We start from the raw sequence: 51,460 nt of genomic DNA, 5'->3' as shown, positions 1-51,460 counted from the left end.
TCGGTCAGTGACAATGGCCGTGGTATCCCGGTCGATATTCACCCCGAGGAGGGCGTCTCGGCGGCCGAGGTCATCATGACCCAGCTGCACGCGGGCGGTAAGTTCGACAGCAACTCGTACAAGGTGTCGGGCGGTCTGCACGGCGTGGGCGTTTCGGTGGTAAACGCCCTGTCCGATTGGCTGGAATTGCGCATCTGGCGCGCGGGTAAGGAACACGTGGCGCGCTTTGAAGGTGGAGAAACCGCCGAGCACCTTAAGGTTGTCGGCGATTGCGGGGATCGCACCGGGACGGAAGTGCGGTTTTTGGCCTCGACCGATACATTCTCGAACCTCGAATACTCGTTTGAGACGCTGGAGAAACGCCTGCGTGAGCTCGCCTTCCTGAACTCGGGCGTGCGCATCATCCTGATCGACGAACGCCCTGCCGAACGGCTGGAGACCGAGCTGTTCTATGAGGGCGGCGTCAAGGAATTCGTCAAATATCTCGACCGGTCCAAGACCCCGGCCATGCCTGAGCCGATCTATATCAAGGGCGAGCGGGACGATATCGGCGTCGAAATCGCGATGTGGTGGAACGATAGCTACCACGAGACGGTTCTGCCCTTCACCAACAACATCCCTCAGCGGGACGGTGGCACGCACGTGGCCGGTTTCCGCGGCGCTCTGACCCGGACGATCAACAACTATGCGCAGTCCAGCGGCATTGCGAAGAAGGAAAAGGTCAGCTTTACCGGTGATGACGCGCGCGAGGGCCTGACCTGTGTGCTGTCGGTGAAAGTGCCCGACCCGAAATTCTCGTCGCAGACCAAGGACAAACTGGTTTCGTCCGAAGTCCGCCCTGCGGTTGAAGGTTTGATGAACGAAAAGCTGGCCGAGTGGTTCGAAGAAAACCCCAATGAGGCCAAAGGGATCGTCGGCAAGATCATCGAGGCCGCATTGGCACGTGAGGCCGCCCGCAAGGCGCGCGAACTGACACGCCGCAAGACGGCAATGGACGTGAACTATCTGGCCGGTAAGCTGAAGGACTGTTCCGAGAAAGACCCGTCCAAAACCGAAGTTTTCCTGGTCGAGGGTGACTCGGCGGGCGGCTCCGCCCAAACAGGCCGGGATCGTCTGACTCAGGCCGTTCTGCCCTTGCGCGGGAAAATCCTGAATGTCGAGCGTGCGCGGTTTGACCGGATGCTGTCGTCTCAGGAAATCGGGAACCTCGTGATGGCGTTGGGCACCGGCATTGGCCGCGATGAGTTCAACATCGAAAAGCTGCGCTACCACAAGATCGTCATCATGACCGATGCGGATGTCGATGGCGCGCACATCCGAACCCTGCTGCTGACCTTCTTCTACCGCCAGATGCCGGAATTGATTGAAGGTGGATACCTCTACATCGCACAGCCGCCGCTCTACAAAGTTTCACGTGGTAAATCAGAGGTTTACCTGAAGGACCAGGCCGCGCTGGATGACTATCTGATCAATCAGGGGGTAGAGGGTGCTGTTCTGAAGCTAGGCTCGGGCGAGGAAATCGTCGGCCAGGACCTGACTCGCGTCGTCGACGAAGCGCGCCAGTTGAAACGCGTTCTGGATGCCTTCCCAACCCACTACCCGCGCCACATTCTGGAACAGGCCGCTGTGGCCGGAGCCTTTGTGCCCGGTGCCGTCGATGCCGACCTGCAAGGCGTGGCCGACAAGGTTGCCGCCCGTCTCGACCTGATCGCGCTGGAATACGAGCGCGGCTGGCAGGGCCGTATCACGCAGGATCACGGCATCCGCCTAGCCCGTATCCTGCGCGGCGTTGAAGAGGTCCGCACACTGGACGGCCCCATGCTGCGCTCGGGCGAGGCGCGCAAGACCGGCAGCTTCACGCAAAGCCTGCAAGAGGTCTACAACACCCCCGCCACGCTGGTCCGCCGCGACCGGATGCAGGCGATCCACGGCCCGCTGGACCTTTTGCGCGCCATTCTGGAAGAAGGCGAAAAGGGCCTGTCGCTTCAGCGCTACAAGGGCTTGGGCGAGATGAACCCGGATCAGCTGTGGGAAACCACGCTGGACCCGGACGCGCGCACCCTGTTGCAGGTACGTGTGGATGACATGGTCGAGGCCGACGATCTGTTCACAAAACTGATGGGAGACGTGGTCGAACCCCGCCGCGAGTTCATTCAGCAAAACGCCCTGAGCGTGGAGAATCTGGATTTCTGAAAACTTGTAGGTTTGCGCATAACACTTCGCGCACCCCATAAGTTTGCGTAGTTCGCCCATAGTTTTGCGCTACGCGTTTGTCTGCATTAGCGACGAATTCAATCAGTTTATGGCTTAGTCGTCGCGGTTATGGCCCTTTGCATTGCTCAATCCCACAAAGGGCCTCCCTAAGGAACCTTGGATTCTCGCGAAGGTCTGCGATGCGCAGAAAGCGGACTTTGCAAAGTTTCGCTAACAGCATTCGCGATCATTCGTCCGAGCAATGGTAGATGTGTAGTTTGAGCCTCAACAGCCTATTTGGGTTCCTTCCAAGTTTTCAAAATGAATACCCAACATTCAAGAAGACACTGGTGGCATCGTATTTGTTCTCCAGTTCAGCCACATCCAGCTTTCGGCTGAAGCTTTGAACGCCTACTCCAATATCCCATTGTGGAGTGAGTTCGTAGCTCAGCAAGGCGACTGCATCTAGAAACTCGACAGAGTCAACCGAGGTGCCGTCGACACCCAACTGAAATTCTAACCGATCAGACAGCTCATAGCTGGCATGGATGCTCGCGTATGGCGCAAAGTCGTTGCTTTCGACTTCTCGATCCAAATTTCCGGAAACAAGTCGCACATAGGTATTTTGAAAGGTCAGACCTCCGCCAATTTTCAAATCGAACCGACCTTCAGGGACTACGTTGTACAGATAACCGCCACGAATTTCGTTCATAACGTAATCCATCGCAGTCGTAGTGTTTGCCGGGTATACTGTGCCGTCAAACCGAACGGGGTTTGAAAAAGTGCCTTCGTCTCGTACCTCTAACGGATTTAGGACCGCGTAGAACTCGTGCCGATCAGACCTGAAATACTCGAAACTCGCCACGGAACTTGTGGTCGGGTTTGAAAAGGTATCAAACTGTTCAAGGTCTAGCTGTGAGCCGGTTGAACTGGGAGATCGTACGTCGTTGTTGTCCAGACTGCTCGCGCCGAAGGAGAATGAAAACCTAAACCTGGGTTTGAAGGGTTCTGTCTTTTTTGTCTCTGCCGATTTGTTTGATCCAGTAAGCATCGAAACCTGCAAACCGACTGCATCCTGTGAGACTGTGGGAAGAACCCTGACTCCGTTCTCCAAAGGCGTCGCGTACAACCAATTTCTAAGCATTGCGATACTTGCACCGGCCAGGACTGTAGAAAAGCGTGCAATTTTGACCCCCTAAGCGGGGAAATCGGCGTCCAAATTTGACCCCTCCCTATGGTTGTAGACATCCTTTTCATTGAGCAGTCGATGGAGAGGCAAGCGGGATGATTTGCGTGGAAACTATTAGAAAAGTGCGTCGCTTACACCTGATCGAAAAAAAGAGCATCAAGGAAATTTGCCGTTCGCTCAATTTGAGCCGTGCAACGGTTCGAAAGATAATCCGATCGGGAGTGACGGAGTTCAAATATGAGCGCAAATCGCAGCCATACCCGGTGCTCGGGCCTTGGCGCGCGCGTCTGGATGAAACGCTTGAGGAGAACGAGGCGCTTCCGAAGAAACACCGCAAGCGGATGACCAAAATCTGGAAGGAACTCTCCGATGATGGTTTTGGCGGCGGGTATGACAGTGTTCGACGCTACACAAAGAATTGGCGCATTGCGCACGGCCGACAACAGGCGCAGGCGTTCATCCCGCTGATCTTTGATCCTGGGGAGGCGTACCAGTTCGACTGGAGTGTGGAGACGGCTTTGATGGACGGTGCACTCACGACCGTGAAGGTTGCCCATTTCAAACTTTGCCATAGCCGCATGCCATTCTCCATTGCCTATCCGCGCGAGACGCAGGAGATGGTCTTTGATGCCCACGACGAGGCCTTCAAATTCTTTGGTGGAGGCTGCATCAACGGGATCTACGATAACATGACGACCGCCGTCGATGCGATCCTGTCGGGCAAGGAAAGAAAGTTCAACAAGGCATTCTCCCGGATGTGTTCTCATCATCTGGTGAACCCGATCGCCTGTACGCGCGCGGCCGGTTGGGAGAAGGGTCAGGTTGAGAATCTGGTCAAGGAGAGCCGCGCCTATAGTTTTACACCGCGTCTGGAGGTGGCCGACTTCGATGAATTGAATGCCCGGCTGCAAAAAGACGCGATCAAACGCGCAAAAGAACTGCGGCATCCGGAAAACCTGGAGGTGACGGTCTGGGAGGAGTTCCAGCAGGAAAAGCCGCTGCTGACGCATCTGCAGAAGCCCTTCGTCGGGTTCCGTGAAAAGACGGTCGCCGTGAGCCGAACCTGCCTGATCAACTTCGAAAGAAACAAATACAGCGTTGAGGCAAGAGCTGTTGGACGTCAGGTCCAGTTGCAGGTCTACGCCACGCGGATTGTCCTGCGCCAAGACGGTGAGATTGTCGGAGAGCACGAACGGTGCTTCGGCCGAGGAAAAACGATCTTCAACCCTTGGCACTATGTGCCCGTCCTCAAGCGCAAGCCTGGCGCTCTGCGCAATGGAGCACCGTTCCGTGACTGGGACCTACCACCGGCAATGACGCAGATCTGGACCCATCTGCGGGGCACATCCGACGGAGACCGGCAACTTGCCGATATTCTTTTCGCTGCTTACCAGCACGACATTGATGTGGTCGAGGCTGCCTGCGAAGAAGCTCTAAAATCTGGCCTGCGCAAGGCCGATGCGATCCTGAACATTGTCTCTCGGCGCACCAATCCCCCGCCGCCAAAGGCGATTGAGCCGCCTGCCCACCTGCAGCTGAAAATGGCACCGATCGCGGATTGCGCTCGCTATGACAGGCTTGGAGGCTCCCATGCAACTGCGTAAGGAAATTCTCGAACTTGCCCGTCAACTGAAGTTGCCAGGCATCGTCAACTGCTTTGACGAAGTGATGCAGGCCGCAGCCAAAAACAACTGGCGGCCCCAACAGGTCGTGGCCGAACTCCTCACGGCCGAACTGGCCGAAAAGACTGCGCGCTCGATCCGGTATCAGATGGGTGCCGCAAAGTTCCCGGTCTGCAAGTCCTTACCTGAGTTCGACTTCACGGTCAGCCCCGTCAACGAGGAAGTCGTGCGCAATCTTCATGACGGCGATTTTATGGACCAGGCCAGGAATGGCGTGCTGGTCGGTGGAACCGGATCGGGCAAAACGCATCTCGCAACAGCGATCGGGGGCCACGCGGTCAATAACCGCCGGCGGGTCAGGTTCTTCAGCGCTGTGGATCTCGCGAACAAGCTGGAGGCTGAACATCGCGAAGGCAACGCCGGGCGGCTCAGCGAGCAGCTGATCCGCGTCGACCTCGTGATTATAGACGAACTCGGTTATCTGCCGTTCGCAGAGTCTGGTGGACGATTACTCTTCCATCTCATCAGCAAACTGTACGAGCGAACGTCTATTCTGCTAACAACCAACCTCGCATTTGCTGAATGGCCGAGTGTGTTCACAGATGCCAAAATGACCACTGCTCTCCTGGATCGACTGACACACCATTGCGATATCATCGAAACCGGGAACGAAAGCTGGCGAATTAACCACCGCGACTAACCTCGAAATCGGGGAATAAATTCAAAACAGACAGCAGGTCAAACCTTCAGTCGAGCTACGCTCTCTTTTCGGTTTGACCTGCTGTCCACCCCCTCCTGAATCAACCTAAACACGACCCCCTCAACGCCCCTCTTAGCTCCAAGGGGGGTCAAATTTGGACGCCGATGGGGGGTCATTATTCAATGCCGATTGACATTCATGCTCGCCAGAAGCTCGGCACATCAGAGCGTCGCACCTGCAAGGTGGTCGGCCTTGCACGCAGCTCCATGCAATACCAGGCCGTAGAGAAGAACGATGATGCTCTTCGACTGGCCATGATCCGTCTGGCCAAGAGCTATGGCCGGTATGGCTACCGTAAGGTGGCGCAGCTACTTCGGGTCGAGGGCTGGCGTGTCAATCACAAGAAGGTGGAACGGCTGTGGCGGGAGGAAGGTCTGCAACTCCCGCAGCGGCACAAGAAGAAGCGTCGCCTGTACCACAAGGACAGCTCGATCATTCGACTCCGACCGACGCATCCTAACCATGTCTGGAGCGTCGATTTCGTTCACGACAAGCTGAGCAATGGGCGGAGCTACAAGATGCTCACGGTTTTGGATGAATACACCCGCCAGGCGCTCGCAGTAGAAGTTCGGACCCGCATGGGTTCTGAAGATGTGCTGGAGGTTCTCTACGGGCTGTTCCTGCGCCACGGAAAGCCTGATTTCGTTCGAAGCGATAACGGCCCAGAGTTCTCTTCACGGGCAACCCAGAGTTGGCTCGAGAAGGTCGGTGTGAACCCGATCCGGATCTACCCGGGCTCTCCCTGGGAGAACGGATACAACGAGAGGTTCAATGGAACGCTCCGCCGCGAGGTTCTCAATTCCGAATGGTTCACAACGACCAAGCAGGCACAGATCGTGATCAATTGCTGGCTCAGGCAATACAACCACACCCGACCGCATCAGGCCCTCAACATGCGCCCACCAGTCCCCGAAACTCTAGTCCGAGATGGCCCAGAACACGGGGGCTAGACAGCTCTAACCGCTGACGTTCAGTATCTCAAGAACCCTGGTTTCAACACAGATGACCCTCTCGTGTTTGGTTTCAGGCTGAGGTTCAATCTCTAGAGACTCTTTTAGTCTAGATGTCAGGGGCGGTAGTCGAGGCGGGAGTGTTACCATTCTTCTGTATTTAAGCAGAACGTCCGCTTTGGGCTCAGAGCGGCCGTTCGCATTCATTGTCGCGGAGTCCGCATCCAGCCCAAAGCAGACCCACAGGCCGGAGAATTCTTTGAGATCCATGCGGCATTTCTCCTGCGCGAATACATATGCGCTGATGCGCGTTTGTTTTCTGTTGTTGTCCAGGCATCTCATAACTGACGCGTTTGCGGTCTATCGCCAGCGTGCGAGTGAACTACTTTGATCGGTCAGAGGTTGAAGACTGCCAATCAAAGCGCACTTATGATTGAAGGGCGGTACTTTAAAGTTGTAGGATCCGTACAGGAACTATTTTAAATTGAGGGCGTACTTTGAAACGCGCAAACTTATGGGCAAATCTTGCAAAGTTATGCGCAAGTACCGCGCAGATTTTTGGGCAAAGCTCCAAGATTTTCTTTAACGAAATCAATGTCGGTAATGCAGCGTTATGAGCGCACCTACAAAACTGTAGGTGCGCCCATAGCTTTGCATTTCGCCCAAAGATTTGCATTTTGGCCCAAAACTCTGGGCGTATTAACCTTCAACTTTCTTAATTCGAGGTTCCATATCTTCGGGTCTCATTCTTTGCTTGTTTAGCGCCATCGCCGTATTGCCGGGGAAGGTTTTCGGATGGCCGCTTCCAGCCCAAACCGGACATTGGCGACGCAACTTCGCAATCCCATGTACGCAACTTTGCAGCCGATTGTTGGTAAAGTCGAACGGCTATTTTGACAGTAAGCTTTCGATTTCAGCAGGCATCCGTCATGTGCTTGACCAAAGAGGTCAATTGTTTGTCTCCGTATCCACCCTCCCACGCGGCTTTTGTGCGGTCATGCATCAATCGGATGAAGTCAGCCGGAGCATTCAGAGATTTGCAGGTCTTTAGAGCGTCCTCCTGGGCCAATGCGTAGACTTTTAACGAGGCTTCAGCGTCGTCATAGTCCTCGGTTGGAACGGTACGGACAAAGAGATCTTGGTAGTCATTTACCAGCTTGATCGTGGCAGGAAGTTGATCGACATAGACCTGCATAGGAACACCAGCTTTCTGGCAAACCTGTGCACCGTATATCATCCCGAACATGAAACCTTGCCGGACAGTGAAGAGACCAGCAAAAAGTGCTGCAAGAGCTGCGGGTTTCTCACCGACTTGCTCCGACTTTCCCCCCAGAGATCTTATTACTTCGCCGTAGCGATCCCAGGTTCCGTCACTGCCTACGGTGAGGATGGTGGTGTCGCTGCCACCGATGCCCGAAGGGTAGGCATTGATCATGCCCAACATGTAGTCTGCGTTTTTTTCGCTGAGAAATGAGACCAGTGAATCGGCATCGGACGTGTCGCCGGTGCTCATGTCGCAGATTGTTTTCCCCTTCAAAGATACTCTTAGACCGCTGATCAAATCGACAGTTTCCTTGTGACTTTTGATACAGACGATGACGAAATCCGACGCTGCAACAGCATCTTCCGGCGATGCGCAAATAACTGCACCTGCATTTGCAAACGATTTTGTCTTTTTAGGCGTCCGATTCCAGACGCAGACGCTGTAACCTGCATTGAGCAGGTAATGCGCCAACGCCGAACCCATGCTGCCCAATCCGAGTACCGCAAGCGTTGCCATGGTTTCCTCCTGTTCTGGTTATTGGTGTTTCAGTCAACATGCGTAAGAATCGAGAAATCGCGTAGTTGTAAATTTTTTTGTATTGTTAGATTTTCTGACTCATGGATTGGCACACGTTTCCCTCACTGACTTCTCTCAGAGCTTTTGCCGCCGCCGCAGAGTTTAAAAACTTGACCCGCGCAGCAGCGGCGCTGAACGTGACCCATTCCGCGGTCAGCCAACAAATCCGTGGTCTGGAGCAGCATCTGGGAACCCAGCTTGTTACTCGGACGCGACACGGTATCGCTCTGACCGCGCAGGGAGAATTCTTAGTGGCGGGCCTACACGAAGCATTCGCCTCAATGGCGTCCCTGACTGAGAGCATATCAAGTGCAGAGGCGGTTCGCCCGCTGGTGGTCAGTGCGACACCGATGTTTTCAAGCGCATTCCTCATGCCGCGCCTATCGGCGTTTGTTCAGGAGTTCCCGGATATTGAGCTTCGGATCGACTCAACAATTCAGGCTGTCGACCTCAAGCCAGGCGGCATTGACATAGCCATTCGATACGGCACCGGGCGCTGGTCGGGGCTGGTGTCGCAAATGTTGCTACCTGGCTGTCTGACAGTGGTTGCTGCAAAAGAATTGATTGGGGAACGGGTACTCAAAGACCCAATTGAGTTGCTCGACTTTACTCTTCTTCAGGAACAGGCTTCGGTCGAATTTGACCTGTGGTTGGAAAAGGTTGGAGTGCCACCTGGTGCAGATAGGAGAGTTGTTCGCTTGCCGGGCAACATGCTGCTTGATGGAATCCGCCAAGGTGATGGTATCGGGGCAACGGTTCCGGCATTCATCTCTGACGAATTGAAGTCTGGAGATCTCGTGGCGCTTTTCGATGATCCAATCCCGCAGATCGGATATCACCTCGTCACGCTGCCTGGAGCAGTTCGTCCAGCGGCAAAGGTGTTTCAGAAGTGGCTTTCCAGTTCAATTACCGAATATGAAAAAAGCCTTTTCAGATGGACGCCTGCTCACTTGATATAACTGTTATTGGCGTTCGACTCGAACGGATAGCAACAACCCAGAGCGGCGATGATTTTTCGCAAGATGAGGACAAAAAAGGCCGTTTGCCCACTGAGCTGTTAAAGCAGACGTATCGCAGCGCTTTCCAAAGCTGAAACAGACTTCGGACAAGATCAGACACCACCCCTGTTCACTTTCGCATGGTCTAAACACGTAGCGATCAGTATGAAACAGATAGGAGTACAACACGTGGAGCGAAAGCTAGCGGCCATCCTGATAGCCGACCTAGTCGGCTTTACCGCCCGGATGGAGCGGGACGAGAAAGGCACGCTCGAAATCCTTTCAGCGCACATTGACGAAACCATTGTTCCGCTTGTCGGTCGTCATCACGGCCGCATTGTCAAACAGATGGGTGACGGTCTGCTCGTAAGCTTCGACAGCGCTGTTGATGCCGTTTCTTGCGCGGTTGAATGGCAAAATTCGCCAGTGGTGGGCTCCGACCCGCTTCGCTTTCGCATCGGCGTCACTCTTGGCGACATCATCATGCGCGACGGAGACGTTTTTGGGTCCGGTGTGAACCTTGCGTCGAGGTTGGAGCAGCTTGCCCCGCCCGGCGGTGTGTTGGTTTCGGACGCTGTTTATCGTGTGGTCGGGAACCGTATACCGGTCGCCTGGGAGGATGCTGGTCAGCACACAATAAAGAACGTTGCCGAACCGGTACGTGCCTGGCGCATTGGCGGGTCAAGCGCAATATGCGCTGAACCGCCTCGGCCTGAAACATCAGGAAAAGCCACTATTGCGGTCTTGCCACTACAAAACATGAGCGATGACCCCGTGCAGGCCTTCTTTAGCGACGGGATTGCGGAAGACATTATTGTGGGCTTATCGCGTTTTCGGACGCTTAAGGTTGTTTCCAGAAATGCGTCTTTCAGGTTCCGGACACTGGACACAGATCCGGCCAAAATCGCGGAGACTCTCGGCGCAGAATATCTCGTTGAAGGCAGCGTGCGGAAGGCCGGCAGTCGCGTCAGAATCTCGGTGCAACTCGCTGACGCCCGAACGGGCACTCAACTCTGGTCGGATCGATACGACCACGAACTGGAAGATGTTCTCGCGGTACAAGACGAGGTGGCCCGAAATATCGTCGCAGTGTTGCCAGGCAGGGTCCAGCACGATGTCGTCGACCGTTCAACACAGAAACCAACGGATCAGATGAAGGCCTATGAGCTGATGCTCAAGGGCAAGGCACTACGCGACGGCTTGAACGCACGAGATACGGCCAAGGCGAGAGCGTTGTTGGAACGAGCGGTCGCGCTGGATCCCAGTATCGCGCGATCTTACATGTATCTTTCAGATACATATGTCATAGATTTGTGGCTGGGTCTGGCGGATGCTGACGCACCCACCCACACGTTGAATATCGCCCGAAAGGGCGTGGCACTGGATAACCGGGACGTCTACATTCAGGACCAGCTTGGTTTTGCTTATCTCTGCGCCGGGCTGTGGGATGAAGCCGAAGCGCAATTCAACAAGACACTTTCCATGATAGAAAGCGAGGCGGAGTCGATGGCTTGGTGCGGCTATGCTTTCCTACTGCTCGGCCAGCAACAAAAGGCGCGCGACGTAGTTTCGGAAGCTATGGCGCTGGACCCGCTAAATCCGCCTGCCATCGACTGGATTATGGGGCAAGTCGAATTTTTCAACGGTAACTATGAAGCAGTGCTTGGTTTTCTGATGGGAGCAGCGCGGCTTAACTCGTTGGCCACTGCCTTTGTCGCAGCGTCTTACGCGCAGCTCGAACGAGAGCGAGACGCCACTGGCGCATTGCGAGAATTCGTCACCGAACGTCACGATGAGTTCACAAGTCGAGGTATTGTGGTTGAGGATAAGACGGTCGACAGCCTTGCCCGCGGGTTTCGGTCTATGTGGCGGCGACCAGATGATTTCGAACGTCTTGTGGATGGGCTACGAGCGGCAGGATTGTCTGGCTGACGCCGACATTAACACTTTTGTCCTACCGGCGCGGCCTCAATTACGCGGTTCTCTGCGCCCTGTTTTTCCGGCAGCGAGAACCCGAAGCAGACATGCAAAATTAGACTTTGCAGTTTTAAAGATGCCAAAGAGCGAATTTTTGCACGAGGCTACACCCGATACCAGTTTTCAACGTCTCGGGTAGCTTCGTCGACTGTAAAAGCAGCCTCTACCTCCGCGATGACACGCCGTACTTCGTCCGGGCTTGCAATAAGTTCCAAAATGCTCGCCCCTAGATCATGGGCTGACCCGGCATTTGAAAAAATCGTATCAACCCCAATTCTGATGGCGTTTCGGTGTTGCAGTAGGTGCTCAAAAAACCGCACGTAAATCATCTCCTTGTACGGAGAATGACCATCCGCTTCTGAGATCAAGCCCAATTCTGCCGCCTTGGCACACGTCAAACGCCAAGCCAGATCCATTGTGGATGGTGGCGCGTCCCTGGCCTCATCAGGATGTCTGGGGTTCGTAAATGTAGATCTTCGAATAGCTTCGAGATTGGCACGCAAGTTCTTTGTAGGAACAGGATAGATGAATGTGGTTTCCTCGGATGCTAAGGCTGGTTCAACCTGATCCGGCTGCGCCTGGACAAACTCGGAAAACCTGTTTCCGATGATAGGGACTTCACCGACAATCATGTCTGTGGGATCGGTAGTCTCTGTCAGCCATCGCGCCAGGGCTCTCCGGCCCCACAATCCGGCTGCCTTGCGGATCAACGGATGAGTTCCATCTGAAACATCTGGATACTTTGCGAGTATGTCTTCGGTCTGAAACGCCGCGAGTCCTGTATCCCACCGCATGATATGTACGCGACGTCCCAAGGAGACCGAAATGGATATTTGCTGGCGCAACAGAAATGACTTTCCAGATGCCGGTAATCCAGTAAAGAAAACCATGCGGCAACGACGTGCAGCGTCGGCGAGGTGTGTTCCAATCTCGGTTTCCGCAAAACTGTCGATAGAAATAGCGTATCTCCTAATTTGGTGTCAGCCGCAGACCGGAGCGGCGAGCGTTCACCACCTCCAAGATTGTTGCCCATGAAATCCGGCGATTTCACAGATGAATTGTCAACCTAAATTGCTCTATAGCCCAGTTTGAGGGCTTTCCATTGCAGATAGAGGCTTCAGCGCTCGCAGCCCAAAACGGACATTGCGATTTCTGTCCTCACTCCGTTAGCTTCTATTCATGACTGTTTTACCCAATCTCTCCGAGCATTACTCTGACCCTAAAACATATCCTCCTGGCGTGGCTTTCATGGACGGACAGTATTTGCCGATTTCGGAAGCCAAGATTTCGGTGCTGGACTATGGGCTACTTCATTCCGACGCGACGTATGATGTCGTCCATGTTTGGAACGGAGCCTTCTTTCGACTCGAAAATCACCTTGATCGGTTCTTTGCAGGTTTGGAAAAGCTGCATATGTCAATTGAGTATGACCGAGACCAGGTTACCGAGATACTGCACAATTGCGTCGCGCTATCCGGACTAAAGAACTCGTACGTCGAGTTTATTTGCACACGCGGCATGTCTCCAACATTCAGCCGGGATCCGCGTGATGCCGTCAACCAGTTCATCGCCTTCGCAATCCCGTTTGGATCGGTGGCTAATCCAGAGCAGATGAAGCTTGGGCTACATGCAGCAATATCATCCTTGGTCCGCATTCCACCTAATTCAGTCGATCCAACTGTGAAGAACTATCACTGGTTGGATCTGGTGAGAGGCCTCTATGAGGCTTACGACCGAGGCGCCGACACGGCGATCCTTGTCGATACAAATGGAAACGTGTCGGAAGGGCCCGGGTTTAATATTTTTGCCGTCATCGACAGAAGAGTCCTAACACCAAAGCTCGGTGTGCTTCTCGGGGTCACTCGTCAGACGGTCTTCGACATATGCACGAACTTGGATATCGACTGCTCAGCCGTCGACATACCCCAAGACCAACTCCTGGGTGCAGACGAGGTGTTTATATCTTCAACCGCCGGAGGGATCATGCCAGTGACCAAAGTGAATGGACAAAATATCGGCGCTGGATCTCCCGGCCATATCACAAGTCAGATCACCAAGCGTTATTGGGAAATGCACAACGAGAAGAACAAGAGGCTTGTGATAAAATACTTGGATGAAAAATAGCTGTCAGTCGGTGTCGGGTTTACCCAGTGATGGAATGTAGTTTTGCGAACCATGACTCTGCTGGATGCGTCTTACACAATTAGCTGATCGCAGCCCGAAGCGGACCTTCAATCCAAGACTTTGCAATTCCGGCTTAGCGGACTTTGCGGCCATCCACATTTTCACTCCAAAGGACCGTAGTTGTAGAAAAGCGTGCAATTTTGACCCCCTAAGCGGGGAAATCGGCGTCCAAATTTGACCCCTCCCTATGGTTGTAGACATCCTTTTCATTGAGCAGTCGATGGAGAGGCAAGCGGGATGATTTGCGTGGAAACTATTAGAAAAGTGCGTCGCTTACACCTGATCGAAAAAAAGAGCATCAAGGAAATTTGCCGTTCGCTCAATTTGAGCCGTGCAACGGTTCGAAAGATAATCCGATCGGGAGTGACGGAGTTCAAATATGAGCGCAAATCGCAGCCATACCCGGTGCTCGGGCCTTGGCGCGCGCGTCTGGATGAAACGCTTGAGGAGAACGAGGCGCTTCCGAAGAAACACCGCAAGCGGATGACCAAAATCTGGAAGGAACTCTCCGATGATGGTTTTGGCGGCGGGTATGACAGTGTTCGACGCTACACAAAGAATTGGCGCATTGCGCACGGCCGACAACAGGCGCAGGCGTTCATCCCGCTGATCTTTGATCCTGGGGAGGCGTACCAGTTCGACTGGAGTGTGGAGACGGTTTTGATGGACGGTGCACTCACGACCGTGAAGGTTGCCCATTTCAAACTTTGCCATAGCCGCATGCCATTCTCCATTGCCTATCCGCGCGAGACGCAGGAGATGGTCTTTGATGCCCACGACGAGGCCTTCAAATTCTTTGGTGGAGGCTGCATCAACGGGATCTACGATAACATGACGACCGCCGTCGATGCGATCCTGTCGGGCAAGGAAAGAAAGTTCAACAAGGCATTCTCCCGGATGTGTTCTCATCATCTGGTGAACCCGATCGCCTGTACGCGCGCGGCCGGTTGGGAGAAGGGTCAGGTTGAGAATCTGGTCAAGGAGAGCCGCGCCTATAGTTTTACACCGCGTCTGGAGGTGGCCGACTTCGATGAATTGAATGCCCGGCTGCAAAAAGACGCGATCAAACGCGCAAAAGAACTGCGGCATCCGGAAAACCTGGAGGTGACGGTCTGGGAGGAGTTCCAGCAGGAAAAGCCGCTGCTGACGTATCTGCAGAAGCCCTTCGTCGGGTTCCGTGAAAAGACGGTCGCCGTGAGCCGAACCTGCCTGATCAACTTCGAAAGAAACAAATACAGCGTTGAGGCAAGAGCTGTTGGACGTCAGGTCCAGTTGCAGGTCTACGCCACGCGGATTGTCCTGCGCCAAGACGGTGAGATTGTCGGAGAGCACGAACGGTGCTTCGGCCGAGGAAAAACGATCTTCAACCCTTGGCACTATGTGCCCGTCCTCAAGCGCAAGCCTGGCGCTCTGCGCAATGGAGCACCGTTCCGTGACTGGGACCTACCACCGGCAATGACGCAGATCTGGACCCATCTGCGGGGCACATCCGACGGAGACCGGCAACTTGCCGATATTCTTTTCGCTGCTTACCAGCACGACATTGATGTGGTCGAGGCTGCCTGCGAAGAAGCTCTAAAATCTGGCCTGCGCAAGGCCGATGCGATCCTGAACATTGTCTCTCGGCGCACCAATCCCCCGCCGCCAAAGGCGATTGAGCCGCCTGCCCACCTGCAGCTGAAAATGGCACCGATCGCGGATTGCGCTCGCTATGACAGGCTTGGAGGCTCCCATGCAACTGCGTAAGGAAATTCTCGAACTTGCCCGTCAACTGAAGTTGCCAGGCATCGTCAACTGCTTTGACGAAGTGATGCAGGCCGCAGCCAAAAACAACTGGCGGCCCCAACAGGTCGTGGCCGAACTCCTCACGGCCGAACTGGCCGAAAAGACTGCGCGCTCGATCCGGTATCAGATGGGTGCCGCAAAGTTCCCGGTCTGCAAGTCCTTACCTGAGTTCGACTTCACGGTCAGCCCCGTCAACGAGGAAGTCGTGCGCAATCTTCATGACGGCGATTTTATGGACCAGGCCAGGAATGGCGTGCTGGTCGGTGGAACCGGATCGGGCAAAACGCATCTCGCAACAGCGATCGGGGGCCACGCGGTCAATAACCGCCGGCGGGTCAGGTTCTTCAGCGCTGTGGATCTCGCGAACAAGCTGGAGGCTGAACATCGCGAAGGCAACGCCGGGCGGCTCAGCGAGCAGCTGATCCGCGTCGACCTCGTGATTATAGACGAACTCGGTTATCTGCCGTTCGCAGAGTCTGGTGGACGATTACTCTTCCATCTCATCAGCAAACTGTACGAGCGAACGTCTATTCTGCTAACAACCAACCTCGCATTTGCTGAATGGCCGAGTGTGTTCACAGATGCCAAAATGACCACTGCTCTCCTGGATCGACTGACACACCATTGCGATATCATCGAAACCGGGAACGAAAGCTGGCGAATTAACCACCGCGACTAACCTCGAAATCGGGGAATAAATTCAAAACAGACAGCAGGTCAAACCTTCAGTCGAGCTACGCTCTCTTTTCGGTTTGACCTGCTGTCCACCCCCTCCTGAATCAACCTAAACACGACCCCCTCAACGCCCCTCTTAGCTCCAAGGGGGGTCAAATTTGGACGCCGATGGGGGGTCATTATTCAATGCCGATTGACACGTTCATGGACAGCAGGCGCAGACAGGCCAACCGCTTTACCCAAATCGCTGTAACTCTGTTCAGCATCCTTCGTCAGGAGGCTTAACAGGTTTCGGTCGATCTCATCCAAGCCATATCTATCCTTGGGCATATACAGAACCTCATTCGATTTTTCCCGTATTTTTCAGAATGCAGTATCAAATCAGAACGAATTGATCTACTGGCTTGACCTCAAAGGAGGTGCAGGATGAACCCAGTTTGGCTTCTGATGCTTGGTATAAGTATTGTCGCCTGACTTCCGACCTTTTTGTTGATCTGACTGGGTTTTTGGTTTGTTTTCAGGTGTGGTTGCTCAGAGGCGCGTTGTAGTGCCCCATTATTATAAAAAGTATTGACATGGGCCTTCAGATGGCTAACCTCTTCGCCCATGTTCATCCGCACCAAACATGACGCAAAGCTCAACCGCACACGGATCCAGATCGTTGAATCCGTCCGCACCGGCTCCAAGGTACGCCAGAAGATCCTGCGCCATGTGGGTGTGGCCCATAACGACAGCGAGATTGAGGATATCAAGCGTCTGGCGGGCCGCTTGATGGAGCAATTACGCATTGATCGCTCGCCGCAAATGGAACTGTTCACGCCCACGGAATATGCCGATCTGCAGGCGCTGGTGCGCCGCGCTCCGCGGCCGGACAAGCTTGGCGTTGATCTTGCCGAGTGCCGTGAGGAGGCGCGGGTCTCTCTGGGTCTGCGGGATGTCATGGGGACGATGTATGACCAACTGGGTTGGGGGGCCCTTCTGGGGGCGGCGCGTAAAAGTGCCAATCGCATTGTGAAAGAGCTGGTTATGGCGCGGATCGCACAGCCCGAGAGCAAGCGCGCGACCGTGGAGGCGTTGGAGAACCAGGCAGGCATCACGCTCAATCTGGACGTGGTCTATCGGAGCATGGATTACATCAATACGCCGGTGATAGACGGGATTTGCAAAACCTCTCACGCGGCGGCAGAGAAGTTGCTGGGCGGGCCAGTGACCGTGCTGTTCTACGATTGCACGACCCTGGCCTTTGACACCGAGCGCGAGGACCCGGCCGAGGATGCGGACGGGGTCGAGCAGGATCATCTTCTGGCCAAGGGCTTCAGCAAGGATGGCAAGCATCACCGCGCTCAGGTCATGCTGGCGCTGATCGTCACCTCCGATGGGCTGCCTGTGGGCTATGAACTCTTCCCGGGAAACACCTGGGAAGGTCATACGCTGGAAGCTGCGCTGAAGGCGTTGGAGGGACGCTTCGACGTGGCCAGGGTCACGTTCGTGGCCGATGCCGCCATGCTCAGCAAGGACAACCAGCAGATGTTGCAGAACAAGGGTCTGCCCTACATCCTCGGCTATCGCATGAAGTCCGCCCCGGCCGCCGTGAAGGCGAACATTTTGAGCCCGGAGGGACGCCAGCCTTGGGCTGGACACGGTTCTGAAGAGGCAACCGAGAAGGGCTGGTACAAGGTGATCGACCAGGAGGGAGCGCGGGTCATTGTGACCTGGTCACCCACCCGGGCACGCAATGATGCCCACAAGCGCGACAAGGCAATCGAAAAGCTGCACAAGAAGCTCAAGCGCTCTCGCAAACCCGGCAGCTTCAGCAGCCGGGGATATGGCCGCTTCCTGGCCTTCCCCGACAGCGGGGACGTCACGCTGGATGATGCAAAGATCAAGGCAGCGGCACAATGGGACGGGCTGCATGCCATTGTTGTTCATGGTGCGGACGAACTGGAGGCACAGGACGTCATTGCCCGCTATCACCAGTTGTGGGAGATCGAAGCCTGCTTCCGCACCAACAAGCACGATCTGAAAATCCGGCCCATCTATCACTGGTCGCCGCGTCGGGTCCGGGCCCATATCGCCATCTGCTACATGGCCTTCTGCTGCCTGCAGCACCTGCGCAAGCATCTGGACCTGCTCGGACACCCGATGAGCCCGGCTCGTATCCGCAACGAGTTGAACGCATTGCAGCTCTCGATCCTGCGCCACAAAGGCACCCCTGACCGCTACGGCATGCCAAGCCATGCCACGGTCGATGCCAGACGCATCCTCACCTGCGTCGGCCTGACCTGGAACGAAGCCCCTTTCAAGATACCCCCCGGGCGCACCCGAAAAACTGGCCAGACCAAAGCCTGAGCTCCCTCAACACTCCGAAACAATCGCTGGCGAAAAAAGTCCGTGTAGTGCCTTTTGGCAACCAAGGCATAATAATATCAATGACTTATACGAAAAAATGTCGGAAGTCAGGAAACACGACCCCCTCAACGCCCCTCTTAGCTCCAAGGGGGGTCAAATTTGGACGCCGATGGGGGGTCATTATTCAATGCCGATTGACACGTTCATGGACAGCAGGCGCAGACAGGCCAACCGCTTTACCCAAATCGCTGTAACTCTGTTCAGCATCCTTCGTCAGGAGGCTTAACAGGTTTCGGTCGATCTCATCCAAGCCATATCTATCCTTGGGCATATACAGAACCTCATTCGATTTTTCCCGTATTTTTCAGAATGCAGTATCAAATCAGAACGAATTGATCTACTGGCTTGACCTCAAAGGAGGTGCAGGATGAACCCAGTTTGGCTTCTGATGCTTGGTATAAGTATTGTCGGATCAAACTCCTTGGTTCTCAGTCCAATCGCAACGGATGTTGCGGCCTCCTTGCCGCGCAGTTCCGCGACAGACGTCATGTTTGCCTCGGCTGTCTATGGAGCGGCAACGGCCATCAGCGCGCTGACGCTTGCACCGAAGGCAGATCAGATCGGGCTGCGACGCGCTTTGTTCCTTGCGCTCGTGGGGTTGTGCTTTGCGATGGCGATCTGCGCATCGGCAACCGCGCTTTTGGTACTAATTGTGGGCCAAGCATTGGCCGGATTGGCAGCGGGCCTCGCATTGCCTGCAATCTATGGGTTGGCGGCCGAAATCGCCCCAAAGGGACGCGAAAGCGAAACACTTGGCAAGGTTCTAACGGGCTGGACGCTAAGTCTCGTTGCAGGTGTCAGCCTATCGGCCATTCTCACTGAATTTCTGCACTGGCGCATCGTATTTGTAATCCTTGGTGGGACCGGTCTGATTTTGCTGGTCGCACTTAGGCGGTCTGAGGTTACGGAAACGCAACCGAACGGCGAAGCCACTTTGCCGCTTGAGGCTATACGAATAACAGGCCTTCCTCCGATACTACTTTCTGTAGCCTGCTACATGGCGGCCTTCTACGGGCTCTATGCCTATCTGGGCACACATCTTACGCAAGCCTTGGGGATTAGAACCGGCATCGCTGGTCTTGCTGCCCTCTCATATGGTGTTGGCTTCGGCATTGTCGCACCCCTTGATCGCTTAATCGACCGGTATGGAGCAACGAAATCCGCTCCCATCGTATTCGCAACATTACTTTTCGCATATATCGGGCTTTCCGCGCTGGCACCGTTCGGAATGGCACTCATTGTGTTCTGTATCGCGTGGGGTGCCGCAAACCATCTTGGATTGAACATCCTTGTCGGCCAATTGACGGCGCTATCTCCCGGGCAACGCGCGACTATTCTCGGTCTCTATAGCGCGGTGACCTATGCCGCGATGTTCGTAGGTACGACGGTCTTCAAAGTGGTCTTCGAAGCGTTTGGCTTCTCGACCATTGCCCTTCTTTCGGCTGCTTGCATCGCGCCTGCAACGCTAGGCGCAGTTCGACGCCATTATCGCCTCGCTAAAACGGACGTTCGTCAGAATGCAGAAAATGGCTAGTATGGGCTCTGTGCCGCCGTACTCTGCGGTTTGCATGATTGGCTGGAGGCAGCCCAAACCGGACGTTCAAAACAAGGCTTTACAATTTCAGCTTTCGCAAAACCTGGCATTCGACGATCACTACTCAAGAACCTGTTCTCTTTACTAAGGCCTCCTGTAAGTGCCTTGTGAATGCGCGAGCTGAAGGCTTCGTGTGACGACCACCCGCCAGCAATGCGTTCACCTCAACGTTTCCGATTTTCCAATCAGGCAACAATTGGACGAGAGTCCCTGCTTCCAACTCATTCCTGCAACTCCAGTAGGAGGTGCTTACAACACCCAAACCGGCCACCGCCGCAGTCGTCGTGCTTTCGTTGACGGAAATCATCAACTGGCTTTCGACACGAATGGACTGAACCTTACCGGCCTTCTCAAAACTCCAACCGGCCTTTCGGATGCTAGATGGACCGAGGATGACTTGGTGATCCACCAAATCGGCGGGCTGTTTCGGAGTGCCGGCTTTTTTTAAATAAGAAGGGGATGCAACCACAACTCTGGGCGTCGAGCCCAGCTTGCGGGCAACCATCGTCGAGTCACCTAGCGGTCCAAACCGGATGGCGACGTCGATAGCCTCATCAATCAAGTCCTGCATCGAGTCTGTCAGAACAAGATCAACCTTCAGCTGGGGGTGTTGCTCCAAAAACGGAGGCAGAACAGGTATGATTTCCCGTTGCGCAAAACTCGCTGCTGCCCCAACTCGTAAACGACCACGCAGCTCACCAGTGCCCCTAACGAAATGATTGGCCTCCTCAATGTCCGAAAGGATCGGCTCAATGCGAGTCAAATATCCTTCCCCGGCTTCCGTCAGTCGAACGGCATGGGTGGAGCGTACAAAGAGCTGAACCCCAAGGTCTTTCTCAAGATTGGAAATGATGCGGGAAACCGACGGCTGGGACTTGCCAGTTTCTTTGCCCGCAGCGGTAAAGCTACCGGTGCGGGCAACACGTGCGAACAAACGGAGAGTCGAGAAGTTATCAGACATTTGCTTTTCGAATAACTGTTAGGCTTTTTGGCAGGCTACCGTCCGACTTTCTTATGAGTAACATTTGAACGCAACAGCAAGCTCACCCGGAAGGTCACATTCGGAAACTGTGGCTAAGAAGGTTTTTCGAAAAGGACCATGTGACATGGCAAACTCACCAATGAGCAGACGGCGTTTTCTTACCACTTCGCTGGCCGGAACGGCGCTTGCATTTGCGTCGCGAGCCATTGCAGCAACTCGCATCAATGTGGGTGAAAAGCAGATCTATGCCCTGTCCGATGGTCACTTCGACATGCCTGCAAGCATGTTTCTGGGAACGCCTGAAAGCGTGAAAGCGCAGATTGGCGATCCCGCCCGGATCGCCGCCAACACCTACGCATATCGGGTTGGGGACCGTACCATCTTGTTCGACGCGGGCGCTGGCACCAGCGACTTCATCACCAAATCCTTCCCGACAGTGGGCGAGCTTCCCGACGAGCTCGGCTCAGTTGGTGTCTTTGCCGAAGATGTAACCGACATCGTGATCACGCATATGCACCCAGATCACGTTGGTGGTCTTGCCATCGGTGATCGGATGGCGTTTCCAAACGCTCAGATCCACATCGCGGCTGCTGAATGGAACTTCTGGAATGCGAGCGGTTTTGCAACCGGCGCACCGGAACCGATGCGGCCTATGGTAAAGAATGTTCAATCGCTTTCGAATGTCATCGAAAGCAATGTTTCCCTCCATAGTGGATCGGCCGACTTGGGTGACGGCGTGAGTGTTCTGCCCGCGCCGGGTAACACCCCTGGCCATACTGCTATCGTCCTTGATGGTGGTCGCGAACAGTTCATTGTTGTTGGTGACCTCACGGTCCACGAAGACGTTCATTTTGCCAATCCGAACTTCGGGTGGGCTATGGACGTAGATGGTGAGCAGGCCGTGGCTACGCGGATCTCAATGCTCGACATGATCGCCACCGATGGTCTGATCATGGGCGCCGCTCATGTCACCAAGCCCGGCCTAGGCCGCGTGGAGCGCAAAGGCTCCGGTTTCCGCTTTCTTCCTCTCTAATCACATTCTCTGAAGGAACATCACATGACGACCTATTCCCAGCATACCGTCGACACTGCCCCTGAAGGGTCCAAGCCCATCCTCTCAGCGATCAAGGGCAAAATGGGCTTTGTTCCGAACCTGATGGCGACAATGGCGGAATCCCCTGTTCTGGTCGAAAGCTACATGACCATGATGGGTATTTTCGAGAAGACTGATCTGACGCCAACCGAACGCGAGATCATTCTGATTACAAACAATCGCCTGAATGGCTGCACCTATTGCATGGCCGCGCACACAGCCGTGTCGAAGATGGCCGGAGTAGATGACAGTGTTATCGAGGCGCTGCGCGCGGGCACGCCAATATCGGACCCAAAGCTCGAGGCGCTGCGCAGCTTCGCTGAGATCATCAACGAGACACGCGGATGGGCCAGCGATACGCAGGTCAATGCACTGATCGAGGCCGGCTATTCAAAGCAGACCGTTCTGGACGTCATCGCCGGAACCGCCCTCAAGGTTTTGTCGAACTACACGACCCACGTCGTGAACCCACCGCTCGACAGAGCTTTCGAACCGATGGCGTGGAATCCTAAAGCCGACGCGGTGGCGGAATAGTTCAGACTAAAACCAGTGTCCCGTAGTTTCCAACTGCCTGTAGTCAGGCGAGCACGAAAACGCCGCGCTTTTGGCGCGGTGTTTTTTGTGCCGACAGAGTACGCCGAACAAGCAAAGCACGGTCCCATTCATTCATTTTATGGATAACCGTTACACAAACCGGGCGGCTACCACCTCACTATCAACTGACCAAGTATTGAAACAGGCGGCAGGAAAACCCCTAAGCCAGCCAGAGAACGCAACCTACGAAGTGGACCACAACATGACCCTCCAGAACCAACTAGACGACTTCAAATCACAGTTCAAAACAATGGCCCCTGAAGGCGCCTTTGAAGCTTTTGCCCGTTCGACCCAAGAGTTGATTGACAGCGGTCAAGCTGAACGCGCCCTGAAAGCTGGTGACGCGGCGCCCGACTTCGTTCTGACGGATTCAGACCGCAACAATGTCGCGTTGAAAGATCTGTTGGCCAATGGGCCGGTCGTTCTGACCTTTTATCGCGGTGTTTGGTGCCCTTACTGCAACATCGAGCTGAAAGCCCTTGAGGCCGTTGCCGAGGACATCCGCTCACGTGGCGCAACCCTGGTCGCGATCTCGATGCAAGGCGCGGCGGACAGCCGGAAGTCTCAGAAAGACAATGAACTGAGCTTCCCGATCCTCACGGACAAAAACGGCGAATTGGCTGAAAAGCTGGGTATTCGCTGGACGCTGCAAGACTACGTCATTCCGGTTCACGACGGTTTTGGCGTCCACCTGCCGCGCATCCACGGAGACGGCCAGTGGAACCTTCCCATGCCTGCACGATACGTCGTCGATACGGTTGGCAAAATCGCCTACGCGGAAGTGAACCCTGACTATACCCGCCGCCCCGAGCCTGCCGATCTGTTCCCTGTTCTCGACAGTCTGGCAGCTACAGCCACTGCCTGATTTGGTCGCGCGCCTCGCATTGAGGCGCGCGCCGTTCAACTCAATCCACGCAAAAAACTCTTGCCGAAGTGCCGCTGCTTGCAACTCGATAAAAACCTCGAAAGGACCAAGAAAATGAAGGGCAAACTCATCCTCCCGTATATCATGTCGAACCTGCTCTCGGGCGTTGGCTCGGCCGTAATGTTCTACCTGTCAGGCTTCGATCCGATCTGGATCGGTACGTTCTTTGCCACGTTCACCATGCCATTCTTTCTAATGGTGCTTGCCGGTGCGTTGGGAATTTCCCGGACATCCAAGAACCTGCCTGTCATTCAAATTATCAACCTGGCCGCAGTGGCATGGGTGATCTACCAAGTCAGTGCGCGCGGTGGATTCGCAGCCACCAGCGAATACGTGGCCGTGGGTCTGGCGCTGTACGGCGCAATCACAATGCAATGGTACATCCACGTCTTCTCGAACTATGGCCGCAAGCCGAGCGCAGCCATCGTGAAAGGCAAAGCGTTGCCCGAGCTTCGGCTGCAACGCTTGGACGAGACCACCACGACGTCTGCGTCCTTTGTCGGCGAAAAGACCCTGCTGGTGTTCCTCCGTGCAAACTGGTGCCCCTTTTGCATGAACCAGCTCAAAGAAGTGAAAGCGAAGGCAGATCAACTGGCTAAGGCAGGCGTGCAAGTAAAGTTCATCTCAAATCAGGGCATCGAAAACTCAAAGAAGCTCGCCAAAAAACTGGACCTGCCAGCGCGCTACGAAATCCTCCAGGACAATGATTTGGCCGCAGCCAAAGCACTGGGTATCGAAGATATGGGGGCGCTCCGTCTGGTATGCCGGGCTACCCCGCCGATACAGTCAAGGCGACGGTCATAGCGCTGGATGAAGACGGAACAGTGATCTTCGGAGACGAGACGGACAACTACCGCATTCGCCCTCATCCCGATACGTTCCTGCATGTGTTCGAACCACGAGGCAGCGTCCGGGCATTCTCAGCGGCGTAAGAATTGTTGTGACCCAACACTAAGTGCCGCGTATCACAGCGCGGCACTTTAAGGGCCGTCGGCTCAACTTTGCAAAGTCCGCTTTCTGCGCATTGCTGTCATTGGAGGATCGCGCAGCATCGATCAAAGTGGACTCCGAAGTAGACAGTCGCCGCACGCGCTGTGAGCGACTGCTATGCGGACAAAGCCGCCGGATAGGAAATTGGGTGGCTTCCTGATTTACTGATATCCGTCAGGGTCGTTGGGGGTATGCAGTAATGTGCCTTCAAACGCTTCGAGATCATCGATCATTTGCAACCAAGACAACCTGCTTTGATTGTTAACGTGAAAAGTCGGTTTGAAATCTTCCGGGTTTTCGAGCGATCCAGCATAGAGGTGCATACCACCCGGATAGTGATCGGCTTCAAATCCAATGGGTGACCCACAAGTCCCGCAAAAGTGCCTGAAAACGCCTTTGGAACTTTCGTAAGTACGGGGTTTATCACCAGTCCACTCAAAGTTCTCTATCGGTACACCAAACCACGCAACCACCGGCGCCGCACAATTCCGACGGCAGTCATCACAGTGGCAATAGCATGCCCATGTTTGATTTCCCCGGTAGACCCAGCTTGTTTTTTTACATAGACAATACCCGCGCGTCGCCATTTGATTTGCCTCCAAACCTCCGGAAACATAGGACGCAGGCGGGTTTTGAGATGGATATTATTGGACGTTTAACCAGCAGAAAACGTCAAAACTCAGGGTTGATTAAGGTTCGGGACGGTCATGCTATCCGATCTGACTAAAGGCTGCTATACGGAGAGGCTGTGTGGAAACTCCGGACAAACTTGTCCTTGGATGCCGCTCCTTCAAATTCCGTTTTCATTGTGCGGTAACGTCCTCGATGCTGTTTCCAGCTCAACACGCAAACTTGCGGCCAAATCAAAAAACTGTTGTCGCACCGTCTCGGCGTAAGGATTGGCCTTCTCAATCGCTTCGAATACTTCTGGCGCATCGTGCTGAACCATGGATATTGCCTCAGATAACAAGTCAAAGCTTTTCGTTGTCATGCGCGTTGGCAGCGGTCCCATTCGCAGTAGCACTTTGGCAATGAGGTGCGTGAGTCCCTGGACAACTGCTGCTTCTCGGTCGTGATCTTCTGGTGTCGTCATGATGACGGTCAGACCGAGCGCTTTGCGTAAAAACGCAGCCAGCCTTGTATACCTGTTTCCCTGAATGGGGCAGACCGCGATCTTTAGACCCTCAATACCCGTCGCGGCACTCTGAGGACCAAACAAGGGGTGGGTTGCGACGATGTCTACATGGTTCGGCAGCAGCCGCCGCATGATTTCCGCGGGAATTACTTTAACTGAGCCAACATCGACAATTAGCGCGCCGGGTTTACAAGCAACCGCGATCTCTCTGACAACTTGCTCGAAGGAGGACACTGGTGCCGCAATGAGGATCACATCGGCCTGCGATACTGAGTGCAAGGATGACAGCCGCACTCCGAGTTGCTTTGCGATCTTGACAAGGTCCGACGACGGATCATAGGCCGATATCTCGAAGTGCTGTCCGAGATGGAGTGCTGCAAGTTGTCCGAACGCACCAAACCCCACGATGCCTGTCGCTAACACGCGATATGTCCGGTGTATGTAACATGCGATCTGTCCGGTTCTATTCTGTCTCTGAGAGGAGGCGTTATGAACCGAGCAGAAGTGTTACAGGAAGTTCGACTGATGAAGTTTGAAGATGTGTATTCGCGGCGAAGCGCGAACAAGCTGACGCAAGAACAGGCGGCTGAGATACTGGGTGTATCCGTGCGCACCGTCAGGCGTTGGGAGGATCGATTTGAGGCGGATGGTGCAGAAGGTCTGTACGACCGTCGGCTTGGCAAACTGGCCAACAATCGTGTTGCCACGGATAAGGTCATGGAGATGCTTGAACTGTTTGATACCAAGTACTGGGATTACACGCCGAAGCATTTCCACGAGAAGCTGGTGGCCCACCATGGTTTCACACAGAGCTACAACTGGGTGCGGCTTACACTGCAGCGCCACGGCCGGGTTCAGGCAGCACCCCGACGAGGTGCCCATCGGCGCAAGCGGCCCCGCCGTCCGATGGTTGGCATGATGTTGCATCAGGACGGCTCCAGCCATGAATGGGTTCCGGGTCAGTGGTGGGATCTGATCGTCACCATGGACGATGCCACCAACCGGGTTTATTCGGCATTCTTTGTCGAGGAAGAAGGGACGATGAGCAGTTTTCAGGGGCTGACAGAGGTGATCGAGGCGCAAGGTCTGTTTTGCTCGCTCTATGCCGATCGGGGCTCTCATTACTGGCATACGCCCGAAGCGGGCGGCAAAGTGGACAAGGACAATCTGACCCAGGTCGGGCGCGCCTTGCAGCAACTCGGCATTGAGCTGATCCCGGCCTATTCACCGCAGGCCCGTGGACGGTCTGAACGCATGTTTGGCACGTTCCAGAACCGATTGCCGCAGGAACTGCGGTCCCATGGGATCACAACCATTGAAGAGGCCAATCAGTTCCTGAAAGAGGTCTATCTTCCCGAACACAATGCCCTGTTTGCAAAGGAGCCGGAGGATACGACCTCGGCCTTCGTGCCGTTTACAGGCAATGTGCGCGACACCCTGTGTGTGCAGGAAGACCGCGTCGTCGGCAACGACAATACGGTGCGCTACAAGGGCCTGGTCATGCAGATCGCGGCAGACAGGCACCGTCATCATTTCGTCAAGGCGAAGGTCAGGGTCCACGAATACCCCGATGGTCAACTGGTCATCTTCCACGGCCCGAGATGCATTGGCCGCTACCAGCCTGACGGATCACCCATCACACAGGAGGATAGCAAACACAAAGTCGCGTGACCCGCTTCGACGTGGCGCGAACGCGGTGGCCCAAATCTACGGTCGCCTACGGCTCCCTCCGAATTGGGCCACCGCGCAATCAACTGAAGCGGACAATTGGCATGTTACCTACACCGGACAATTCAGAATGTTCTCGACACAAACCCCACGATGCCTAGCGACGTATTTTGACTTCTGCTATTGTTGTTCATTTTGCGACCTTTGAATTTGCCGCCCGGCACAAGGTCGTTTGCATGTTGACCGCTGTCAGGGGCAGCGGAAAACCAATGATAAATTACCCGCAGCTATCGAAGCTGAGGATAATAGTCCTGCGATACGAAGAACGACTTCACCATGAGGTCAGCGATAAGGCACCCAAGAGCGCAGAGTCAACGATATTGCTGCCTATTGGCTATGGTGCAGCACTCTGTAGGAATGGGCTCAATCCGAACATGTGTCGCTTTCTGAACGAATTGCTGCTTCAGATCGCGAAACTGCAACCGCTCTATAATTACGACTTATGCCCTGCTTATCGCGGCATTGTGGCTGACATCAAGAATCGTACTCATCAAGTCGCAAGTGTGCCGCTTGTTTCGTCGAATTAGCTTCAATATCTCTTGTCATGTTCGCATTATACGCGCCAACGCCTGGATTGCGATGCAATCGAGGTTTTGGAGGGCCGTAGTCGCAAACTCAAAGGGTTGCACTGAAAGTGTCGATCCCTCTGCATCAAATGGACGGTCCAAAGCGTTCAAGCGACAAAAACCTCCGTCAGTTTCGGAGCCAAAGTATTTTTTGCGCCACAAGTGGTACTTACAATAGAATTGGACCGGCCAGATGAGACTGTTAAAGAGGTTCAATAATGCCAATAGGCGACATCCAAACGTTCTATGACAAAACCGTCCAAGACGAGATCTCACGGCTAGATGAAAGTTGGTTGGAGCATGACGTAACCAAGGTTTGGATAGACCGGTTTATTTTGCCGGCTTCTGATGTTTTGGATATTGGTGGCGGCCCTGGAAGGTACGCTTTTGAGCTTGCTGCCATTGGCCATAGAGTTACGTTGTCTGATCTTTCCAAAGCAAATCTCGAGGCAGCGAGGAAGGAAGAATCCCGGCTTGGAGTTACGCTCACAGAAATCTCCCAAGCAGACGCAAGGGATTTATCCCAACTAAAAGAAAACTCTTTCGATTTTGTTCTATGTTTAGGTCCGATTTACCACCTTATTGAAGACGCAGATCGCGATAGAGCACTTGCAGAGGTGTTCCGGGTTCTGCGACCGAATGGCATTGCTTTTATCGGTTTTCTGTCTCGATACGCTGCCGTTCACTACTTTGCGAAGCGTCAACCGGCGCGGTTGGACGAAAGCATCTCGACAATTAACCAAATACTTGAATCCGGAATAAACGAGCCGAAACACAATGATGGTTTTTTCACCGATGCTCGCTTTGATCATCCTGAGGCAATAGCTGAAGTGGTGACCTGTCAATCGGCATTGAATAATGACCCCCCATCGGCGTCCAAATTTGACCCCCCTTGGAGCTAAGAGGGGCGTTGAGGGGGTCGTGTTTAGGTTGATTCAGGAGGGGGTGGACAGCAGGTCAAACCGAAAAGAGAGCGTAGCTCGACTGAAGGTTTGACCTGCTGTCTGTTTTGAATTTATTCCCCGATTTCGAGGTTAGTCGCGGTGGTTAATTCGCCAGCTTTCGTTCCCGGTTTCGATGATATCGCAATGGTGTGTCAGTCGATCCAGGAGAGCAGTGGTCATTTTGGCATCTGTGAACACACTCGGCCATTCAGCAAATGCGAGGTTGGTTGTTAGCAGAATAGACGTTCGCTCGTACAGTTTGCTGATGAGATGGAAGAGTAATCGTCCACCAGACTCTGCGAACGGCAGATAACCGAGTTCGTCTATAATCACGAGGTCGACGCGGATCAGCTGCTCGCTGAGCCGCCCGGCGTTGCCTTCGCGATGTTCAGCCTCCAGCTTGTTCGCGAGATCCACAGCGCTGAAGAACCTGACCCGCCGGCGGTTATTGACCGCGTGGCCCCCGATCGCTGTTGCGAGATGCGTTTTGCCCGATCCGGTTCCACCGACCAGCACGCCATTCCTGGCCTGGTCCATAAAATCGCCGTCATGAAGATTGCGCACGACTTCCTCGTTGACGGGGCTGACCGTGAAGTCGAACTCAGGTAAGGACTTGCAGACCGGGAACTTTGCGGCACCCATCTGATACCGGATCGAGCGCGCAGTCTTTTCGGCCAGTTCGGCCGTGAGGAGTTCGGCCACGACCTGTTGGGGCCGCCAGTTGTTTTTGGCTGCGGCCTGCATCACTTCGTCAAAGCAGTTGACGATGCCTGGCAACTTCAGTTGACGGGCAAGTTCGAGAATTTCCTTACGCAGTTGCATGGGAGCCTCCAAGCCTGTCATAGCGAGCGCAATCCGCGATCGGTGCCATTTTCAGCTGCAGGTGGGCAGGCGGCTCAATCGCCTTTGGCGGCGGGGGATTGGTGCGCCGAGAGACAATGTTCAGGATCGCATCGGCCTTGCGCAGGCCAGATTTTAGAGCTTCTTCGCAGGCAGCCTCGACCACATCAATGTCGTGCTGGTAAGCAGCGAAAAGAATATCGGCAAGTTGCCGGTCTCCGTCGGATGTGCCCCGCAGATGGGTCCAGATCTGCGTCATTGCCGGTGGTAGGTCCCAGTCACGGAACGGTGCTCCATTGCGCAGAGCGCCAGGCTTGCGCTTGAGGACGGGCACATAGTGCCAAGGGTTGAAGATCGTTTTTCCTCGGCCGAAGCACCGTTCGTGCTCTCCGACAATCTCACCGTCTTGGCGCAGGACAATCCGCGTGGCGTAGACCTGCAACTGGACCTGACGTCCAACAGCTCTTGCCTCAACGCTGTATTTGTTTCTTTCGAAGTTGATCAGGCAGGTTCGGCTCACGGCGACCGTCTTTTCACGGAACCCGACGAAGGGCTTCTGCAGATGCGTCAGCAGCGGCTTTTCCTGCTGGAACTCCTCCCAGACCGTCACCTCCAGGTTTTCCGGATGCCGCAGTTCTTTTGCGCGTTTGATCGCGTCTTTTTGCAGCCGGGCATTCAATTCATCGAAGTCGGCCACCTCCAGACGCGGTGTAAAACTATAGGCGCGGCTCTCCTTGACCAGATTCTCAACCTGACCCTTCTCCCAACCGGCCGCGCGCGTACAGGCGATCGGGTTCACCAGATGATGAGAACACATCCGGGAGAATGCCTTGTTGAACTTTCTTTCCTTGCCCGACAGGATCGCATCGACGGCGGTCGTCATGTTATCGTAGATCCCGTTGATGCAGCCTCCACCAAAGAATTTGAAGGCCTCGTCGTGGGCATCAAAGACCATCTCCTGCGTCTCGCGCGGATAGGCAATGGAGAATGGCATGCGGCTATGGCAAAGTTTGAAATGGGCAACCTTCACGGTCGTGAGTGCACCGTCCATCAAAACCGTCTCCACACTCCAGTCGAACTGGTACGCCTCCCCAGGATCAAAGATCAGCGGGATGAACGCCTGCGCCTGTTGTCGGCCGTGCGCAATGCGCCAATTCTTTGTGTAGCGTCGAACACTGTCATACCCGCCGCCAAAACCATCATCGGAGAGTTCCTTCCAGATTTTGGTCATCCGCTTGCGGTGTTTCTTCGGAAGCGCCTCGTTCTCCTCAAGCGTTTCATCCAGACGCGCGCGCCAAGGCCCGAGCACCGGGTATGGCTGCGATTTGCGCTCATATTTGAACTCCGTCACTCCCGATCGGATTATCTTTCGAACCGTTGCACGGCTCAAATTGAGCGAACGGCAAATTTCCTTGATGCTCTTTTTTTCGATCAGGTGTAAGCGACGCACTTTTCTAATAGTTTCCACGCAAATCATCCCGCTTGCCTCTCCATCGACTGCTCAATGAAAAGGATGTCTACAACCATAGGGAGGGGTCAAATTTGGACGCCGATTTCCCCGCTTAGGGGGTCAAAATTGCACGCTTTTCTACACCCGTGAACCAGGATTGCGCTGTCAGTTCGAAAAGCAAAGAGACCCGCTTTCAGTGGATTTGGTCCACACTTGTGTCAAGCAGATATCTTTCCTGTTGAAATCGCGGCGGCAAAAACAGCGATCCAAACAATAAGCCAGATTGCAAAAAGGGTTTTCTTGGGCTGATTTTTTACTCGGACAGCAACGGATGACGCGAGAATAGCGACTATCGGTATCAAGGCGACCCAAGGCACAATTACGAAAAACAGCGGCAAAAAGAGGGGTGCCGGAAGGACAAACATTAGGGCTGTGAATAAAGCAAAAAGCAACCCTGAAATCGAATAGTCTTCCAACTCAACCACAGTGGTGAAAGCGCCAAACAAAGCAAGCAAGCCCATCGCAAACGGGAAAGCAAGCAAGGCTGAGGTCAAAACGATTTTCCAAAGGCCCATCGCTCTTTCTCGTCTTCAGATTGATGCATTGTCCAAAAAACATGCACGTTGTTTATTTTGGTACAAATGAATTTGGCATTTCAATGGACGTTTCCGCAACCGCCAAGGGCAGTGTCGCTTTGAGCAGACGTTTGTTAGCTTAGGCGATGTGAGGCGAAGGTGTTGGGTTCCATGAAACTGATTTTGCGAATAGCTGGACATGCCGCCCTGCTCATTGTTGTCGTCATTGCGCTTTTCTGGACTGCCTTAGCGTTGCCTGTTTTCTCCGACTTTCGAACGCCGGTTCTGGAAAAGATGCTTTCAGAACAATTCGGACAGACAGTGCAAATAAGAGGAGATGTGAGCGTCGTTTTGGGACCAACAACCCACGTCCGTGCAACCAAAGTAGAAGTGCCCAGCGAGAAAATAGAAAACGTGAATTTGGCAGCTCTAGAAGTTCTGGAGCTTGAATTAAACCTGCCAGCGTTGATTTCAGGTCAGATCAAAATCGACAACTTGATCATCGATGGACTGAAAGTTCGACTACTGACCGATGCAGACGGGATGCAAAGCTGGGTTGCGACCAATCGGCCTCAGGTTAGTACGACAGCATTAGGGATACAGAATGATACGGGTGGTATTCTAGATTTCCTGAGCGACAAGACAGCAGCTTTCACGTCCGTTTCTCTGATCGCGGACAATGAGACAACTGGTTTCGAATTCGATTTCGAATTGGAAAATCTGCATTTGGATCAACTCGGTGACAATTCCGGTGCAACAGTGACAAGCCATGGAACCGTGAACGGGCAGAGCTTTAAGATCAAAGGTGACTATCCACGAGGCCAGCCATTCACGACAAACGCGAATTTCGGAGCGATGCAGCTTGACTTCAATGGCAGCCCTATCTCGGAGGAAAATGGTGGCGGTTTCAAAGGCAAACTGACGTTGGATACTGGTGAAATCGGCGATCTTCTGGAACTTCTCCGACTGGATCGCGATATTGAAGGTCGGGCAAATCTAGCGGCCGACATAGAAAGCCAAAACCCAAAGCTGAAAGTCTCAGATCTCAGCACGGCCTTAAACCTTTCAAAAGGTCAATTGCTGACAGTTGAAGGCTCTATCGAAAATCTGATCGGCTTTGAAGGTATCGATCTTGCAGTTGATGGACGCCTTTATCCGCAGGCTGATCCACCTGAAACGGCCACGGATCTAAAGGACTTAAAGCTTACCGACCTTTCAACTCACGTTGTTGGCACTGAAAACGCGCTGGAGTTTCAGGATCTGACTCTGACGACCAATGCGTTTGACAATGAGTTAAAACAGATAGGTCCGGTTCGCTTTGGCCGTCTGTTTCGCGCTGACAATGGTAATCTGATGCTGGAAAATATTAGCTTGCAGGCTGGACCCCAAGATGGACCCTATTTTTTGGCCAAAGGCAACATAAAAGACCTGTTGCGCCTGAAAGAGGTCGACTTTAGCGGTACGATGTCGATACCGTCATCGCTGTTTTTCCGAGGCCTAAGCGCAAAATCGCTTGGCATCGTCGAAGGCAGTTTTTCGGTGGACGATCTAAAGGGGTTCTTAAGCCTCAATAAATTCGATGCGCAGACCGTTGATACCGAAATATGGGTGCTTAAAACCCAGGCTAAGCTCGGGAACGTAAACGAATTTGAAAACCTGTCCTTCGATTTCAATCTGGATGTCAAAGACAGCGCCCGTTTCCTAGCGGCCATTGGGCAGAAAACAATCAAAGCCGGACAATTAAAAGTCAGCCTGTCCGCCAACGGAAAACAAGACAACTTCTCTAGCGTACTTGGGCTTAGATCCGGAAAGTCGCAACTGAGTGCCAAACTTGAGATATCCACGTCTGGCGCGCGTCCACTGACGCAAGGCATGGTTTCGAGTCAAAGTATCGAACTTCAAGACGTTAGAAACGTTTTCGCTTTTGTCTCACGCATTGCAACAAGCTTTCGCCAACCCGGAACCAGTGGCGCAAAGCACAAGGTTTCGAAAGGCAAAGTTAGTGATCTTGTCGAGGTAGAAGACTTTCTGCTCGATCAGGATGTCGATGTGTCCATTGATATCAAAAAAATCGAGGGCGAACAGGGAATAACCAGCCTGTCCAGCCATCTCAAGGCAAAGAACGGCCTTGCCCAGCTTGGGCCGGTCGATGTCGCCTATGATGGAGGTCATTTCTCCGCTACGGCAAAAATGAATATGGTGAAGAGCCCGCGGTTGCTTTCACTTCAAGGCACAATAAAGGATTGGAATCTGGCAACCTTGTTCAACGAGTTTGATACCAAATACTCGGCAGTAGGCCAGCTTCATGGGAATTTTGAGTTTACCGGAAACAGGCGCTCGGTTGAGACTTTTTTTAACTCGATGAGAGGCTATGCATCTATCTTGATGACAAATGGTGGAATATCAACCAGTCTTCTCGAACTGTCCGGTCTTGGCATTTTTCCTTGGCTAATTTCTGAAGAACTGAGAAAGGGTTACAGCAAGATCACGTGCCTCGCCGCTCCCATTAAAATCGATGCTGGCGACGTTTCGTTCAGTTCGTTTGTCGCGGAAACTAAAAAGGTACAGCTTGTTGCCCACGGCGATCTGGATTGGGTAAAAAACACGATTTCAATTCAGGCCGAGGCCCGAAAACTCGGCAGGCCCCTGTCGCGGAGCGCGTGGCCGTTCGAGGTCGTTGGGTCGCTGACGCATCCGAAAATCAAGCTTCTTCACCACAACGTTTTCCAGAAACGCGCGGACGGAGCGACAGAATTACCCGAACACCGAAGATCCTGTGTTCCGGATATAGATCAACTTAGGCAATAGGATAAGATTGACGTTCCGACCCCCGCTATATCCAAGCGATCTTTCGAAATCATGGGTGCCTTGAAAATTGCTCTTTCTGTGTTTGCCTTCAAAAGAAAGCGTGAGATGAATGAAGACGGCAGCTTTGTCCGCTTTGGGCAGTGAGAACCGCTGGAAATTGAAGTTGAGGTGTCCTTGAAGTGAAATAGACTGGGAGCTAACTGTTGAGACAACCCGTTGTGAGGTCATCATGGCAGCCCCATTAGTCCAAAACTGGGAACTGACCGCCGCCGTTAAGGACATAGCCGATTGGCTGGTTCAACAGGGCTTGGAGAATGCGCCTGTGGAGCTCTGGCTTGAAGCATTCTGCAACCGTCTTGTTTCGGCAGGAATTCCACTTCAAAGAGCAAACATCACTGTTCGCGCTCATCATCCCGAGATTGGAACCGTCGCTTTTCGCTGGCACAGGGATGGCGGCAACGAGCGAGAGAACTTTGTCCGGAGAACGGATGCGCCTGAGGAATACGTTCTAAGCCCGATTTACTATCTTTTGGCAAACAACGTTGAAGAGATCAGACAAGACCTGACTGTCGAAGAACCCGCGCTCAATTTTCCGATCTTCGACGAACTTCGCGAGCGCGGTGCAACTGACTACTTCGCTGTTAAACGGTTCTTCCTTATTCAGGACAATACTACGCCAGTCGATCCAATGCAGGCCGAGGAAGGTGCCATAATCTCGTTGACAACCGATGCGAGCGGGGGCTTCACAAGCGAGCAACTTGATGGTTTGCGTCAACTGATATCTCCACTTTGCCTGACGCTGAAATGTGGGGCGAACCGACTGATGGCTGAAGACATTACAGCCGCATATCTGGGCAAGGACGCCAGTAGGCGCGTTCTTTCCGGGGACATCACCCGAGGTTCATCGGAAACTATTTCAGCGGTGATTTGGTATTTTGACTTGCAAGGATTTGCCAAATTGTCAGAGGCGCTTCCGGGGGACTCAATCATAGAATTGCTAAACGACTACTTCGCGGAAGCTGTTGACGTAGTCGAACGCAATGGCGGTAACGTTCTGAAATTCATGGGAGATGGAATGCTTGCCATCTTCGATATCAATCAAGTTCCGGACGCTCGCCGCGTCGCAATTCACGCGGCCGCGGAGTTGCGAAATACCTTTGAGGAACTCAACCAACGACGGCAAGCGGATGGTTTGCCAACGACCGGCTTCACTCTCTCGTTGCACGCAGGCGATGTTCTTTACGGCAATATTGGCGGTAGGTCTCGCTTGGATTTCACAGTAGTCGGCCCAGCGGTAAATACAACTTCGCGCATTTTAGGCATGTGCAGCGCGCTTGATCAGAACATTGTGGTTTCCGATAAGGTGGCGGGCGACTTGGTGGGCTCCATTCCAAGTCTTGTTTCCCTGGGGCAATACAGATTGCGCGGTGTTGCTGAAAGACAGGAGCTGTTCACGATAGACTAACTGCCGCTGTTTGGAGCCTGCCGTAATGGGGTGTTGACCTGCGTCAAAGCATAGGTAGCCGGATTGCTACTAAGTTGGTTTGCATATGGAACAGAAGTGTTGGATCAAGCACTCGCGCAAGCGAATAAAATCTCCTCAAGTTTCGCCACCCAAAAAAACTATATACCTCAACAGGCACTAACGTTTCGATTGCAATTTAGAGCGACGAGATTGCCTTGATCACTGCTTCTCGGCTCTGAACAGCGCCGGTTTGTAGATACTCCATTGCTTTGAGAGCAGCTTCATGGGCTTGGGCAGATGACCCGCCAACGCAATCCTCTACTACGCGGCAGAAGTAGTCTGATTGGTGGCCATCGACGAATGTGTAGTGCACACAAACATCCGTCAAACCGCCACACAACAATAGTGTGTCTATCTTTAAACCGCGCAGCAGGATTTCGAGATCGGTGCCAAAAAATGCAGAAGACCGTCGCTTCGGTACGATGTAGTCACCTTTGCGATATCCCTTCTCATCTTTTGCAATTTCCGTTCTTGGATCACCTTCGAGACAGTGTATGTCTTCGTCACCATCCAGTTGCCTGCCGAAGTTGACCTGATCGGGACGATGGACTTCTTGAACGAAGATGACGGGCACTTTGCTCTCATGCGCGGCGTCAACCAAATCACGCGCAGCGATCATGTGCTCTTTGTAGCCCGGCATGTTGTCGATGGAGCGTACTTCGCTGTCATCAATAAACGTGCTCTTTTAAATGTCGATTACGATTAGGGCAGGTCTACCCTCGATCAGTTTCCTGGCTTGTTTGGTTTTAGTTGTCATGTTCGACCTCTAGTTTGGCAGGTCGTCCTGAAAAAAACGCCCTTGCTTGGCCGGGTCGTCCCAGCGGGCAGATCAAACTCGGCTAAATGTGCAACTGATTACGGTCAAGGGTGTGCTGCGTTGTTGTGGGATGAAAAGAATGTGTCCGCGCCTGGGGCAACATTGACCGCAAAGCTGCCGCCGGGAGTAAGTGTAGTGAGTGTCTGCGCCGAGCGAAGATTGAGCAATGATGCGAGCAAAACCGACGGTGGCTATACAACTTGACCCATCGTTCATAGTGTAAATGCATGAACAGATTTCGAAATGCCCAACCCTCTGATGCAATTCGATGCTTTGAGATCGAGACTGATGCATATGAAGGCGACGAAGCGGCTACCCTCGAAAAGATAGTAAAGAGAATCGAGGTCTATCACGATGGTTTCCTTGTTCTTGAGGTCGAAGGCGAGATCGTCGGCTTTGTGAATTGCGGATGTGCATACGACGTCGAAATGTCTGATGAGGAGTTCAAAGAGCTTGTAGGGCATGACTCCGACGCGCCAAACGTCGTTATTATGTCTCTCGTCGTGGATCCGCAGCATCAAGGAAAAGGCCTATCGCGGGCATTGATGACTGAATTCATCGGCCGCATGAGAAAAATGGGTAAATCCGCGATCTACCTTATCTGCAAAGAGCATCACGTCCCGCTTTATCAGAGATTTGGGTACAAGTATCTTCGTCCATCAACCTCTGATCATGGAGGAATGACTTGGCACGAAATGGCTATGCAACTTTGAACCGTTGTTTGGTTGAACATATTGGGCCGATGGCTCACGTTAGCTGGTTGGCCGAACTAGAAACGTTCAACTCGCTAAAGATTGTAGAAAAGCGTGCAATTTTGACCCCCTAAGCGGGGAAATCGGCGTCCAAATTTGACCCCTCCCTATGGTTGTAGACATCCTTTTCATTGAGCAGTCGATGGAGAGGCAAGCGGGATGATTTGCGTGGAAACTATTAGAAAAGTGCGTCGCTTACACCTGATCGAAAAAAAGAGCATCAAGGAAATTTGCCGTTCGCTCAATTTGAGCCGTGCAACGGTTCGAAAGATAATCCGATCGGGAGTGACGGAGTTCAAATATGAGCGCAAATCGCAGCCATACCCGGTGCTCGGGCCTTGGCGCGCGCGTCTGGATGAAACGCTTGAGGAGAACGAGGCGCTTCCGAAGAAACACCGCAAGCGGATGACCAAAATCTGGAAGGAACTCTCCGATGATGGTTTTGGCGGCGGGTATGACAGTGTTCGACGCTACACAAAGAATTGGCGCATTGCGCACGGCCGACAACAGGCGCAGGCGTTCATCCCGCTGATCTTTGATCCTGGGGAGGCGTACCAGTTCGACTGGAGTGTGGAGACGGTTTTGATGGACGGTGCACTCACGACCGTGAAGGTTGCCCATTTCAAACTTTGCCATAGCCGCATGCCATTCTCCATTGCCTATCCGCGCGAGACGCAGGAGATGGTCTTTGATGCCCACGACGAGGCCTTCAAATTCTTTGGTGGAGGCTGCATCAACGGGATCTACAATAACATGACGACCGCCGTCGATGCGATCCTGTCGGGCAAGGAAAGAAAGTTCAACAAGGCATTCTCCCGGATGTGTTCTCATCATCTGGTGAACCCGATCGCCTGTACGCGCGCGGCCGGTTGGGAGAAGGGTCAGGTTGAGAATCTGGTCAAGGAGAGCCGCGCCTATAGTTTTACACCGCGTCTGGAGGTGGCCGACTTCGATGAATTGAATGCCCGGCTGCAAAAAGACGCGATCAAACGCGCAAAAGAACTGCGGCATCCGGAAAACCTGGAGGTGACGGTCTGGGAGGAGTTCCAGCAGGAAAAGCCGCTGCTGACGCATCTGCAGAAGCCCTTCGTCGGGTTCCGTGAAAAGACGGTCGCCGTGAGCCGAACCTGCCTGATCAACTTCGAAAGAAACAAATACAGCGTTGAGGCAAGAGCTGTTGGACGTCAGGTCCAGTTGCAGGTCTACGCCACGCGGATTGTCCTGCGCCAAGACGGTGAGATTGTCGGAGAGCACGAACGGTGCTTCGGCCGAGGAAAAACGATCTTCAACCCTTGGCACTATGTGCCCGTCCTCAAGCGCAAGCCTGGCGCTCTGCGCAATGGAGCACCGTTCCGTGACTGGGACCTACCACCGGCAATGACGCAGATCTGGACCCATCTGCGGGGCACATCCGACGGAGACCGGCAACTTGCCGATATTCTTTTCGCTGCTTACCAGCACGACATTGATGTGGTCGAGGCTGCCTGCGAAGAAGCTCTAAAATCTGGCCTGCGCAAGGCCGATGCGATCCTGAACATTGTCTCTCGGCGCACCAATCCCCCGCCGCCAAAGGCGATTGAGCCGCCTGCCCACCTGCAGCTGAAAATGGCACCGATCGCGGATTGCGCTCGCTATGACAGGCTTGGAGGCTCCCATGCAACTGCGTAAGGAAATTCTCGAACTTGCCCGTCAACTGAAGTTGCCAGGCATCGTCAACTGCTTTGACGAAGTGATGCAGGCCGCAGCCAAAAACAACTGGCGGCCCCAACAGGTCGTGGCCGAACTCCTCACGGCCGAACTGGCCGAAAAGACTGCGCGCTCGATCCGGTATCAGATGGGTGCCGCAAAGTTCCCGGTCTGCAAGTCCTTACCTGAGTTCGACTTCACGGTCAGCCCCGTCAACGAGGAAGTCGTGCGCAATCTTCATGACGGCGATTTTATGGACCAGGCCAGGAATGGCGTGCTGGTCGGTGGAACCGGATCGGGCAAAACGCATCTCGCAACAGCGATCGGGGGCCACGCGGTCAATAACCGCCGGCGGGTCAGGTTCTTCAGCGCTGTGGATCTCGCGAACAAGCTGGAGGCTGAACATCGCGAAGGCAACGCCGGGCGGCTCAGCGAGCAGCTGATCCGCGTCGACCTCGTGATTATAGACGAACTCGGTTATCTGCCGTTCGCAGAGTCTGGTGGACGATTACTCTTCCATCTCATCAGCAAACTGTACGAGCGAACGTCTATTCTGCTAACAACCAACCTCGCATTTGCTGAATGGCCGAGTGTGTTCACAGATGCCAAAATGACCACTGCTCTCCTGGATCGACTGACACACCATTGCGATATCATCGAAACCGGGAACGAAAGCTGGCGAATTAACCACCGCGACTAACCTCGAAATCGGGGAATAAATTCAAAACAGACAGCAGGTCAAACCTTCAGTCGAGCTACGCTCTCTTTTCGGTTTGACCTGCTGTCCACCCCCTCCTGAATCAACCTAAACACGACCCCCTCAACGCCCCTCTTAGCTCCAAGGGGGGTCAAATTTGGACGCCGATGGGGGGTCATTATTCAATGCCGATTGACAGCTAAAGATCGTATTCCTGGAAGGTTTGGCTTTTGCGCACGTTCTAAGGATGGTCATTCTGTTTCTGAGGACCGCGCCCACAAATTGATATCTTCTTCTGAGCTTGTTTGATCGATCTTTTTCAGTTCGTCAGCACTGAAGTCGAGATTATCAACGACGCCTGCGCAATCTACGATCTGTTGCGGCCGGGACGCGCCAATAAGTGCGGTCGTCACGCGCCCATTTCTGAGCACCCAGGCCAGAGCCATTTGCGCCAGAGTTTGACCGCGTGCCTCAGCCATGTCGTTCAGAGCACGGACACTTGCCAATGACCGCTCGTTGATCATGCCATCAAGCAATGACTTCCCTTGCGTGGCACGGCTGCCACTCGGAATATCGGTCAGATATTTGGAAGTCAGAATGCCTTGTGCCAGCGGCGTGAACGCAATCGACCCAATCCCAAGATCATCCAGAGTATCGAGCAAGCCGTCCCGCTCCACCCACCGATTGAGCAGATTGTAAGAAGGCTGGTGAATCAGACAAGGTGTCCCAAGGTCGTTGAGAATTTTCACCGCCTCGCGCGTGCGTTGGGAGTTGTAGCTCGAGATACCTGCGTAGAGCGCACGACCAGACCGTACGATATGATCCAACGCGCCCATCGTTTCTTCGAGCGGGGTGTCGGGGTCAAAGCGGTGGGAATAAAAGATGTCGACATAATCAAGCCCCATGCGCGCAAGTGATTGGTCACAAGACGCAATCATGTACTTGCGCGACCCCCACTCTCCGTAGGGTCCCGGCCACATGTCGTAGCCTGCTTTGGAGGAAATGATCAGCTCATCCCTGTAACCCGCGAAATCCGTTTTGAGGATCTCGCCAAATGCCTCTTCGGCCGATCCGGGTGGTGGACCATAGTTATTCGCCAGATCAAAGTGAGTGATCCCATGGTCGAACGCGGTTCGACACATGGCGCGCTTGTTTTCGTGCGTCGAGTCCGCACCGAAATTATGCCACAGGCCTAGGCTGACAACAGGAAGCTTCACACCGGATCGCCCACTTCGCCGATACACCATCCGCTCATAGCGGTCCGGCTCCGGGGTGTAAGGAATTGGTTTTGGCTTTGGCGGTCTTTGAGCTTTGGTCATGCGCACATAATCAATGGATTGTTGGGCCTGTCAAACGGATCACCTTTAGCAAGATCGACGCGAGCTCATATTCGTTCTTGTGAGTAGCCTTGCTCCACGTGTGAAAGATTTCACTATCCGATCATTCGGATTCAATGCCAAATCTCAAAGGCAGCGGATGTCTCCTATGGTGAACCACACCGCAGCGATGGGCAAAACAAACGGGAAGGTTTTGAGGCGTAAACCGGAAGTTGCGGGTCTGTCGTTTAGACACCGGCGGCTTGCGCCGCGATGGTCATCTGACTTTTCGAACTTCTAACGGGCATGGTTTGCGGACTATTTGCCTTTAAAAACCATCGGTTTCTCAACAAGAGCGAACTACTGAAACCGTCCTCCACACGTGAATTCTAGTTTGAACTGTGACGTCAACGCTCAGCTATGAAGGACAGCCCAGACACGAGTTGTTTCAACCCAATCGCCGCACCGGCGAATATGGCAGCGAATGTTACAGGCGCGCTGTAGGCCAAAAGTGAGAAGGCAGATATACCTTGTCCGACGCTGCAACCGACCGCGATGATCGCGCCTGGCCCCATGATCGCCGCGCCGAGCATCTGACGCTTGAGTTCACGTGGATCCTCGCATGCTTCCCATCTTAAATGACCTTTGGACCAGGACCCCAAGAATGCGCCAATGAGAACGCCGGAGACTGATCCTACCGCAAAGGACAAAGTGTTTCCAGAGGCTGTCATTAGGTAGAATATTGTGTCGCCAAGGGGAGCAGCGAAGGTATGGGTTTGAACCGGTTCACCATCAAAACCGTGCGTCGCCACCCAATTCGTGCCGAGCCATCCTGATACGATCGCCAGCCCAACTACAGATCCCCAGAACACCTGTGCTGGAGTGCGGCGGAAGCGCTGGTTTGCCAAGGAGAAAATCACCAACGCAACACCGATGACGGAGCCAATGAGCCAAGCTGGGATAGAGGTCAGTTGTTCGGCAAGGAAGCTAATGCTCTGGGGGCCACTAAGATCCATTTCCTCGGGGAAGACCCAAACGCGCAAATATGCGAGGGGCCCGGACATGACAACGTAAGCAGATAGACCCATGATCAATACTATGACGAATGATCGAAGGTCGCCGCCCCCAAGCCTTGCCAGCGCGCCATAGCCGCAATTCCCGCTGATGGCCATTCCGTAACCGAACATGAGGCCACCTACGATCGACCCAAGTGGGTTCCAGGTCTGTGCAAGGTACCTTGTTCCAACAGGGTCCAGCCATCCTAAAGCCATAGCCAAGTGGCTTCCGACAATTGCTACGCCGATCGCAATTGCCCACATGCGCAGCCGCCGGTCATCATCTGCGTAGAGGTAGTCTTCGATTGCACCCAATGTGCAAAAACGGCCAATGCGGGCGGCCAATCCCAACACAATGCCACCGATCAAACCGATCAGGGCGACGGTGTTGGCGTCTCCCAATGCTTCAAACATTGCCAGTCTCCTCCCAAAGCTGGCGGGTATTTTTGGCGGCTTCTACTTTTCCCTGCAGAATAGATCGTAGACGACTTCCAGAATCTGTGTCGATCGATCATCCGCCAATCTGTAATAGATCGTTTTCCCCTCGCGTCGCGTTTTGACCAAGCCCTCGAAGCGTAAGCGAGATAGTTGCTGAGACACGGCGGCCTGGCGTGCCGAGAGCATTTCTTCCATCTGCGTGACAGATTTTTCACCCGAAGACAGGTAGCACAAGATCATCAAGCGCCCTTCATGGCTGATTGCCTTGAGGAAATTTGACGCCGTCTGAGCATTTTCCATCATTCTGTCCAGGTCTTCGGCGCACATGTCCTTGGAGAACACAGGCAGTTTCGAAGATTTGTCCAACAAGATCGCCTCGCTTTCATAGCTTCACGCATTCGAAACAGTTTATTTTATTGGCCACGTTTTGTCCAGAGGTCTCAATCGGAATGTGTCGCTAACACGCGATATGTCCGGTGTATGTAACATGCGATCTGTCCGGTTCTATTCTGTCTCTGAGAGGAGGCGTTATGAACCGAGCAGAAGTGTTACAGGAAGTTCGACTGATGAAGTTTGAAGATGTGTATTCGCGGCGAAGCGCGAACAAGCTGACGCAAGAACAGGCGGCTGAGATACTGGGTGTATCCGTGCGCACCGTCAGGCGTTGGGAGGATCGATTTGAGGCGGATGGTGCAGAAGGTCTGTACGACCGTCGGCTTGGCAAACTGGCCAACAATCGTGTTGCCACGGATAAGGTCATGGAGATGCTTGAACTGTTTGATACCAAGTACTGGGATTACACGCCGAAGCATTTCCACGAGAAGCTGGTGGCCCACCATGGTTTCACACAGAGCTACAACTGGGTGCGGCTTACACTGCAGCGCCACGGCCGGGTTCAGGCAGCACCCCGACGAGGTGCCCATCGGCGCAAGCGGCCCCGCCGTCCGATGGTTGGCATGATGTTGCATCAGGACGGCTCCAGCCATGAATGGGTTCCGGGTCAGTGGTGGGATCTGATCGTCACCATGGACGATGCCACCAACCGGGTTTATTCGGCATTCTTTGTCGAGGAAGAAGGGACGATGAGCAGTTTTCAGGGGCTGACAGAGGTGATCGAGGCGCAAGGTCTGTTTTGCTCGCTCTATGCCGATCGGGGCTCTCATTACTGGCATACGCCCGAAGCGGGCGGCAAAGTGGACAAGGACAATCTGACCCAGGTCGGGCGCGCCTTGCAGCAACTCGGCATTGAGCTGATCCCGGCCTATTCACCGCAGGCCCGTGGACGGTCTGAACGCATGTTTGGCACGTTCCAGAACCGATTGCCGCAGGAACTGCGGTCCCATGGGATCACAACCATTGAAGAGGCCAATCAGTTCCTGAAAGAGGTCTATCTTCCCGAACACAATGCCCTGTTTGCAAGGGAGCCGGAGGATACGACCTCGGCCTTCGTGCCGTTTACAGGCAATGTGCGCGACACCCTGTGTGTGCAGGAAGACCGCGTCGTCGGCAACGACAATACGGTGCGCTACAAGGGCCTGGTCATGCAGATCGCGGCAGACAGGCACCGTCATCATTTCGTCAAGGCGAAGGTCAGGGTCCACGAATACCCCGATGGTCAACTGGTCATCTTCCACGGCCCGAGATGCATTGGCCGCTACCAGCCTGACGGATCACCCATCACACAGGAGGATAGCAAACACAAAGTCGCGTGACCCGCTTCGACGTGGCGCGAACGCGGTGGCCCAAATCTACGGTCGCCTACGGCTCCCTCCGAATTGGGCCACCGCGCAATCAACTGAAGCGGACAATTGGCATGTTACCTACACCGGACAATTCAGAATGTTCTCGACATTGGTTCTGTCCATCCTGATGATCTGGTGGCTGACACGACCTTCCCAAGAAGGCGCAAACGAATACGGCCCACCTGTTTCCTAACCTAGGTGCCCGAGTAACGAGCCGGAAACTCTGGCTGAATGACAGTTCGAATCACAACACCATGGAGAGAGAAAATGAGTTTCAAAACGATTTCCATTGGAACACTGATGATGGCAATGGCGACCACAGCGTCAGCGGAGTGGTCGTTCAGTTCCGGGCCCAACCCCAATGCTTTTATTCAGACCGGTAACATGACGCTGGAACTTCAGTGTAATCGTATCCGCTTTGCTCCGGTTGGGTATGAGGATAGCCAGGACATCGTGGAAAAGCAGGGGCTCTCCATTCGATTTTTGAAGAACGGCACCACCGAAGTTGGCGCATTTCAGGTTGGCGCAGAAAACGCTGCTGTGCAGATCGTCGACAATTATCCTGTCGAAGTCAGTTTCAATAGCCAGCAGGATTATGGTTTTGTACTGGACCAGCTTGCGGCCAATGCATCCGTTAGCCTGTCCATGATTGATCAAGATGTCAGCTATGGAATCTTTGAATTGAAAGGTTCCAGCGCGGCAATTCAGTCCCTTCGTTCCGCTTGCGATTCAGATCCTAGCCAGGGGGCTTCCTACGAACCCCCCGAAGGCATCGTCTATTGTGGCGGCGGAGCGGTAGAGCGTGTCATCGAACCGGTAATTTTGGACAACCCGGAGGGAGAATGGGACGCGCGAGTAACGGTCAATGGGGAGTCGATCAGAGCCATGACGGCCTACAGTTACTTCGGAAACTATGAGCCGCCCGCCGGATTTGTCGTTGCCCTGCTTGGGGAAGACAGATCCGAGTTTCTGATTTTTAGCGAAGGCTCGGCAAACTGGTTGGAATACGGGGACTACAGGTATGATCAATGCAATTGATGCACCCTCCAGCCGACCCCTTATTTTGTGTCCGAAGGCAGCTCACCGAAGAACAGTCGGTAGTCTTTCGCAAACTGGCCCATATGCCAAAACCCGTGGCTGTTGGCAGCATCCGCTATTGAGCCATCGAAGGATCTGTTCAGCAGGTCCTCGCGAACCCGGTTTAGCCGGAGCCGCATATAGTACGCCTTTGGACCAAGACCGAACTGTTCCTTGAAGGCGCGGTCCAATGTGCGCCACGAGGCCGCGCATTCTTTGCAGATCTCTTCGATTGAGATCGGGTCCTCCAGATTGGCAAGCATCAGATCAATTGCGCGGCTCAGGGCGCGCCGCCTGGTCTCGGCTTGGCTTTTGTCAAAATGCGCGTCCGTATCGGTCAGGATCTTGAGGGCCTCAAGCATCAGCGCCTCTTCAGTGTCCTGAGACCAGTTGGCAGTTGCGTCGTTCAGCAACCGGACGACAGCCCCCTGCAGTCGCGCCATGCTGGCCAACCCCGCATTGGTGCCCAATTTGCGGGCTTCCGGTTCGTTGCCCTCGATGTAAAACCCGCAGGTTTCGGCCAGCTTTTCTAGCCTTTCGGTTGCAAACGAAACAACGCTTCCTGAAAACCCTGCGGTCGTGATGCCATCAAAGCCATCCCGATCACCGAAGACCAGAAAGGCGCTGTCCGTGACGTCTTTGGCCTGCCACTTTTCGATGGCGCCGCGCGTGGGAATGCCAAAAGTCTTCCATCCGTCCGGCGAAACACCACGCTGGTGGACGCGCTGGTTCATCGCGATGTTGAGGGCAGAGACAGCCTGTCCTGAGCGCACGGATATCGCCGTGGACAACCGACCGGGATCGAGCTGACGAAAGTCGATCTCCCAGGGCGTGAGCTCTCCGATTCTGTTTGGATGATCAAGAGATAGGGCCATCGCCGGTGACGCTCCGCCCCAACCGGACGGCGCAGCGTTTTGCATATTTGGCGAATTCTTGATGTGGTCCACCCCCAGATCCTGACAGTTTACCGGTAATGTAACGAATTCGATAGGTGGAATGTCAAGTGAAGCCGGAGTCTTCAAACGATACGATAATGGGCCGCCCTCGGCTACCGAAGGGGGATGCCCGATCCGAACGTGTGGTGACGTTCCTGACGCCTTCGGAACATTGCCAGCTTTCAGAGCTGGCAAAACGGTCAAATCAATCCCTTTCCGCAAAATGCCACGAACTGATCGTTCAGGCGTTGGAATCTACGAGTGTCAAAAGGAGGTCCGAGAGTGACTAGAGCCTTACGTAAGACGAGTGTCGCAGCCTGTATGTTTGCCATGCTGGGCGTCATGCCTGCAAGCGCGCAGCAAGAGGCGATCGTTCATGATGGTGAGTTCGAATTCCTACGGGCCCAGTTCGGGGATCAATGGGACGCGCAGGATGCTGAGATTGAGGCCAGGTTGGCCGAGATCCGCGAGGCCAATGACGGCAAGCCTCCGAACTTTCTGTATATTCTTATCGACGACATCAGCTTCGGCCAGATGGGCGAGCGCAAGATGAACTATGTGATGGGGATCGAGACCCCCAATATCAACGACTTCGCCAGTGAAGGCATGTCGCTGATGCGCATGTATACGGAGCCCTCCTGCACGCCAACACGCACGGCCATGCTGACCGGTCGGCACCCGATCCGAGCCGGAGTGGAAGAGGTTAAGGTTGCTCTGGTCGGCGAGGGACTGCCCGCGAGCGAGGTTACCCTGCCGGAGATCCTGAAACAGGCCGGGTACAACACCTCGCATGTGGGGAAGTGGCATCAGGGCGATATCGAAGAAGCCTATCCGCACAATCAGGGCTTTGACTACGCGGTTTTTCCGCTGCACCAGCAGGTTCAACTCAGCCTGATGACCCGCGAGGCCATGGAGGCCAACAACATGCTGGGATATCACTCCTCGGGGCAGAACAACCAGTTTCTGCTGGATGAACGGTTCAAGCCCTATGGTCTGGTCACCGGTGTCGAGGCACAGGCAGGCGGCGCCGCGCGCGAAGTTGACATGGAAGCGGGCGAAGAATGGACGCAGGCCAAGTACGAACAGATGAACGAACGCTATCAGGCGCAGGCACTGGAGCAGCTTGAACAAGTCGCCGCGCAGGATGAGCCGTTTTTTCTGCAATACTGGCCGCTCTACCCGCTGAACTTCGTCTACCCGGATCAGGCGCTGTCGCGGAACGGCGGCTTCCATGCCGACAAGCTGCAACTGCTCGACGGCTGGATCGGAGAGGTGCTGGCCAAACTGGATGAGACCGGCGAGGCCGACAACACCATCGTCATGATCATGGCGGATAACGGGTTGATGTATCATTACGAGGGGACGTCGGGCCTGAACCAGTTGATCTATCGCGGCGGCAAGACCCAGCATCTTGAGGGCGGCGTCCGCACAGATGCCTTCATTCGCTGGCCCGGAGTGATTGAAGCTGACAGTGCTGCCGGTGACATCTTTCACGTCTCGGATATCTACACGACGATGGCCCGCATCGCAGGTGCAACGGATTTCATCCCGCGCGACCGGGTGATTGACGGTATCGACCAGACCGCCCTGCTTCTTGAGGGTGAGGGCAATGGCCGCCGCGACTACGTGTACGTCTACGAGGGGCCGGTTCTGCGTTCGGTCGTCAAGCAGGAATTCAAGATGCATCTACCCGCGCCCGGCGCCCCCGGGGCCGCAGCGCCGACCTATAACGTCTATCGCGACCCCCGCGAAGAACACCCGCTGGTTGGATACTCTCTTTGGGCCGGTGCCTCGTTCCAGGATATGATCAAGCGCCATCAGAAAATGATCGCCAAGTATCCAAACTCCGAGATCGGCAAAGATATCCCCTATGGCGGCATCGAAAACCTGCGGCCTGGAAGCCAAGAGGCCCGCGAGGTGTTCATGAGCTGGCAAGAATAGCCTTCAACGGCGCGCCCTTCGGGGCGCGTCGATCACGGTCCCGCTCGACACAGCAATGGAGAGAGACATGAGACTATTCAGATCTATCGGTGCTGCGACCCTGCTGTTTGTCGCCGGTACCTTTCATCCAGTTCTCGCGACCGAGGATCGTGCCATCCCGCTAGAGGGTGTCTTGAATACACGCGACCTGGGTGGCCTGGAAACACAGGACGGTCGCACCGTACGCGCAGGGCAGCTCATCAGATCCTGTGAGATCGACCAGATCAGCGCAACCAGCATGCAGCGCCTGGACGATATGGGTGTCAGCGCAATCGTTGATTTGCGAACAACGTCCGAGGCAACGGCGCATCCCGCGCAATGGCCCGAAGGAGAGGGGCCTGCGCGCCATCACTTCCCAGTGATGGAGAATGAAAGCCAGATGATTGATGATATGCGTGCCAGCATCAGGGCGGGCACGGCAACCGAAGCAAAAACAGATGGTTTGTTCTTAGGGGCCTTTGGCTATATCGCAACTAACTACACCGAAGAGTATCGAGATCTGTTCGACGTGTTGCTGGACCAGCCCGAGGGTGAGGCGGTTCTGTATCATTGTTCGGGCGGCAAGGATCGTACCGGTGTCGCGACCGCGCTCGTACTGACAGCGCTTGGTGTTTCCAAAGACGAGATCCAATCGGATTTCATGATGAGCAATACGCTCAAGGACGCGGACAACAAGGCCCAGCAGATCGCAGCCGAGGTCAATGCGGCCGAAGGGACAAATATGACGTCGGAAGCAGTCTGGCCGTCGTTGGGGGTGCGAGAGGCCTATCTTGATGAGTTCTACAAGAGCGTTGAGGCTAGCTACGGCTCGGTGGAGGACTACCTGCGTGAGGGACTTGGGTTGACGGACGCGGATATTGAAACCCTCCGCAACCGGTATCTGAACTAGGCTGGCCGCGAAAATTCACTTGTGAAAACAATCGGTCGAAGGCTGGCGGTTTCGGACACCAAAGCCATGCGAAGCAAGCGTTCGTACCACATGCTAGCCAACGGGTGTCGAGAACATTCTGAATTGTCCGGTGTAGGTAACATGCCAATTGTCCGCTTCAGTTGATTGCGCGGTGGCCCAATTCGGAGGGAGCCGTAGGCGACCGTAGATTTGGGCCACCGCGTTCGCGCCACGTCGAAGCGGGTCACGCGACTTTGTGTTTGCTATCCTCCTGTGTGATGGGTGATCCGTCAGGCTGGTAGCGGCCAATGCATCTCGGGCCGTGGAAGATGACCAGTTGACCATCGGGGTATTCGTGGACCCTGACCTTCGCCTTGACGAAATGATGACGGTGCCTGTCTGCCGCGATCTGCATGACCAGGCCCTTGTAGCGCACCGTATTGTCGTTGCCGACGACGCGGTCTTCCTGCACACACAGGGTGTCGCGCACATTGCCTGTAAACGGCACGAAGGCCGAGGTCGTATCCTCCGGCTCCTTTGCAAACAGGGCATTGTGTTCGGGAAGATAGACCTCTTTCAGGAACTGATTGGCCTCTTCAATGGTTGTGATCCCATGGGACCGCAGTTCCTGCGGCAATCGGTTCTGGAACGTGCCAAACATGCGTTCAGACCGTCCACGGGCCTGCGGTGAATAGGCCGGGATCAGCTCAATGCCGAGTTGCTGCAAGGCGCGCCCGACCTGGGTCAGATTGTCCTTGTCCACTTTGCCGCCCGCTTCGGGCGTATGCCAGTAATGAGAGCCCCGATCGGCATAGAGCGAGCAAAACAGACCTTGCGCCTCGATCACCTCTGTCAGCCCCTGAAAACTGCTCATCGTCCCTTCTTCCTCGACAAAGAATGCCGAATAAACCCGGTTGGTGGCATCGTCCATGGTGACGATCAGATCCCACCACTGACCCGGAACCCATTCATGGCTGGAGCCGTCCTGATGCAACATCATGCCAACCATCGGACGGCGGGGCCGCTTGCGCCGATGGGCACCTCGTCGGGGTGCTGCCTGAACCCGGCCGTGGCGCTGCAGTGTAAGCCGCACCCAGTTGTAGCTCTGTGTGAAACCATGGTGGGCCACCAGCTTCTCGTGGAAATGCTTCGGCGTGTAATCCCAGTACTTGGTATCAAACAGTTCAAGCATCTCCATGACCTTATCCGTGGCAACACGATTGTTGGCCAGTTTGCCAAGCCGACGGTCGTACAGACCTTCTGCACCATCCGCCTCAAATCGATCCTCCCAACGCCTGACGGTGCGCACGGATACACCCAGTATCTCAGCCGCCTGTTCTTGCGTCAGCTTGTTCGCGCTTCGCCGCGAATACACATCTTCAAACTTCATCAGTCGAACTTCCTGTAACACTTCTGCTCGGTTCATAACGCCTCCTCTCAGAGACAGAATAGAACCGGACAGATCGCATGTTACATACACCGGACATATCGCGTGTTAGCGACAACATGCTAGCCAACGGGTTTTCACTGCGAAGGGTCTCAGGTACGTTTCTGCAAAAAACAAAACCGAGAGGAGGAAGAAATGCTGCGCTTTATGCCTTTGGCTTTCATCGCGATGGTGGTTTTTTTCCACCTTTCAAGCAGTTCAACTGCCAACGCTCAGAACTTCTTAGACAAAGTGACAGAAGGGGTTTCTGATGCGGCCAAAAAGGTTGGGGATGTCGCTGAATCGGCAGGCGAGACCG

General features: G+C 54.2%; 44 protein-coding genes and 1 pseudogene. 27 read left to right on the top strand and 18 right to left on the bottom strand.

Annotated elements, in window-relative coordinates; translation table 11 throughout:
* Nucleotides 1-2,193 (top strand): DNA gyrase subunit B (locus ACOERD_RS27210; protein WP_419741089.1); only part of this gene is annotated, 2,193 nt, incomplete at its 5' end.
* Nucleotides 2,194-2,509: 316 nt separating this feature from the next.
* On the opposite strand, the gene ACOERD_RS27205 is transcribed toward ACOERD_RS27210, so the two are convergent.
* Nucleotides 2,510-2,905 (bottom strand): hypothetical protein, encoded by a 396-nt coding sequence (locus tag ACOERD_RS27205; protein ID WP_419741088.1) that lies wholly within the window; start codon nucleotides 2,903-2,905, stop codon nucleotides 2,510-2,512.
* 572 nt (nucleotides 2,906-3,477) lie between these two features.
* Between ACOERD_RS27205 and istA (ACOERD_RS27200) the strand changes: the two genes are divergently transcribed.
* From istA (ACOERD_RS27200) to ACOERD_RS27190, 3 genes are all read left to right on the top strand, one after another.
* On the top strand, nucleotides 3,478-4,986 hold the full coding sequence (gene istA, locus ACOERD_RS27200) for an IS21 family transposase (protein ID WP_419738436.1): 1,509 nt from the start codon (nucleotides 3,478-3,480) through the stop codon (nucleotides 4,984-4,986).
* On the top strand, nucleotides 4,973-5,704 hold the full coding sequence (gene istB, locus ACOERD_RS27195) for an IS21-like element helper ATPase IstB (RefSeq protein ID WP_419737606.1): 732 nt from the start codon (nucleotides 4,973-4,975) through the stop codon (nucleotides 5,702-5,704). The genes istA (ACOERD_RS27200) and istB (ACOERD_RS27195) overlap by 14 nt, the downstream gene beginning before the upstream one ends.
* Nucleotides 5,705-5,886: 182 nt before the next feature.
* Nucleotides 5,887-6,714 carry an IS3 family transposase gene (locus tag ACOERD_RS27190; RefSeq protein WP_419741087.1) on the top strand — a complete coding sequence of 276 codons (828 nt, stop codon included), beginning with the start codon at nucleotides 5,887-5,889 and terminating at the stop codon, nucleotides 6,712-6,714.
* A 913-nt stretch (nucleotides 6,715-7,627) separates the two neighbouring features.
* On the opposite strand, the gene ACOERD_RS27185 is transcribed toward ACOERD_RS27190, so the two are convergent.
* The gene (locus ACOERD_RS27185) at nucleotides 7,628-8,494 is read right to left on the bottom strand and encodes an NAD(P)-dependent oxidoreductase (protein WP_419741086.1); all 867 of its coding nucleotides are present in this window, start codon (nucleotides 8,492-8,494) and stop codon (nucleotides 7,628-7,630) included.
* 101 nt (nucleotides 8,495-8,595) lie between these two features.
* Here ACOERD_RS27185 and ACOERD_RS27180 point away from each other — a divergent pair, with 101 nt between their 5' ends.
* Both ACOERD_RS27180 and ACOERD_RS27175 read left to right on the top strand, forming a co-directional pair.
* Nucleotides 8,596-9,513 (top strand): LysR family transcriptional regulator, encoded by a 918-nt coding sequence (locus ACOERD_RS27180; protein ID WP_419741085.1) that lies wholly within the window; start codon nucleotides 8,596-8,598, stop codon nucleotides 9,511-9,513.
* Nucleotides 9,514-9,717: 204 nt separating this feature from the next.
* Nucleotides 9,718-11,484 (top strand): adenylate/guanylate cyclase domain-containing protein, encoded by a 1,767-nt coding sequence (locus ACOERD_RS27175; RefSeq protein WP_419741084.1) that lies wholly within the window; start codon nucleotides 9,718-9,720, stop codon nucleotides 11,482-11,484.
* A 149-nt stretch (nucleotides 11,485-11,633) separates the two neighbouring features.
* On the opposite strand, the gene ACOERD_RS27170 is transcribed toward ACOERD_RS27175, so the two are convergent.
* The gene (locus ACOERD_RS27170) at nucleotides 11,634-12,374 is read right to left on the bottom strand and encodes a hypothetical protein (protein WP_419741083.1); all 741 of its coding nucleotides are present in this window, start codon (nucleotides 12,372-12,374) and stop codon (nucleotides 11,634-11,636) included.
* Between the two features lie 334 nt (nucleotides 12,375-12,708).
* Between ACOERD_RS27170 and ACOERD_RS27165 the strand changes: the two genes are divergently transcribed.
* From ACOERD_RS27165 to istB (ACOERD_RS27155), 3 genes are all read left to right on the top strand, one after another.
* Nucleotides 12,709-13,653 (top strand): aminotransferase class IV, encoded by a 945-nt coding sequence (locus ACOERD_RS27165; protein WP_419741082.1) that lies wholly within the window; start codon nucleotides 12,709-12,711, stop codon nucleotides 13,651-13,653.
* A gap of 297 nt (nucleotides 13,654-13,950) precedes the next feature.
* Nucleotides 13,951-15,459: an IS21 family transposase gene (gene istA, locus ACOERD_RS27160; RefSeq protein WP_419741081.1), complete on the top strand. Its 1,509-nt coding sequence runs from the start codon at nucleotides 13,951-13,953 to the stop codon at nucleotides 15,457-15,459.
* Nucleotides 15,446-16,177 (top strand): IS21-like element helper ATPase IstB, encoded by a 732-nt coding sequence (gene istB / locus ACOERD_RS27155; RefSeq protein ID WP_419737606.1) that lies wholly within the window; start codon nucleotides 15,446-15,448, stop codon nucleotides 16,175-16,177. The genes istA (ACOERD_RS27160) and istB (ACOERD_RS27155) overlap by 14 nt, the downstream gene beginning before the upstream one ends.
* Nucleotides 16,178-16,356: 179 nt before the next feature.
* Here istB (ACOERD_RS27155) and ACOERD_RS27150 read toward each other — a convergent pair whose 3' ends face one another.
* Both ACOERD_RS27150 and ACOERD_RS27145 read right to left on the bottom strand, forming a co-directional pair.
* Nucleotides 16,357-16,503: an Lrp/AsnC family transcriptional regulator gene (locus ACOERD_RS27150; RefSeq protein WP_419741079.1), complete on the bottom strand. Its 147-nt coding sequence runs from the start codon at nucleotides 16,501-16,503 to the stop codon at nucleotides 16,357-16,359.
* An 80-nt stretch (nucleotides 16,504-16,583) separates the two neighbouring features.
* Complete coding sequence (locus tag ACOERD_RS27145) at nucleotides 16,584-16,787, bottom strand: hypothetical protein (RefSeq protein WP_419741080.1); 204 nt, start codon at nucleotides 16,785-16,787, stop codon at nucleotides 16,584-16,586.
* On the opposite strand from ACOERD_RS27145, the gene ACOERD_RS27140 reads away from it, so the two are divergent.
* Nucleotides 16,780-18,522 carry an IS1634 family transposase gene (locus tag ACOERD_RS27140; RefSeq protein WP_419737624.1) on the top strand — a complete coding sequence of 581 codons (1,743 nt, stop codon included), beginning with the start codon at nucleotides 16,780-16,782 and terminating at the stop codon, nucleotides 18,520-18,522. The two genes, ACOERD_RS27145 and ACOERD_RS27140, sit on opposite strands and share 8 nt — an antisense overlap.
* 184 nt (nucleotides 18,523-18,706) lie before the next feature.
* Here ACOERD_RS27140 and ACOERD_RS27135 read toward each other — a convergent pair whose 3' ends face one another.
* Complete coding sequence (locus tag ACOERD_RS27135; protein WP_419741079.1) at nucleotides 18,707-18,853, bottom strand: Lrp/AsnC family transcriptional regulator; 147 nt, start codon at nucleotides 18,851-18,853, stop codon at nucleotides 18,707-18,709.
* Between the two features lie 96 nt (nucleotides 18,854-18,949).
* On the opposite strand from ACOERD_RS27135, the gene ACOERD_RS27130 reads away from it, so the two are divergent.
* Complete coding sequence (locus ACOERD_RS27130; protein ID WP_419741078.1) at nucleotides 18,950-20,116, top strand: MFS transporter; 1,167 nt, start codon at nucleotides 18,950-18,952, stop codon at nucleotides 20,114-20,116.
* Between the two features lie 124 nt (nucleotides 20,117-20,240).
* Here ACOERD_RS27130 and ACOERD_RS27125 read toward each other — a convergent pair whose 3' ends face one another.
* Nucleotides 20,241-21,137, bottom strand: coding sequence for a LysR family transcriptional regulator (locus tag ACOERD_RS27125; protein ID WP_419741077.1), 897 nt, complete (start codon nucleotides 21,135-21,137; stop codon nucleotides 20,241-20,243).
* A 145-nt stretch (nucleotides 21,138-21,282) separates the two neighbouring features.
* Here ACOERD_RS27125 and ACOERD_RS27120 point away from each other — a divergent pair, with 145 nt between their 5' ends.
* From ACOERD_RS27120 to ACOERD_RS27100, 5 genes are all read left to right on the top strand, one after another.
* The gene (locus ACOERD_RS27120; RefSeq protein WP_419741076.1) at nucleotides 21,283-22,191 is read left to right on the top strand and encodes an MBL fold metallo-hydrolase; all 909 of its coding nucleotides are present in this window, start codon (nucleotides 21,283-21,285) and stop codon (nucleotides 22,189-22,191) included.
* A gap of 24 nt (nucleotides 22,192-22,215) precedes the next feature.
* Nucleotides 22,216-22,785 (top strand): carboxymuconolactone decarboxylase family protein, encoded by a 570-nt coding sequence (locus tag ACOERD_RS27115; RefSeq protein ID WP_419741075.1) that lies wholly within the window; start codon nucleotides 22,216-22,218, stop codon nucleotides 22,783-22,785.
* A 262-nt stretch (nucleotides 22,786-23,047) separates the two neighbouring features.
* Nucleotides 23,048-23,710, top strand: a complete 663-nt coding sequence (locus ACOERD_RS27110; RefSeq protein WP_419741074.1) for a peroxiredoxin-like family protein — start codon at nucleotides 23,048-23,050, stop codon at nucleotides 23,708-23,710.
* Between the two features lie 114 nt (nucleotides 23,711-23,824).
* Complete coding sequence (locus ACOERD_RS27105; RefSeq protein WP_419741073.1) at nucleotides 23,825-24,574, top strand: peroxiredoxin family protein; 750 nt, start codon at nucleotides 23,825-23,827, stop codon at nucleotides 24,572-24,574.
* Nucleotides 24,532-24,702 carry a hypothetical protein gene (locus ACOERD_RS27100; protein ID WP_419741072.1) on the top strand — a complete coding sequence of 57 codons (171 nt, stop codon included), beginning with the start codon at nucleotides 24,532-24,534 and terminating at the stop codon, nucleotides 24,700-24,702. The genes ACOERD_RS27105 and ACOERD_RS27100 overlap by 43 nt, the downstream gene beginning before the upstream one ends.
* Nucleotides 24,703-24,921: 219 nt before the next feature.
* Here ACOERD_RS27100 and ACOERD_RS27095 read toward each other — a convergent pair whose 3' ends face one another.
* Together ACOERD_RS27095 and ACOERD_RS27090 are read right to left on the bottom strand one after the other, a co-directional pair.
* On the bottom strand, nucleotides 24,922-25,347 hold the full coding sequence (locus tag ACOERD_RS27095) for a GFA family protein (protein ID WP_419741071.1): 426 nt from the start codon (nucleotides 25,345-25,347) through the stop codon (nucleotides 24,922-24,924).
* 203 nt (nucleotides 25,348-25,550) lie between these two features.
* A pseudogene (locus ACOERD_RS27090) lies at nucleotides 25,551-26,357 on the bottom strand (prephenate dehydrogenase/arogenate dehydrogenase family protein); the annotation flags it as partial.
* A 27-nt stretch (nucleotides 26,358-26,384) separates the two neighbouring features.
* Between ACOERD_RS27090 and ACOERD_RS27085 the strand changes: the two are divergent.
* Together ACOERD_RS27085 and ACOERD_RS27080 are read left to right on the top strand one after the other, a co-directional pair.
* A complete protein-coding gene (locus ACOERD_RS27085; protein ID WP_419737631.1) occupies nucleotides 26,385-27,566 on the top strand; it encodes an ISNCY family transposase in 1,182 nt (393 codons plus the stop codon).
* A gap of 841 nt (nucleotides 27,567-28,407) precedes the next feature.
* A complete protein-coding gene (locus ACOERD_RS27080) occupies nucleotides 28,408-29,091 on the top strand; it encodes a class I SAM-dependent methyltransferase (protein ID WP_419741070.1) in 684 nt (227 codons plus the stop codon).
* A 132-nt stretch (nucleotides 29,092-29,223) separates the two neighbouring features.
* Here ACOERD_RS27080 and istB (ACOERD_RS27075) read toward each other — a convergent pair whose 3' ends face one another.
* The 3 genes from istB (ACOERD_RS27075) to ACOERD_RS27065 all read right to left on the bottom strand — a co-directional run bounded on the left by istB (ACOERD_RS27075) (nucleotide 29,224) and on the right by ACOERD_RS27065 (nucleotide 31,977).
* Nucleotides 29,224-29,955 (bottom strand): IS21-like element helper ATPase IstB, encoded by a 732-nt coding sequence (gene istB, locus ACOERD_RS27075; protein ID WP_419737606.1) that lies wholly within the window; start codon nucleotides 29,953-29,955, stop codon nucleotides 29,224-29,226.
* A complete protein-coding gene (gene istA, locus ACOERD_RS27070; protein ID WP_419737605.1) occupies nucleotides 29,942-31,450 on the bottom strand; it encodes an IS21 family transposase in 1,509 nt (502 codons plus the stop codon). The genes istB (ACOERD_RS27075) and istA (ACOERD_RS27070) overlap by 14 nt, the downstream gene beginning before the upstream one ends.
* A 191-nt stretch (nucleotides 31,451-31,641) precedes the next feature.
* On the bottom strand, nucleotides 31,642-31,977 hold the full coding sequence (locus ACOERD_RS27065) for a hypothetical protein (RefSeq protein WP_419741069.1): 336 nt from the start codon (nucleotides 31,975-31,977) through the stop codon (nucleotides 31,642-31,644).
* Nucleotides 31,978-32,169: 192 nt separating this feature from the next.
* On the opposite strand from ACOERD_RS27065, the gene ACOERD_RS27060 reads away from it, so the two are divergent.
* Together ACOERD_RS27060 and ACOERD_RS27055 are read left to right on the top strand one after the other, a co-directional pair.
* Nucleotides 32,170-34,806: an AsmA family protein gene (locus tag ACOERD_RS27060; RefSeq protein WP_419741068.1), complete on the top strand. Its 2,637-nt coding sequence runs from the start codon at nucleotides 32,170-32,172 to the stop codon at nucleotides 34,804-34,806.
* Nucleotides 34,807-35,035: 229 nt separating this feature from the next.
* The gene (locus tag ACOERD_RS27055) at nucleotides 35,036-36,271 is read left to right on the top strand and encodes an adenylate/guanylate cyclase domain-containing protein (protein ID WP_419741067.1); all 1,236 of its coding nucleotides are present in this window, start codon (nucleotides 35,036-35,038) and stop codon (nucleotides 36,269-36,271) included.
* Nucleotides 36,272-36,467: 196 nt separating this feature from the next.
* Here ACOERD_RS27055 and ACOERD_RS27050 read toward each other — a convergent pair whose 3' ends face one another.
* A complete protein-coding gene (locus tag ACOERD_RS27050) occupies nucleotides 36,468-36,971 on the bottom strand; it encodes a cysteine hydrolase family protein (RefSeq protein WP_419741066.1) in 504 nt (167 codons plus the stop codon).
* A 404-nt stretch (nucleotides 36,972-37,375) separates the two neighbouring features.
* Here ACOERD_RS27050 and ACOERD_RS27045 point away from each other — a divergent pair, with 404 nt between their 5' ends.
* The 3 genes from ACOERD_RS27045 to istB (ACOERD_RS27035) all read left to right on the top strand — a co-directional run bounded on the left by ACOERD_RS27045 (nucleotide 37,376) and on the right by istB (ACOERD_RS27035) (nucleotide 40,286).
* Nucleotides 37,376-37,861 carry a GNAT family N-acetyltransferase gene (locus ACOERD_RS27045; RefSeq protein WP_419741065.1) on the top strand — a complete coding sequence of 162 codons (486 nt, stop codon included), beginning with the start codon at nucleotides 37,376-37,378 and terminating at the stop codon, nucleotides 37,859-37,861.
* A gap of 198 nt (nucleotides 37,862-38,059) precedes the next feature.
* Nucleotides 38,060-39,568, top strand: a complete 1,509-nt coding sequence (istA, locus tag ACOERD_RS27040) for an IS21 family transposase (RefSeq protein WP_419741064.1) — start codon at nucleotides 38,060-38,062, stop codon at nucleotides 39,566-39,568.
* Nucleotides 39,555-40,286, top strand: a complete 732-nt coding sequence (gene istB / locus ACOERD_RS27035) for an IS21-like element helper ATPase IstB (protein WP_419737606.1) — start codon at nucleotides 39,555-39,557, stop codon at nucleotides 40,284-40,286. The genes istA (ACOERD_RS27040) and istB (ACOERD_RS27035) overlap by 14 nt, the downstream gene beginning before the upstream one ends.
* Before the next feature lie 248 nt (nucleotides 40,287-40,534).
* Here the strand turns inward: istB (ACOERD_RS27035) and mgrA are convergent, their stop codons facing one another.
* The 3 genes from mgrA to ACOERD_RS27020 all read right to left on the bottom strand — a co-directional run bounded on the left by mgrA (nucleotide 40,535) and on the right by ACOERD_RS27020 (nucleotide 43,419).
* Nucleotides 40,535-41,566 (bottom strand): L-glyceraldehyde 3-phosphate reductase, encoded by a 1,032-nt coding sequence (gene mgrA / locus ACOERD_RS27030; RefSeq protein ID WP_419741090.1) that lies wholly within the window; start codon nucleotides 41,564-41,566, stop codon nucleotides 40,535-40,537.
* 440 nt (nucleotides 41,567-42,006) lie between these two features.
* Complete coding sequence (locus tag ACOERD_RS27025; RefSeq protein WP_419741063.1) at nucleotides 42,007-43,068, bottom strand: YeeE/YedE family protein; 1,062 nt, start codon at nucleotides 43,066-43,068, stop codon at nucleotides 42,007-42,009.
* A 42-nt stretch (nucleotides 43,069-43,110) separates the two neighbouring features.
* The gene (locus ACOERD_RS27020; RefSeq protein ID WP_170380040.1) at nucleotides 43,111-43,419 is read right to left on the bottom strand and encodes an ArsR/SmtB family transcription factor; all 309 of its coding nucleotides are present in this window, start codon (nucleotides 43,417-43,419) and stop codon (nucleotides 43,111-43,113) included.
* A gap of 203 nt (nucleotides 43,420-43,622) precedes the next feature.
* Here ACOERD_RS27020 and ACOERD_RS27015 point away from each other — a divergent pair, with 203 nt between their 5' ends.
* On the top strand, nucleotides 43,623-44,804 hold the full coding sequence (locus tag ACOERD_RS27015) for an ISNCY family transposase (protein WP_419737600.1): 1,182 nt from the start codon (nucleotides 43,623-43,625) through the stop codon (nucleotides 44,802-44,804).
* Nucleotides 44,805-45,101: 297 nt separating this feature from the next.
* A complete protein-coding gene (locus ACOERD_RS27010; protein ID WP_419741062.1) occupies nucleotides 45,102-45,872 on the top strand; it encodes a hypothetical protein in 771 nt (256 codons plus the stop codon).
* Between the two features lie 20 nt (nucleotides 45,873-45,892).
* Here the strand turns inward: ACOERD_RS27010 and ACOERD_RS27005 are convergent, their stop codons facing one another.
* Nucleotides 45,893-47,050 carry a helix-turn-helix domain-containing protein gene (locus tag ACOERD_RS27005; protein ID WP_419741061.1) on the bottom strand — a complete coding sequence of 386 codons (1,158 nt, stop codon included), beginning with the start codon at nucleotides 47,048-47,050 and terminating at the stop codon, nucleotides 45,893-45,895.
* Between the two features lie 78 nt (nucleotides 47,051-47,128).
* Here ACOERD_RS27005 and ACOERD_RS27000 point away from each other — a divergent pair, with 78 nt between their 5' ends.
* Entirely contained in the window at nucleotides 47,129-48,787 is a 1,659-nt protein-coding gene (locus ACOERD_RS27000; protein WP_419741060.1) for a sulfatase-like hydrolase/transferase, read from the top strand.
* A 55-nt stretch (nucleotides 48,788-48,842) separates the two neighbouring features.
* Nucleotides 48,843-49,715, top strand: a complete 873-nt coding sequence (locus tag ACOERD_RS26995; RefSeq protein WP_419741059.1) for a tyrosine-protein phosphatase — start codon at nucleotides 48,843-48,845, stop codon at nucleotides 49,713-49,715.
* A 244-nt stretch (nucleotides 49,716-49,959) separates the two neighbouring features.
* Here the strand turns inward: ACOERD_RS26995 and ACOERD_RS26990 are convergent, their stop codons facing one another.
* Complete coding sequence (locus ACOERD_RS26990; RefSeq protein WP_419737631.1) at nucleotides 49,960-51,141, bottom strand: ISNCY family transposase; 1,182 nt, start codon at nucleotides 51,139-51,141, stop codon at nucleotides 49,960-49,962.
* Between the last annotated feature and the right edge of the window lie 319 nt (nucleotides 51,142-51,460).

The organism is Ruegeria sp. (genome assembly GCF_965199275.1).
Classification (GTDB): Bacteria; Pseudomonadota; Alphaproteobacteria; order Rhodobacterales; family Rhodobacteraceae; genus Ruegeria.
This window is presented reverse-complemented; position numbering and strand designations above follow the sequence as displayed.

Excerpts from the sequence above, each read along its gene's own strand:
- ACOERD_RS27205 (WP_419741088.1), bottom strand. The coding sequence starts at position 2,905 with ATGAACGAAATTCGTGGCGGTTATCTGTACAACGTAGTCCCTGAAGGT.
- ACOERD_RS26995 (WP_419741059.1), top strand. The coding sequence starts at position 48,843 with ATGGAGAGAGACATGAGACTATTCAGATCTATCGGTGCTGCGACCCTG.
- ACOERD_RS27130 (WP_419741078.1), top strand. The coding sequence starts at position 18,950 with ATGAACCCAGTTTGGCTTCTGATGCTTGGTATAAGTATTGTCGGATCA.
- ACOERD_RS27140 (WP_419737624.1), top strand. The coding sequence starts at position 16,780 with ATGTTCATCCGCACCAAACATGACGCAAAGCTCAACCGCACACGGATC.
- ACOERD_RS27185 (WP_419741086.1), bottom strand. The coding sequence starts at position 8,494 with ATGGCAACGCTTGCGGTACTCGGATTGGGCAGCATGGGTTCGGCGTTG.
- ACOERD_RS27010 (WP_419741062.1), top strand. The coding sequence starts at position 45,102 with ATGAGTTTCAAAACGATTTCCATTGGAACACTGATGATGGCAATGGCG.
- ACOERD_RS27150 (WP_419741079.1), bottom strand. The coding sequence starts at position 16,503 with ATGCCCAAGGATAGATATGGCTTGGATGAGATCGACCGAAACCTGTTA.
- istA (WP_419741064.1), top strand. The coding sequence starts at position 38,060 with ATGATTTGCGTGGAAACTATTAGAAAAGTGCGTCGCTTACACCTGATC.
- ACOERD_RS27080 (WP_419741070.1), top strand. The coding sequence starts at position 28,408 with ATGCCAATAGGCGACATCCAAACGTTCTATGACAAAACCGTCCAAGAC.
- ACOERD_RS27125 (WP_419741077.1), bottom strand. The coding sequence starts at position 21,137 with ATGTCTGATAACTTCTCGACTCTCCGTTTGTTCGCACGTGTTGCCCGC.
- istB (WP_419737606.1), top strand. The coding sequence starts at position 4,973 with ATGCAACTGCGTAAGGAAATTCTCGAACTTGCCCGTCAACTGAAGTTG.
- ACOERD_RS27045 (WP_419741065.1), top strand. The coding sequence starts at position 37,376 with ATGAACAGATTTCGAAATGCCCAACCCTCTGATGCAATTCGATGCTTT.
- ACOERD_RS27060 (WP_419741068.1), top strand. The coding sequence starts at position 32,170 with ATGAAACTGATTTTGCGAATAGCTGGACATGCCGCCCTGCTCATTGTT.
- istB (WP_419737606.1), top strand. The coding sequence starts at position 39,555 with ATGCAACTGCGTAAGGAAATTCTCGAACTTGCCCGTCAACTGAAGTTG.
- ACOERD_RS27115 (WP_419741075.1), top strand. The coding sequence starts at position 22,216 with ATGACGACCTATTCCCAGCATACCGTCGACACTGCCCCTGAAGGGTCC.
- istA (WP_419741081.1), top strand. The coding sequence starts at position 13,951 with ATGATTTGCGTGGAAACTATTAGAAAAGTGCGTCGCTTACACCTGATC.
- istB (WP_419737606.1), bottom strand. The coding sequence starts at position 29,955 with ATGCAACTGCGTAAGGAAATTCTCGAACTTGCCCGTCAACTGAAGTTG.
- ACOERD_RS27020 (WP_170380040.1), bottom strand. The coding sequence starts at position 43,419 with ATGTGCGCCGAAGACCTGGACAGAATGATGGAAAATGCTCAGACGGCG.
- ACOERD_RS27145 (WP_419741080.1), bottom strand. The coding sequence starts at position 16,787 with ATGAACATGGGCGAAGAGGTTAGCCATCTGAAGGCCCATGTCAATACT.
- ACOERD_RS27165 (WP_419741082.1), top strand. The coding sequence starts at position 12,709 with ATGACTGTTTTACCCAATCTCTCCGAGCATTACTCTGACCCTAAAACA.
- istA (WP_419738436.1), top strand. The coding sequence starts at position 3,478 with ATGATTTGCGTGGAAACTATTAGAAAAGTGCGTCGCTTACACCTGATC.
- istB (WP_419737606.1), top strand. The coding sequence starts at position 15,446 with ATGCAACTGCGTAAGGAAATTCTCGAACTTGCCCGTCAACTGAAGTTG.
- ACOERD_RS27105 (WP_419741073.1), top strand. The coding sequence starts at position 23,825 with ATGAAGGGCAAACTCATCCTCCCGTATATCATGTCGAACCTGCTCTCG.
- ACOERD_RS27050 (WP_419741066.1), bottom strand. The coding sequence starts at position 36,971 with ATGCCGGGCTACAAAGAGCACATGATCGCTGCGCGTGATTTGGTTGAC.
- ACOERD_RS27190 (WP_419741087.1), top strand. The coding sequence starts at position 5,887 with ATGCCGATTGACATTCATGCTCGCCAGAAGCTCGGCACATCAGAGCGT.
- ACOERD_RS27175 (WP_419741084.1), top strand. The coding sequence starts at position 9,718 with ATGAAACAGATAGGAGTACAACACGTGGAGCGAAAGCTAGCGGCCATC.
- ACOERD_RS27055 (WP_419741067.1), top strand. The coding sequence starts at position 35,036 with ATGGCAGCCCCATTAGTCCAAAACTGGGAACTGACCGCCGCCGTTAAG.
- ACOERD_RS27135 (WP_419741079.1), bottom strand. The coding sequence starts at position 18,853 with ATGCCCAAGGATAGATATGGCTTGGATGAGATCGACCGAAACCTGTTA.
- ACOERD_RS27025 (WP_419741063.1), bottom strand. The coding sequence starts at position 43,068 with ATGTTTGAAGCATTGGGAGACGCCAACACCGTCGCCCTGATCGGTTTG.
- ACOERD_RS27110 (WP_419741074.1), top strand. The coding sequence starts at position 23,048 with ATGACCCTCCAGAACCAACTAGACGACTTCAAATCACAGTTCAAAACA.
- ACOERD_RS27085 (WP_419737631.1), top strand. The coding sequence starts at position 26,385 with ATGAACCGAGCAGAAGTGTTACAGGAAGTTCGACTGATGAAGTTTGAA.
- ACOERD_RS26990 (WP_419737631.1), bottom strand. The coding sequence starts at position 51,141 with ATGAACCGAGCAGAAGTGTTACAGGAAGTTCGACTGATGAAGTTTGAA.
- istA (WP_419737605.1), bottom strand. The coding sequence starts at position 31,450 with ATGATTTGCGTGGAAACTATTAGAAAAGTGCGTCGCTTACACCTGATC.
- ACOERD_RS27015 (WP_419737600.1), top strand. The coding sequence starts at position 43,623 with ATGAACCGAGCAGAAGTGTTACAGGAAGTTCGACTGATGAAGTTTGAA.
- ACOERD_RS27120 (WP_419741076.1), top strand. The coding sequence starts at position 21,283 with ATGGCAAACTCACCAATGAGCAGACGGCGTTTTCTTACCACTTCGCTG.
- ACOERD_RS27100 (WP_419741072.1), top strand. The coding sequence starts at position 24,532 with ATGCCGGGCTACCCCGCCGATACAGTCAAGGCGACGGTCATAGCGCTG.
- ACOERD_RS27180 (WP_419741085.1), top strand. The coding sequence starts at position 8,596 with ATGGATTGGCACACGTTTCCCTCACTGACTTCTCTCAGAGCTTTTGCC.
- ACOERD_RS27095 (WP_419741071.1), bottom strand. The coding sequence starts at position 25,347 with ATGGCGACGCGCGGGTATTGTCTATGTAAAAAAACAAGCTGGGTCTAC.